General features: G+C 38.0%; 54 protein-coding genes (2 of these 54 only partly in view). 1 reads left to right on the top strand and 53 read right to left on the bottom strand.

The window, feature by feature from the left end:
* The 11 genes from flgD to flgB all read right to left on the bottom strand — a co-directional run.
* On the bottom strand, window positions 1-644 hold the 5' portion of the coding sequence (gene flgD, locus NP781_RS02385) for a flagellar hook assembly protein FlgD (protein ID WP_221682762.1). It extends 49 nt beyond the left edge of the window; only the first 644 of its 693 coding nucleotides appear in the window; it begins with the start codon at window positions 642-644; the stop codon falls past the left edge of the window.
* A gap of 2 nt (window positions 645-646) precedes the next feature.
* Window positions 647-1,918 (bottom strand): flagellar hook-length control protein FliK, encoded by a 1,272-nt coding sequence (locus tag NP781_RS02380; RefSeq protein ID WP_221682763.1) that lies wholly within the window; start codon window positions 1,916-1,918, stop codon window positions 647-649.
* 25 nt (window positions 1,919-1,943) lie between these two features.
* Window positions 1,944-2,552 (bottom strand): MotE family protein, encoded by a 609-nt coding sequence (locus tag NP781_RS02375; RefSeq protein ID WP_009371153.1) that lies wholly within the window; start codon window positions 2,550-2,552, stop codon window positions 1,944-1,946.
* 4 nt (window positions 2,553-2,556) lie between these two features.
* A complete protein-coding gene (fliJ, locus tag NP781_RS02370; protein ID WP_004269298.1) occupies window positions 2,557-3,006 on the bottom strand; it encodes a flagellar export protein FliJ in 450 nt (149 codons plus the stop codon).
* Entirely contained in the window at window positions 3,007-4,332 is a 1,326-nt protein-coding gene (gene fliI / locus NP781_RS02365; RefSeq protein ID WP_066037836.1) for a flagellar protein export ATPase FliI, read from the bottom strand.
* Between the two features lie 5 nt (window positions 4,333-4,337).
* Complete coding sequence (gene fliH, locus NP781_RS02360) at window positions 4,338-5,126, bottom strand: flagellar assembly protein FliH (RefSeq protein ID WP_221682764.1); 789 nt, start codon at window positions 5,124-5,126, stop codon at window positions 4,338-4,340.
* On the bottom strand, window positions 5,119-6,132 hold the full coding sequence (gene fliG / locus NP781_RS02355; protein ID WP_193831172.1) for a flagellar motor switch protein FliG: 1,014 nt from the start codon (window positions 6,130-6,132) through the stop codon (window positions 5,119-5,121). Before fliG ends, fliH begins: the two co-directional genes overlap by 8 nt.
* A 15-nt stretch (window positions 6,133-6,147) precedes the next feature.
* The gene (gene fliF / locus NP781_RS02350) at window positions 6,148-7,743 is read right to left on the bottom strand and encodes a flagellar basal-body MS-ring/collar protein FliF (protein WP_048391617.1); all 1,596 of its coding nucleotides are present in this window, start codon (window positions 7,741-7,743) and stop codon (window positions 6,148-6,150) included.
* Window positions 7,744-7,863: 120 nt separating this feature from the next.
* Complete coding sequence (gene fliE / locus NP781_RS02345) at window positions 7,864-8,169, bottom strand: flagellar hook-basal body complex protein FliE (RefSeq protein ID WP_221682765.1); 306 nt, start codon at window positions 8,167-8,169, stop codon at window positions 7,864-7,866.
* A gap of 26 nt (window positions 8,170-8,195) precedes the next feature.
* Entirely contained in the window at window positions 8,196-8,657 is a 462-nt protein-coding gene (gene flgC / locus NP781_RS02340; RefSeq protein WP_221682766.1) for a flagellar basal body rod protein FlgC, read from the bottom strand.
* 3 nt (window positions 8,658-8,660) lie between these two features.
* Complete coding sequence (gene flgB, locus NP781_RS02335) at window positions 8,661-9,053, bottom strand: flagellar basal body rod protein FlgB (protein WP_004269305.1); 393 nt, start codon at window positions 9,051-9,053, stop codon at window positions 8,661-8,663.
* 1,192 nt (window positions 9,054-10,245) lie between these two features.
* Here flgB and NP781_RS02330 point away from each other — a divergent pair.
* Window positions 10,246-11,595 (top strand): IS1182 family transposase, encoded by a 1,350-nt coding sequence (locus NP781_RS02330; protein ID WP_257520889.1) that lies wholly within the window; start codon window positions 10,246-10,248, stop codon window positions 11,593-11,595.
* Between the two features lie 178 nt (window positions 11,596-11,773).
* Here the strand turns inward: NP781_RS02330 and codY are convergent, their stop codons facing one another.
* The 42 genes from codY to NP781_RS02120 form a co-directional block, all read right to left on the bottom strand.
* The gene (gene codY, locus NP781_RS02325) at window positions 11,774-12,553 is read right to left on the bottom strand and encodes a GTP-sensing pleiotropic transcriptional regulator CodY (RefSeq protein WP_004229266.1); all 780 of its coding nucleotides are present in this window, start codon (window positions 12,551-12,553) and stop codon (window positions 11,774-11,776) included.
* Between the two features lie 87 nt (window positions 12,554-12,640).
* On the bottom strand, window positions 12,641-14,041 hold the full coding sequence (gene hslU / locus NP781_RS02320; RefSeq protein WP_221683447.1) for an ATP-dependent protease ATPase subunit HslU: 1,401 nt from the start codon (window positions 14,039-14,041) through the stop codon (window positions 12,641-12,643).
* On the bottom strand, window positions 14,041-14,586 hold the full coding sequence (gene hslV, locus NP781_RS02315) for an ATP-dependent protease subunit HslV (protein WP_004229270.1): 546 nt from the start codon (window positions 14,584-14,586) through the stop codon (window positions 14,041-14,043). Before hslV ends, hslU begins: the two co-directional genes overlap by 1 nt.
* Window positions 14,587-14,607: 21 nt before the next feature.
* The gene (gene xerC, locus NP781_RS02310; protein ID WP_004229272.1) at window positions 14,608-15,507 is read right to left on the bottom strand and encodes a tyrosine recombinase XerC; all 900 of its coding nucleotides are present in this window, start codon (window positions 15,505-15,507) and stop codon (window positions 14,608-14,610) included.
* A gap of 287 nt (window positions 15,508-15,794) precedes the next feature.
* Window positions 15,795-17,108, bottom strand: coding sequence for an FADH(2)-oxidizing methylenetetrahydrofolate--tRNA-(uracil(54)-C(5))-methyltransferase TrmFO (trmFO, locus tag NP781_RS02305; RefSeq protein WP_221683444.1), 1,314 nt, complete (start codon window positions 17,106-17,108; stop codon window positions 15,795-15,797).
* A gap of 19 nt (window positions 17,109-17,127) precedes the next feature.
* On the bottom strand, window positions 17,128-19,206 hold the full coding sequence (gene topA / locus NP781_RS02300; RefSeq protein WP_221683442.1) for a type I DNA topoisomerase: 2,079 nt from the start codon (window positions 19,204-19,206) through the stop codon (window positions 17,128-17,130).
* Window positions 19,207-19,297: 91 nt separating this feature from the next.
* On the bottom strand, window positions 19,298-20,194 hold the full coding sequence (dprA, locus tag NP781_RS02295; RefSeq protein ID WP_221683441.1) for a DNA-processing protein DprA: 897 nt from the start codon (window positions 20,192-20,194) through the stop codon (window positions 19,298-19,300).
* 198 nt (window positions 20,195-20,392) lie between these two features.
* Window positions 20,393-21,295 carry a succinate--CoA ligase subunit alpha gene (gene sucD, locus NP781_RS02290; RefSeq protein WP_004229280.1) on the bottom strand — a complete coding sequence of 301 codons (903 nt, stop codon included), beginning with the start codon at window positions 21,293-21,295 and terminating at the stop codon, window positions 20,393-20,395.
* A gap of 17 nt (window positions 21,296-21,312) precedes the next feature.
* The gene (gene sucC / locus NP781_RS02285; protein ID WP_221683440.1) at window positions 21,313-22,473 is read right to left on the bottom strand and encodes an ADP-forming succinate--CoA ligase subunit beta; all 1,161 of its coding nucleotides are present in this window, start codon (window positions 22,471-22,473) and stop codon (window positions 21,313-21,315) included.
* 162 nt (window positions 22,474-22,635) lie between these two features.
* On the bottom strand, window positions 22,636-22,938 hold the full coding sequence (locus NP781_RS02280) for an EscU/YscU/HrcU family type III secretion system export apparatus switch protein (protein ID WP_048391628.1): 303 nt from the start codon (window positions 22,936-22,938) through the stop codon (window positions 22,636-22,638).
* A complete protein-coding gene (locus NP781_RS02275; RefSeq protein WP_221683439.1) occupies window positions 22,935-24,821 on the bottom strand; it encodes a hypothetical protein in 1,887 nt (628 codons plus the stop codon). Before NP781_RS02275 ends, NP781_RS02280 begins: the two co-directional genes overlap by 4 nt.
* 56 nt (window positions 24,822-24,877) lie before the next feature.
* The gene (locus NP781_RS02270) at window positions 24,878-25,639 is read right to left on the bottom strand and encodes a ribonuclease HII (protein ID WP_221683438.1); all 762 of its coding nucleotides are present in this window, start codon (window positions 25,637-25,639) and stop codon (window positions 24,878-24,880) included.
* Between the two features lie 164 nt (window positions 25,640-25,803).
* Entirely contained in the window at window positions 25,804-26,679 is an 876-nt protein-coding gene (ylqF, locus tag NP781_RS02265; protein ID WP_004269405.1) for a ribosome biogenesis GTPase YlqF, read from the bottom strand.
* A gap of 55 nt (window positions 26,680-26,734) precedes the next feature.
* Complete coding sequence (lepB, locus tag NP781_RS02260; RefSeq protein WP_221683437.1) at window positions 26,735-27,304, bottom strand: signal peptidase I; 570 nt, start codon at window positions 27,302-27,304, stop codon at window positions 26,735-26,737.
* A gap of 105 nt (window positions 27,305-27,409) precedes the next feature.
* Complete coding sequence (gene rplS / locus NP781_RS02255) at window positions 27,410-27,754, bottom strand: 50S ribosomal protein L19 (RefSeq protein WP_004269407.1); 345 nt, start codon at window positions 27,752-27,754, stop codon at window positions 27,410-27,412.
* A 116-nt stretch (window positions 27,755-27,870) separates the two neighbouring features.
* Window positions 27,871-28,608 carry a tRNA (guanosine(37)-N1)-methyltransferase TrmD gene (gene trmD / locus NP781_RS02250; RefSeq protein ID WP_221683449.1) on the bottom strand — a complete coding sequence of 246 codons (738 nt, stop codon included), beginning with the start codon at window positions 28,606-28,608 and terminating at the stop codon, window positions 27,871-27,873.
* Window positions 28,608-29,123, bottom strand: coding sequence for a ribosome maturation factor RimM (gene rimM / locus NP781_RS02245; protein ID WP_221683436.1), 516 nt, complete (start codon window positions 29,121-29,123; stop codon window positions 28,608-28,610). The genes trmD and rimM overlap by 1 nt, the downstream gene beginning before the upstream one ends.
* Window positions 29,124-29,494: 371 nt before the next feature.
* Window positions 29,495-29,728 carry a KH domain-containing protein gene (locus NP781_RS02240; protein ID WP_134018983.1) on the bottom strand — a complete coding sequence of 78 codons (234 nt, stop codon included), beginning with the start codon at window positions 29,726-29,728 and terminating at the stop codon, window positions 29,495-29,497.
* A gap of 15 nt (window positions 29,729-29,743) precedes the next feature.
* Entirely contained in the window at window positions 29,744-30,016 is a 273-nt protein-coding gene (gene rpsP, locus NP781_RS02235; protein WP_004269411.1) for a 30S ribosomal protein S16, read from the bottom strand.
* A gap of 94 nt (window positions 30,017-30,110) precedes the next feature.
* The gene (gene ffh / locus NP781_RS02230) at window positions 30,111-31,469 is read right to left on the bottom strand and encodes a signal recognition particle protein (RefSeq protein ID WP_048391641.1); all 1,359 of its coding nucleotides are present in this window, start codon (window positions 31,467-31,469) and stop codon (window positions 30,111-30,113) included.
* A 12-nt stretch (window positions 31,470-31,481) separates the two neighbouring features.
* Window positions 31,482-31,817 (bottom strand): putative DNA-binding protein, encoded by a 336-nt coding sequence (locus NP781_RS02225; RefSeq protein WP_054550507.1) that lies wholly within the window; start codon window positions 31,815-31,817, stop codon window positions 31,482-31,484.
* A 295-nt stretch (window positions 31,818-32,112) separates the two neighbouring features.
* Window positions 32,113-33,390 (bottom strand): signal recognition particle-docking protein FtsY, encoded by a 1,278-nt coding sequence (gene ftsY, locus NP781_RS02220; protein WP_257521298.1) that lies wholly within the window; start codon window positions 33,388-33,390, stop codon window positions 32,113-32,115.
* Window positions 33,387-36,968 (bottom strand): chromosome segregation protein SMC, encoded by a 3,582-nt coding sequence (smc, locus tag NP781_RS02215; RefSeq protein ID WP_257521297.1) that lies wholly within the window; start codon window positions 36,966-36,968, stop codon window positions 33,387-33,389. Before smc ends, ftsY begins: the two co-directional genes overlap by 4 nt.
* A gap of 3 nt (window positions 36,969-36,971) precedes the next feature.
* Window positions 36,972-37,736 carry a ribonuclease III gene (gene rnc / locus NP781_RS02210; RefSeq protein WP_012293239.1) on the bottom strand — a complete coding sequence of 255 codons (765 nt, stop codon included), beginning with the start codon at window positions 37,734-37,736 and terminating at the stop codon, window positions 36,972-36,974.
* Between the two features lie 388 nt (window positions 37,737-38,124).
* A complete protein-coding gene (acpP, locus tag NP781_RS02205; protein ID WP_009371143.1) occupies window positions 38,125-38,361 on the bottom strand; it encodes an acyl carrier protein in 237 nt (78 codons plus the stop codon).
* Between the two features lie 58 nt (window positions 38,362-38,419).
* Window positions 38,420-39,166, bottom strand: coding sequence for a 3-oxoacyl-[acyl-carrier-protein] reductase (gene fabG / locus NP781_RS02200; RefSeq protein WP_221683432.1), 747 nt, complete (start codon window positions 39,164-39,166; stop codon window positions 38,420-38,422).
* Window positions 39,159-40,112 carry an ACP S-malonyltransferase gene (gene fabD, locus NP781_RS02195; RefSeq protein WP_221683431.1) on the bottom strand — a complete coding sequence of 318 codons (954 nt, stop codon included), beginning with the start codon at window positions 40,110-40,112 and terminating at the stop codon, window positions 39,159-39,161. Before fabD ends, fabG begins: the two co-directional genes overlap by 8 nt.
* 18 nt (window positions 40,113-40,130) lie before the next feature.
* Window positions 40,131-41,123, bottom strand: a complete 993-nt coding sequence (gene plsX, locus NP781_RS02190; protein WP_257521296.1) for a phosphate acyltransferase PlsX — start codon at window positions 41,121-41,123, stop codon at window positions 40,131-40,133.
* A 2-nt stretch (window positions 41,124-41,125) separates the two neighbouring features.
* Window positions 41,126-41,698: a transcription factor FapR gene (gene fapR, locus NP781_RS02185; RefSeq protein ID WP_202341667.1), complete on the bottom strand. Its 573-nt coding sequence runs from the start codon at window positions 41,696-41,698 to the stop codon at window positions 41,126-41,128.
* A gap of 132 nt (window positions 41,699-41,830) precedes the next feature.
* A complete protein-coding gene (gene recG / locus NP781_RS02180; protein ID WP_257521295.1) occupies window positions 41,831-43,876 on the bottom strand; it encodes an ATP-dependent DNA helicase RecG in 2,046 nt (681 codons plus the stop codon).
* Window positions 43,877-44,009: 133 nt separating this feature from the next.
* On the bottom strand, window positions 44,010-45,113 hold the full coding sequence (locus NP781_RS02175; RefSeq protein WP_257521294.1) for a mandelate racemase/muconate lactonizing enzyme family protein: 1,104 nt from the start codon (window positions 45,111-45,113) through the stop codon (window positions 44,010-44,012).
* Window positions 45,114-45,146: 33 nt separating this feature from the next.
* On the bottom strand, window positions 45,147-46,298 hold the full coding sequence (locus tag NP781_RS02170; protein WP_221683427.1) for a M20 metallopeptidase family protein: 1,152 nt from the start codon (window positions 46,296-46,298) through the stop codon (window positions 45,147-45,149).
* A 12-nt stretch (window positions 46,299-46,310) separates the two neighbouring features.
* Window positions 46,311-47,714 (bottom strand): YfcC family protein, encoded by a 1,404-nt coding sequence (locus NP781_RS02165; protein WP_257521293.1) that lies wholly within the window; start codon window positions 47,712-47,714, stop codon window positions 46,311-46,313.
* A gap of 287 nt (window positions 47,715-48,001) precedes the next feature.
* The gene (locus NP781_RS02160) at window positions 48,002-48,862 is read right to left on the bottom strand and encodes a LysR family transcriptional regulator (protein WP_257521292.1); all 861 of its coding nucleotides are present in this window, start codon (window positions 48,860-48,862) and stop codon (window positions 48,002-48,004) included.
* Between the two features lie 161 nt (window positions 48,863-49,023).
* Window positions 49,024-49,932: an L-serine ammonia-lyase, iron-sulfur-dependent, subunit alpha gene (gene sdaAA, locus NP781_RS02155; RefSeq protein ID WP_202341671.1), complete on the bottom strand. Its 909-nt coding sequence runs from the start codon at window positions 49,930-49,932 to the stop codon at window positions 49,024-49,026.
* Window positions 49,933-49,946: 14 nt separating this feature from the next.
* Window positions 49,947-50,609, bottom strand: coding sequence for an L-serine ammonia-lyase, iron-sulfur-dependent subunit beta (gene sdaAB, locus NP781_RS02150; RefSeq protein ID WP_004269429.1), 663 nt, complete (start codon window positions 50,607-50,609; stop codon window positions 49,947-49,949).
* Between the two features lie 351 nt (window positions 50,610-50,960).
* Window positions 50,961-52,610: a DAK2 domain-containing protein gene (locus NP781_RS02145; RefSeq protein ID WP_257521291.1), complete on the bottom strand. Its 1,650-nt coding sequence runs from the start codon at window positions 52,608-52,610 to the stop codon at window positions 50,961-50,963.
* Window positions 52,611-52,628: 18 nt separating this feature from the next.
* Window positions 52,629-52,988: an Asp23/Gls24 family envelope stress response protein gene (locus NP781_RS02140; protein WP_004269431.1), complete on the bottom strand. Its 360-nt coding sequence runs from the start codon at window positions 52,986-52,988 to the stop codon at window positions 52,629-52,631.
* A gap of 108 nt (window positions 52,989-53,096) precedes the next feature.
* Window positions 53,097-54,302: a GGDEF domain-containing protein gene (locus NP781_RS02135; RefSeq protein ID WP_221683423.1), complete on the bottom strand. Its 1,206-nt coding sequence runs from the start codon at window positions 54,300-54,302 to the stop codon at window positions 53,097-53,099.
* Between the two features lie 171 nt (window positions 54,303-54,473).
* Entirely contained in the window at window positions 54,474-56,078 is a 1,605-nt protein-coding gene (locus tag NP781_RS02130) for a M20/M25/M40 family metallo-hydrolase (RefSeq protein WP_257521290.1), read from the bottom strand.
* A gap of 37 nt (window positions 56,079-56,115) precedes the next feature.
* A complete protein-coding gene (locus NP781_RS02125; protein WP_257521289.1) occupies window positions 56,116-57,543 on the bottom strand; it encodes an amino acid permease in 1,428 nt (475 codons plus the stop codon).
* Window positions 57,544-57,653: 110 nt separating this feature from the next.
* On the bottom strand, window positions 57,654-57,671 hold the 3' portion of the coding sequence (locus tag NP781_RS02120; protein ID WP_257521288.1) for a dimethylarginine dimethylaminohydrolase family protein. Its footprint extends 744 nt past the window's final position; the window shows 18 of its 762 coding nt (coding positions 745-762); its start codon lies off the right edge, out of view; its stop codon occupies window positions 57,654-57,656.

The raw sequence follows: 57,671 nt of genomic DNA, 5'->3' as shown, positions 1-57,671 counted from the left end.
TCTAGTACATAATTAATGACCCCATCTTTATTGGAAACAGAGACGATTCGTCCTTTTAGTTCTTGGTCACCGTCTTTATACGTTACATTTTTACCAATCAATTGGCTAGCTTTCACTAATGGAGATTCAGGTACATTATTATTGCCATTTGAACTAGAGTCGCTAGCTCCACCTAAAATACCAGATATATTACCAGGAGCAATCTCTTTCCCATCAGTTAATTTGAAAACAACATTTCCATCTACAAATTTAAGGGATTCGATAACGCCTGTTCCTTCATTAACCACAGGATTACCTTTTTCATCTTTCTCCTCTGTAATCTCATGCCATTTGACTTCTTTGCCAATAAAAGTTGTATAACTCATCATCTGTGTTTGTTGCTGAGATGCTAGTAAAGATTCCATTGCCTTTGTCATATTTTGCATTTGCTCTAAAGAAGAGAACTGCGCCATTTGAGAAATAAATTCTCGATCATCCATTGGATTTGTTGGGTCCTGATGCTGTAATTGTGTAATTAACAATTGTAGAAAGGCATCCTTACCAAGCTCACTATTGCCTGTTTGTTTCACTGGCTTCTGATAATTTGAGTAATAAAAATCATCAGTTATAGCCGGATTTGTCACTTTCGTAGTAGTATCTGCCATTGTTACACCTCCTCACTTATTAAATAGTCACTAAAGGACATTCCTTCATCTTCGTCATCACTTTTTTGATCCTGTTCTTCGTCCTGTTGTTGTTTAAAGAAATTATTGAAGAAGCTTTGATCACGTTGTTGACGATCGGCATCTTGTAATGATTGTGCAATATCAAGGCGATCTACTTGTATATTTTGCTGAGCAAATGCCTGTTTTAGCTGGTGTGCTTGACTATCAAGCAATTCACGTCCATGAGCTGTAGAAGCCAGTAAACGTGCTGTAAGGACACCATCATTTTGTACAAGTTCAATACGAACCGTCCCTAGATTTTCTGGATACAATTTTATGGTTAAACGTGTAATACCTTGAGCATTCGAAATCTGCGCTCGATTGATAATGGCTTGCATTTCTTTTAGTAAAGCTTCTGATTGAGCAGGCTTAGCCGTTGGTAATGTTACATGGAATGTGTCTGATTTCGTTTGTACAGTTTGTGGCGTAACCATGTCATTTGTAGTTGTTTCACTTTGTTTCATCATTTGGACTTGCTGAACAACTTGCTGGAAGCCTTGTAATGGCAATGTAACAGGTGTTTTAGTTGTTGTTACCTGCAAAGTTCCTACCTGCGTTTGTAATGACGTTAATAGGCTCTTCACAGTCGTTAACAGATTTTCTTGGGATGCTGTTAAGTCTGTCTTTTGCCCTACTAATTGCGCTAATTTCAACACTTGGAGAAGTTGTGTTGCCTCTTTTGGTGTCACTTGACCTTCGCCTTGTAAAGCCGTGCTTATATTCGCCTGTAGTACAGGTGCTTGAGCATCTACTAATGTTAAGAGCTCCCAAACATCACTTGCTTCTTTTTCTTCTCCTAGTAACTGGTGGACTATTTTTTGAAGCTGCTCTTCATCAATCCCTAAAGCATTTAAAATATTTTCTAAATGAAGCATTTCATCCAGTGCCACTGCCTTACCGTCTTCTCCAAGTTGAAGCATTAATAAGCCATCATCGTGAGAAATCCCTAGTAAATCTAGTACTTCCTCCATTGAGTCAGCATTTAATAACGCTTGTAAATCCGCAAGTTCATTTGATGATGTTGTTTTTGATGATTGGGTTGTTTGAGTTGAAGAAGTTAATACTTGCCCAAAAACAGAACCAAAATTTGATAAATTTTCTTTCTTCGGTGTACTGTCTATTTTTCCTTCAGCGTTTCCAATTGTTGTTGACTTTGTTGCTGCAGTTTTAGTAGGTACTGTTTTATTAATCATTTGCATCATTGCTACATCCACTATTTTTCACCTCCTTTCAATTATCCTACTGTTTAGCCATAAGCTCCGTATATTTTGCTGCATCTTTTGCATCCATTTTCTCTAAAATAGCTGCTAATTTATCTGGCTTTAAATTCGTTAAAATCCGTAGTGCTTCTGTATCACTCATATTGATTAACACAGGTGCAGCAGCTTTCGGCGACATCTTATCAAATGTTGATAAAATATCGTTAAAGTCACGCTTCACATCATCTTGTTCACGATTTAATTTTTCAATTTCAAATTGAAGCTGTTCCTTTTCTGTCAGCAGCTTCTCTTTTTCAGTAATTGTTGAATCTAATTTTTTTTGAAGCTGAGTAATCTCGGCTTCTTTTTCTTGTACCTCTGCCTGTAAACTCACTATTTTAGAGTCGTTATTAACGACAGCATCCTTTGCTTGTTGTTCTTCTGAGGGGATAAAAGGTAAACTACCTATTGCCTTTTTTCCTAAATCAAAGACATTTGTATTCATTAAAGTTGCCACAACAAGCAAAACCGCTACTACAAACATAATCGGCAGTACAATCCAAGTAAAAAACTTAAGAAAGCCCCCAGATTTTTTCTTTGGTTGCTCTTCTACTAACTCTGTTGCTAATCGATTGTCTTTCTTTGCCATGAAATCACCTGATTTCTTTCTTGTTATACGTTTGTAATGAAATTTCATCTAAAAAAAGGCTTTCTATACGATCTTGCTCTTGTTGGAAATGCTTAAAATCCTTTTCTCTCATTTTTTCAAATTTACGTACTTCCAAGTTTTTTTCTAATAGTTTTTCTTCGTGCCAATTCATCTTAGCACGAGCTTGTATCACTTTCTGTTGTACATCTGCAATTGTTTTTTCGAGACTATCAATAAAACGACTATAATGATGAATTTCATCTATGGATGAACCAACCATTAAACGCTCCTGCTGAAATGTAATTAAATCTTCTTTCTTTTTTAGCAAGTCATATAATTTCGTTGCTATTTCTTCAAAAGAACGGACAGATTCCTTATAAGCCATTTCGGTTTCGTTTTTTTCTTGCTCGCGAATAGTTAACACTTTTTCAAAACGATACACATAACTGACCATCTATTTCGCACCACCGTTCGATAATGTTATTAACTCATTGACACTTTCTTCAAGTGTCACTTTATCTAAGTAACCCTGTTTAAGATAAGCAGTAATGAGCGGTTCATAATGAATTGCTTCATCAATCTCTTTAGAGGTTCCTCTTTTATAAGCACCAATATTGATCAAATCCTCTGATTTGTCGTAAGTATAATAGAGTTCTCTTAATCGCTCAGCAGCTTTCTTATGAGTTGGCTCTGCAACATGATTCATCAAACGACTCACACTTTTCAAGACGTTTATGGCTGGATATTGCCCTTTGTTGGCAAGATTTCGATCCAATACAATATGACCATCTAATATCCCTCGCACAGTATCCGCAATGGGTTCATTCATATCGTCACCATCTACTAAAACAGTATAGAATGCTGTTATAGAACCCTTTTCATTGGTGCCTGTACGTTCTAGTAATTTAGGCAATATCGCAAAAACCGAAGGCGTATAACCTTTTTGTGCTGGTGGTTCTCCTGTCGCAAGTCCAATTTCACGTTGTGCCATAGCCACACGTGTCACGGAATCCATCATCAGCATGACATTTAAGCCTCGATTTCTAAAATATTCGGCGATTGCTGTTGCTGTAAATGCCCCTTTAATCCGCATTAATGCTGGTTGATCGGATGTGGCTGCAACAACAATCGATCGACTTAAACCTTCAGCACCCAAATCACGTTCGATGAATTCCCGAACCTCACGACCACGCTCGCCTATTAGCGCAATGACATTCAAATCTGCTTGTGTATTTCTTGCGATCATACCCAGTAAAGTACTTTTACCTACCCCAGAACCGGCGAAAATACCAACACGTTGTCCATTTCCAACTGTTAGCATACCGTCAATAGCCTTAACTCCCACTTCAAGCCTTTCATTAATTGGTGGACGAGTTAGTGGGTTTGGTGGATCTTGCTCTGTAGGGACTGTCATGAGACCTTTAGGTAATAGAGTGCCATCAATTGGATTCCCCATAGAATCCAATACTTTGCCGATTAACTCAGGACCCACTTTTACTTCCAGTGGGGCTCCCGTCCCTTCGACAAGGCAGCCAATAGATATTTCACGTAAGGAGGTAAAAGGCATCAAGACGACTATTTCATCTTTAAAACCAACGACCTCTGCTAAAATAATCTGGTGACCGTGATTTACAGTTTCAACATGAATTTTACAGACATCACCTATAGAACTATCTGGACCTTGCGACTCAATCATTAAGCCAACAACTCTAGTAACCCTACCAAACTTTTTAAAAGTTGGGATATGCGGAATTTGTTCAATTAATTGAGCCGCTTTCATCAAGATCATTCCTTACTCTCTAATATTTCATGTAACTTTAATCTAAGTGCATTTAATTGCTCATCGATACTAACCATAATTCGCCCATGATTTGTTTCAATATAGCAATCTGTCTCATTATCTAAATCTTCATTTACAAAAATCATAAATGGTACGTCTATTGGGAACATTTCTGCTAATTCATCTCGGTTGGTCGTAATTAAAGCATAATAAGCTGGCGAAACATAAATTTTAATTTCCTTCATTTCTCTTGCTTCTTTCAGCCCTCTACGCACAATCGATACAAATAGTTCGTTATCCTGTTCTAACGAAGTACCAATAATTCTTTCTGCAGCAGTTAAACCTAACTCTAAAATTACCGCTTCTTGATCCTCAATATATTTTTGAGCATTTTCTTTCGCTAACATCATTATTTCGTTCGCTGTTTGAAGTGACTGAGCCATTGCTTCAGTGGCCTTATTCACGCCATCTTCATAGCCTTGTCCAAATCCCTCATCATAAGCTTCTTGAACACGATTGGGTCTCTCTTCCTCCCAACTTAGCTTTAAATGTTCAATTTCTTGAAAGTGTCTATGCTTTTCCTGTTCAAACATCTCTCGTTCAGCTTGCAAAGCAGTTCTTGCTTCAGTAAGTAAACGATCTCGCTCTGCCACGACTTCATCCAACGTTAATTGATGCTGAGGAGGTCCTTCTTCTTGATATTCTTCCACCACTTCAAACATATCACGAATCTGTATTTCTTTGACATTATCGCTATCAGACTTAGTGTAAATAGAACGGATGATTCTAGACAATGACGTCATCTCCTCCACCACGAGCAATAATAATCTCTCCAGCATCCTCTAGACGACGAATAACAGCAACAATACGAGATTGTGCCTCCTCTACGTCACGTAAACGTACAGGTCCCATAATTTCCATTTCTTCTTTAAATGTTTCAGCCATACGTTGTGACATATTACGGAATATAATATCTTTTACCTCTTCACTTGATACCTTCATTGAAAGCAGTAAGTCTTCGTTTTCACAATCACGAATAACACGCTGAATGGAACGATTGTCGAGTGTAACAATATCCTCGAACACAAACATACGTTTCTTGATTTCCTCTGCAAGTTCTGGGTCTTGTATTTCCAGTGCATCGAGTATCGTTTTTTCTGTTTGTCGATCTACTCCATTTAAAACTTCAACGACTGCATCAATACCACCAGTTTCTGTATAATCCTGCGTAACGGTTGATGATAATTTACGCTCTAACACAGATTCAATTTCGCTAATCACTTCTGGTGAAGTCGATTCCATGACCGCTATACGTTTAGCAATGTCAGCTTGTACTTCCTGTGGTAAAGAAGATAAAATAACCCCTGCTTGCCCTGCCTCTAAATAAGAGAGGATTAGGGCAATTGTTTGAGGATGTTCATTTTGGATAAAGTTAAAAATTTGCGATGGATCAGCTCTTCTAGCAAAATCAAACGGCCGTACTTGTAAAGAAGATGTTAGTCGATTGATGATTGTTTGTGCTTGTTCTACGCCAAGTGCTTTTTCTAATACTGTTTTTGCATAGCCAATACCACCTTGTGTGATATAGTCCTGCGCGAGAGCAATATTGTGAAATTCTTCAATAATTTCTTCTTTTACATTTGATTCTACTTTTTTAACACTTGAAATTTCTAATGTTAAACGTTCAATTTCTTCCTCTGTTAAATGCTTATAGACAGAAGCTGAAACTTCAGGCCCTAATGAAATTAACAAGAGAGCGGCCTTTTGTTTTCCGGTTAATTCTTTATCTTTCTTGGACACAGCCGAACCTCCTAGTTAGTCTTCAGCAATCCAACTACGCAGTAACTTTGCAAAATCGTCTGGCTTTTCTTTGGCCATTTTTTCTAGCTGCTTACGACGCATTGTAGCTTCCGTTTCAATTTCTTCATTAATATCATCAACCATTAATTCTTCTTGTTCTTCTAGGATACTTAACTCTTCTTCTTCCTTCGCACGTTTACGTGAACGGATAATGAAGAATGCTAGTAATAAGATAACAGCTAACAAGATACCCCCGATAACCCAAACCCACCATGGAATGATTGGTTTTTCATCAGCTACCTCTGTTGCCTTACCGTATAATGGTTGTACAGATACCGCCACTTTTTCATCGATCTGCTCTTGAGTAAGTTCTGCTGCTACGTCTTTGGAAATTGTTGTACGTACAATTGTACTTAAAATTTTCTCAATATCTTCTCGAACACCATCTGGTAATGACGCTGCGTCAGTTGCTGTCGGTGGTTCAACAATTACTTGAATCCCAATATCCTGAATTTTATAAGGAGCTTCTTGAATATCCTTACGTATACGGTTCACGTCATTATTAATCGTCTCTTCCGTACGTTCATAATCACCATTTCCTGCTGTACCTTCATTATAAGTTGTGAAGTTATCAGTAGTTGTTTCAGCTTCAGGTGTTCCAGCAGCGGCAGCTGCTCCTGTACCAGAATATTGCTCTGTAATTCGCTGAGCACTTATGGCAATACCTTCCATATTTTCTTCATCAACAGGTGTCACAAGATTTTCTTCACGATTTTCTTTCTTGAAATCAATATCCGTTGTGACAGAAACCATTACTTTATCTTGTCCCATCAACGTTCCAAGCATATTTTGCACTTGACGTTGTAGATCTCGTTCTACCAATTTCTTCATTTGTAATTGGCCTTCAGCTGTTGTTGTGGAAGTACCATCAGCTGTTGCTGCATTCAGATCAAAGTACTCTGAAAATTGGTTAGAGATCACGATATTTTCAGTCTTTAAATTCGGAATACTTTTTGACACTAAATTGTACATTGTAGTTATTTGCTGTTCTGTAAATTTATAGCCAGGATCAGTATTTAAAACGATAGATGCGGTTGCCTCTCCTTGAACATCCGTTACGAATACACCTTCCTCAGGAACAGTAATCATCACTTTTGCATCTTTTACGCCTTCCAAATTTTTGAAAAGTTTAGCAATTTCAGTTTCAGTAGCTGCTTTTTTTAATAGGTTAAATTCATTATCAGTCATACCAAATCCTGAACTATTAGCAAATGAGTAATCGATTGAACCTGTTTGCGGATATCCCTCTGAAGCTAATTGCACTAATAAGGAGTCAACTTGCTCTTCTGGCACTAAAATAGATGTTCCACCTGGAGCAATTTGATAGGTCACACCTTGGGAATCTAGCGCTTCCTTTACCTGTCCAATTTCCCGTGTTGATAAATCTTTATAAAGTGGAACATATGTAGTTTTGGAAGCAAAAAATGTCACAATTGCTGCTAATGCGATTACACCTACCACGGAGCCAATCATAACTATTTTTTGCTTTTTACTTCGACTTGTCCAAAATTGACTGGTGTCGTTTTTTATTTTTGTCAATCGTTCATTCATTATGAATCCTCCGGTTATAGTGAATAACCTAGCCATCAATAATTTGCGAACATAATGAGCCACACTAAGTGGTGGTTGTTAATCTATATTGAAAAGAGGTTACTTATCTTTTCAATAAAATTAAACACTCATGCGCATTATTTCTTGGTAAGCTTCAATCACCTTATTGCGAACTTCAATTGTTGCGTTTAGGGTAATGCTTGCCTTTTGCGAAGCAATCATCACTTCATGCAACTCCACATTTTCACCTTTAATTAGCTTCTGAGTAAACTTATCAGAAGTTATTTGTTGATCATTTACTTTTGCAATTGCTTCTTTTAACGAGTTCGCGAAGCTTTGTTGCGCTTCATAAGGTGTAGCATTCAGTTTATTCGTGTTATTTACAACCTGAGTAGGTGTCATTAGCGAAATGGACGAAATGGCCATGTATGTATCTTCCTTTCTACTTAAATTTATTTACCAATCTCTAAAGCCTTTGTAAGCATGGATTTATTCGCATTAAATACAGTTATATTCGCCTCATAAGAACGAGTAGCCGACATTAAATCAACCATTTCTTTCAATGGGTCGACGTTGGGCATGTTTACATAACCATCTGCATTTGCATCTGGATGAGTTGGGTCATATACAAGTTTGAAAGGTGTTTCTTGATCTTCTGAGATTCGAGTAATTTTCACACCATTACCAACACCACTTTTTGCATTTTTACCTAGTGCTATATTCAAAAAATTTGAAAATTGTCCTTCTTCTGCTGACAGCGTCACGGACTTACGTCGATATGGTTCCCATTCCCCATTTACTTGACGAGCGCGAGTTGTATCCATGTTAGCCATATTAGAAGAAATAACATCCATACGTAAACGCTGCGCTGTTAAAGCGGAGGCAGTGGTATTCATCCCATGAAAAATAGACATCTATTACTTACCTCCTTTAATAACAGTATTCAATGTGTTTAATTTCCCATTAACACGATCGATTAGAGCATTATAATAAATTTGATTCTCTGCTAATTTCGCTTGCTCAGCATCCATATCTACAGCATTCCCATTGTTTCTATATCGCAAGTTCTCAACAATATTGACACCTGGTGTAGCTTGTCGAAACGTGAAATCATAATGTCTATTATCAGTGCGGTATGCAGAAATAGCTATGCTCTTCTGCTCTTCCAACATATCCTTAAAACTAACATTTTTCGCCTTATAATTAGGTGTATCGACATTCGCGATATTATTTGCGATTGTTTTATGATTTAAAGTGGCATAGGAAAGTCCATTTTCCAGGCTACTAATAGTTCCTCCAAATAAATTCAAAACTGTTCACCTCATTTTATTTAAAATCTATGTACTTGTTAATTTATCCAATAATACAATTGTAATTAAGATGATACCTAGTGTCTATTGTCTTTTGTCACTTTTTAATAGTCTATACGCCCTATTTTTTCTCCCCCTTAACCATGACAAAACTTCCCCATCCTTTGTGTCTCTAGGCTTCAGTAAAGATTAATAATCATCTAGTTATTTTACACCATTTCGACAGTGTTTACGATTTTATTGTGAAAAATGCCTTTTTATGAGGTTAATCGCCTTTTTTAATCCTTTTAAATAAAGGTCCCTTTTTACTAGTTCGATCACTGTAGGAGTATTTTTTATAGAGTGACCATAAGTTTATTCACCATTATTCCAAAGTAACATACCAACATTTTTTATATGCTAATCGTCGTGACAAATTATCGAACATTTTTAGGATAAAAGCAACGAAATCCATGTTTTTGTATTAATACTCTAAAAAATAAGTGCCCTAAAATTTCGAAAATACACAAAAAAACGTCTATATTTACCATAGACAGCATCATAGTTTTGAAAAACAATACATTTTACGAAAGATGAAAAAGGCTTTCATTCCACGCTACATACTTGCCACTACACTTCTCTCTCACTCAGTTTAAACTTCTTAAGCAGGTGTTGTTTAAAGTACAAAACTACCGCTCTGTTTAAAGTCTCCCCTTTCTCACAAGGGAATCAATTAGCCTTCTACTCCACCGTTCTACATTAAAAGCAAAAATTACGATCGCTAGTCTGAAAGGTCACTTTTCCTCATGGTCGACTAACGGATTCATTGTCCACGCCTCTGGAATGGTCGATGACGAACCCTAATGCACCCCCTCACCTTTCTAAAAGGTCTTTTTCAAATTATCTACTTCAACAACATAAAAAGGTCTATGTTTACCATAGACGCTTGAGACTGTAGACAAACTCAATGAATTTTGAGTTTGCCTACAGTCTTTTTTCTTTTACAATAAAATAAAGTAAAGCCGTTGATTTCCACTACGGGCGGACGCTTTCCGCGGGCGGGGTCGAGCTGCTTCCCTCGCTTCGCTCAGTCCAGGATCTCGACTTTCCCGCTTTTCCCGCAGGAGTCGCCACCCTTCGTTCCAATCAACTTCTACATAAAGAATTCCTTATTCATCTATTGATAAAAAGTACACTTTCGAGGTGATTAACCATGATGACGAAAAATCAAATCAATGAACGTGAACAATTAGAAATGTTAACGATTGATCAATTAGTTCCCCAAGATCATTTAGTACGAAAACTAGAGGCGGCTATTGATTTTTCATTTATCTATCCTTTAGTAGAAAACCTCTACTCTGCTAAAGGACGCCCTAGTATTGATCCTGTTGTTCTCTTTAAAATGACGTTTATTCAGTACGTTTTTGGTATACGGTCCATGCGTCAAACCATCAAAGAAATTGAAACCAATATGGCGTATCGTTGGTTTTTAGGATTTGGCTTCCATACAGAAGTTCCGCATTTCTCTACCTTTGGTAAAAATTATGTCCGTCGCTTTCAAGACACCGATATATTTGAGCAGATATTTTATCGTATATTAAAAGAGATTATGCATCAAGGACTCCTCCATGCAGACCATTTATTTATCGATTCTACGCATGTGAAAGCGAGTGCGAATAAACGAAAGTATGATAAAAAAGTTTTGCGAAAAGAAACACGGGCTTATGAAGAGAAACTTCAATTAGAGTTAAATATTGATCGTGAGGAACACGGAAAAAAGCCCTTTTCCCCGGAGAAATTTGAAAAAGAAGAATGGAAAGAAATAAAGGAAAGCACGACAGATCCTGAAAGTGGATATTACGTGAAGGATGAACGTACAAAACAGTTTGCTTATTCTTTTCATGCAGCGACAGATGAAAAGGGCTTTGTCTTGGGTGCCATTGTGACTCCGGGAAATGTGCACGATAGTCATGTATTACAGCCACTTGTGGAAAGAGTCATTGAAAACGTTCAAAAACCATTAGCTGTTGCGGCAGATGCAGCCTATAAAACACCCGCAATTACAAACTTTTTATTAGAGAATCAAATGTTGCCTGTTCTTCCTTATACACGTCCTAAAACGAGAGATGGATTCTTCCGAAAGCATGAGTATATATATGATGAGCACTATAATTGTTATCTTTGTCCACAAGGACAGCTATTGAAGTATACGACAACGACTAAAGAAGGGTATCGTCAATATAAATCGAATCCTTTGATTTGTGCGAAGTGTCCAAGCCTATCCCAATGTACAGAAAGTAAGCATCATCAAAAACTCATTCAACGTCATATTTGGGAATCGTATGTGGAGGAAGCAGAACATTTACGCCATTCCTATGACATCAAACAAATCTATGCAAAGCGCAAAGAAACGATTGAGCGTGTCTTTGCCGATGCAAAGGAAAAGCATGGTATGCGATGGACAACCTTAAGAGGTCTAAAAAAATTGTCCATGCAGGCGATGCTTACTTTTGCTGCCATGAATTTAAAGAAACTGGCTACTTGGACGTGGCAAGTAGCTTAAGAGAGCAACTATGCTCGAAGAGTATGTTGGATTTGGTAATATATTACCAAATATCAAGACGACATAGGAAGAAAAATGATAAAAGCCCTCGAGAGTGAACTTCTCGAGGGCTTTTGTCTACAGTCTGAAGCGTCTATGTTTACCATAGACGCTTTCATTAGCTTCTTAAAAAAAGTATTTATTTCATTTTAATTTCTGCTAAAGCATTTAAGAATTTATCGTTTAGCACTTTAATATAAGTACCTTTCATGCCTAAAGAGCGAGATTCAATGACACCAGCTGATTCAAGTTTACGTAATGCGTTTACGATCACTGAGCGTGTAATACCCACTCGATCAGCAATTTTAGAAGCAACTAGTAAACCTTCATTACCATCAAGTTCTTCGAAAATGTGTTCAATTGCCTCTAACTCACTGTACGAAAGTGAATTAATAGCCATTTGCACGACAGCTTTGCTACGAGCTTCTTCTTCAATTTCTTCAGACTTTTCACGTAAAATTTCCATCCCAACTACTGTTGCACCATACTCAGCTAAAATTAGATCATCATCTTCAAATTGTGAAGATAAACGAGCAAGAATTAGAGTGCCTAAACGCTCACCACCGCCAACGATTGGTACAATTGTTGTTAAAGCATTTTGGAATAAATCTTTATTTTCTACTGGGAAAGCAGTATGTTCATTATTAATATCTAAATTTGAAGATGTTTCAGAGATCGTAAATAAGCTATGTGTGTATTCCTCTGGGAATTGTCTCTCTTCAAACATTTTTTTCATACGTTCATTTTCAATTTGTTGGTGAATTGAAATACCTAATAATTTACCTTTACGGCTTAAAATATAGACATTACTATCAATAATATCTCCTAGTGTATCTGCCATTTCCTTAAAGTTTACAGGCTTACCAGCAGAAGCTTGAAGCATCGAGTTAATTTTACGTGTTTTTTCTAATAAATTCATTATATGTTCCTCCTATAAATAATCCGAAGAGTATTTACTAAATATTCTAAAGGTTTTTACTATTGAATGATACTAATCAGCTTTATCTTACAGTATAAACTGTGACAAATCTTTGTTTTTTACAATTCCCGCAAGTTTTTGATCCACATACGCCGCATTGATTGGAATACTCGCTGGCGCAATCTCAGATGCCTCAAACGATAGTTCTTCCAGTAAACGTTCTAATATTGTGTGTAAACGACGAGCTCCAATATTGTCTGTTTCCTGATTCACTTCAGTTGCTATCTCAGCAATTCGTTCAATAGCATCTGTCGTGAAATGAATTTCTACGCCTTCTGTCTCTAAAAGCGCTTTATATTGCAGAATTAATGATTGATCTGGTTCTTGTAAAATACGGACAAAATCCTGTTTTGTTAATTTTTCAAGCTCTACCCGAATTGGAAAACGGCCTTGTAACTCGGGAATTAGGTCTGATGGTTTTGACATATGAAATGCCCCAGCAGCAACAAACAGCATATAATCTGTTTTCACTGCACCATACTTCGTAGTGACAGTAGAACCTTCTACAATTGGTAAAATGTCACGTTGAACTCCTTCGCGGGAGACATTCGCCGAAGTATTTCCTTCTTTACTAGCAATTTTATCGATTTCGTCAATAAAAATGATGCCCGTTTGCTCAGCTCTATTAATGGCTTCCTGTGCTACTTCATCAGCATCTATCAGCTTATTTGCTTCTTCTATTGTTAAAATACGACGCGCGTCTTTTACTTGCACACGGCGTTTTTTCTGTTTTTTAGGCATTAAACTAGATAGCATATCCTGCATACCACTATTCGCAGACATATCCATTCCTGTTCCTTGTAACGCATCAAAAATGGATGGATTTTGTTCTGTTACCTCTACAGTAACCCACTCATTTTCTAACTTACCATTGCGTAGATCAATTGCAATTTGAGCACGCTTCGAGCGAACTTCTCCATCATCTGCTGATGAATCATCATTTGTTGGTTGTTCTTTCCCACCAAATAGCATTTCAAACGGATTTTGCATCGCCTGTTTTTTACGTAAAGAAGGCACCAAAAGTTTCACGATTGCTTCATTTGCTAATTGTTCTGCTTGTTCCTTGACAGACTCCATCATTTCTTCTTTAACTAGACGGTGAGAAGCTTCTACCAAGTCACGGACCATTGATTCAACATCTCTACCCACATAGCCTACTTCGGTAAACTTTGTCGCTTCAACTTTTACAAAAGGGGCATTGGTAAGCTTTGCAATCCTTCTGGCTATTTCTGTTTTACCGACACCAGTTGGCCCAATCATCAAAATATTTTTCGGAATAACTTCAGCCTTCATATCTTCATTTAACAACGAACGACGATAGCGGTTTCGTAACGCAATAGCTACTGCTCGCTTAGCTTCATTCTGCCCAACAATGTAACGATCTAAATGCTCAGTAATTTGTCTTGGCGTTAAATTTTTTTGTGTCATTAGTTCAGCGCCTCCACGATAATATTATGATTTGTAAATACACAGATTTCAGCAGCTGTTTCTAATGCCGCTTCAGCAATTTCACGAGCAGTCATTGTTTCACCTGCATATTTTTTTAATGCTCTACCTGCAGACAATGCATAATTGCCCCCAGAGCCAATGGCCAAAATGCCATCATCAGGTTCAATCACTTCTCCTGTACCCGAAACGAGTAATAAAGTCGTTTTATCCATTACTAGTAGCATCGCTTCTAGCTGACGCAGCATTTTATCACCACGCCATTGCTTCGCTACCTCAACGGCTGCGCGTTGTAAATTACCGTTATACTCATTTAATTTGCCTTCAAACATTTCAAAAAGTGTAAAGGCATCAGCAACTGAACCTGCAAAACCAGCGAGGACCTGCCCATTAAACAGACGTCTGACCTTCCTTGCTGTACCCTTCATCACAACTGCATTTCCCAATGTTACTTGACCATCACCAGCCATGGCACAGCCTCCGTTATGATGAACCGCAAATATCGTTGTTGCATGAATTTGTCCCATCTGCCTTCCTCCTTAGCTCTATTATGCCCTTGGATGAGCATTCATATATGTTTGACGAAGATGCTCTTTTGTTACATGTGTGTAAACTTGTGTAGAAGATAAATGTGAGTGACCTAATAACTCCTGCACCGTCCGCAAATCTGCGCCATTATTCAATAAATGAGTAGCAAAAGTATGGCGAAGCATGTGTGGGTAAATTTTTGTATGGAGTGAGGCCTTGTCAATCATTTCGTTTAAAATATGACGTACCCCTCTAGGAGTAAGTTCCCCACCACGCATATTAACAAACAACTGCAGATGATTCGTTTTTTTCATCAATCGTGGACGAGCTTGCTCTATGTAGTCCTGCATTGCTAAACTCGCAAATTGACCAAATGGAATGATTCGTTCTTTTCGACCTTTGCCCATTACTCGTATAATCGAATAATGAAAATCTACATCCTCTACTTGAATTGAAGTCAGTTCACTCACACGAATACCTGTTGCATATAACAGCTCTAATATAGCTATATTTCTTAATGATTTCAAATCATCACCAGTATTCGCATCAAATAACTGTTTCAATTCCTCTTCGTAGAAAAAATTAGGTAAACGTGATTCTTTTTTCGGATGATAAAGCGAACGAAATGCTCCGTCATCTAATCCGTACTGTCTATTTAGAAAGCGAAAAAAGGAGCGTATCGAAGAAATTTTCCTTGAAATAGAAGCCCTTGCCCTTTTCTCATCGTACAACTTTGTTACATAAAGACGTGCATGTATATATTCAACACTTGCTAAATCATCGATTCCCTCCGTTTGTAAAAAGGTTAAAAAATCTAGCAGGTCTGATTCATATTCTCGCACTGTATGAACAGAGAAGTTCTTTTCAACTTGGATGTAAAGCATGAACTGTTCGAGTGCATCTTGGGACGAAACTAACACAGAAAGATTCACCACCAATAATTTATTAATAATTTTCTTAAATGACTGACACTTGTAATATAACGGATATACAATTCTTTGTCATCTCTTACAAGTTTGTATCGTTTTTCTTATCATTAATAAACATACATATTGACACTAAACCTATCTTCATAATATAGCAAGTGTAAATAGTTATATTTTGAGAAAAACTCCATACAAAATAATAAAATACGTCTAATTAAGCATTTTGTCTACAAAAAGAAAAAGCCTCTAAGAGTATAACAACTTTTAGAGGCTTTTGGCAATTAAATTGTTTGTGAATTCACAAAATTTCGAATTGTGCTTATTGCGCGTGTTGCATGCATTTCCGCACGCTCTGGTTTAGAACGACGACCAGGCGGTAAGTCAGGGAAGATGCCGAAGTTTACATTCATAGGCTGGAAGTTTTTAGACTGTGCTTCTGTTATATAACGCGCCATGCTTCCTAATGCCGTTTCGAATGGGAAAATAATGGGCTCTTGTCCTAATGCTAAACGAGCTGCATTTATTCCTGCAATTAATCCACTACCTGCTGATTCAACATAGCCTTCTACACCAGTCATCTGACCTGCAAAGAAAATATTCTTTTGCTCACGAAGTTGATATGTTTTTTCTAAAACTTTCGGTGAATTAATGAAGGTGTTTCTGTGCATGACGCCATAGCGAACAATTTCTACATTCTCTAACCCAGGAATGAGCTGTAGCACTTCCTTTTGTGGCCCCCATTTTAAATGCGTTTGGAAGCCTACAATGTTGTAAAGCGTGCCTGCTGCATCGTCTTGACGAAGTTGAACAACTGCATATGGACGTTTTCCTGTTTTTGGATCCTCAAGACCTACTGGCTTCATCGGACCAAATAACATAGTTTTCTCTCCACGAGCTGCCATGACTTCAATTGGCATACAACCTTCAAAGTAAATTTCTTTTTCAAATTCCTTCAATGGTACAACTTCAGCTTCGATTAATGCTTGGCGGAAACGATCGAATTCTTCCTTTGTCATAGGACAGTTTAAATAAGCCGCTTCCCCTTTATCATAACGAGATTTTAAATAAACTTTATTCATATCAATACTATCTTTTTCGATAATAGGTGCTGCTGCATCGTAAAAGTATAAATAATCTAAACCAGTTAAACCTTGAATTTTTTCAGCTAAAGCTTTTGAAGTTAAAGGTCCTGTTGCAATAACTGTAATACCTTCTGGAATTTCTGTGACTTCTTCATGAATAACCTCCACAAGTGGATGGTTTTTCACAGTATCAGTTACATACCCTGCAAATTCGTGACGATCTACTGCTAAGGCCCCTCCAGCTGGTACTGAACATTGGTCTGCTGCCTTTAAGATAACAGAATCTAACATACGCATTTCTTCTTTGATAACGCCTACAGCATTTGTTAAACCGTTTGCCCGCAATGAGTTAGAACAAACAAGTTCTGCAAATTTATCAGTATGGTGCGCGGGAGTCTGCTTTACTGGACGCATTTCATAAAGTTTAACTTTTATACCCCGCTTAGCAATTTGCCAAGCTGCCTCACTACCTGCCAGTCCAGCTCCAATTACATTTACTACTTGTTCAGTCATGTTTCTTACCATCTTCCTATCATTGAGTAGGTGCTTCTTCATAGTCACACTTCGTACATTGAATTTGCACACCTTTTTTTATCTTTTTCTCTACTAATAATGCACTACATTTTGGACATGGTCTATTAATTGGCTTGTCCCATGAGACAAATTCACATTCAGGATACTGATTGCAACCATAGAATAGACGCTTTGTTTTACTTTTTCGCTCCACAATCTCGCCCGTTTCACAGGAAGGGCATTTCACACCAATAGGCTTCATAATCGCTTTTGTATTTCGACAATCCGGGAAATTAGAACAAGCCATAAATTTGCCATATCGTCCAAGCTTAAAGACCATTGGAGATCCACAAAGCTCACAGTCTTCCCCTGCAGGCTCATCTTTAATGACAACCTTTTCCATAGCTTCATCCGCATGTTTTACATGGACTTCAAAGTCCTTATAAAATTCTTCCACAACTTTTTTCCATTGTCGATTGCCTTCTTCAATATCATCTAAATCTTGTTCCATTTGTGCGGTGAATTCGATGTTTATGATATCTGGGAAAAATTCTAGTACGAGTTGGTGTACGATCTCTCCTAGCTCTGTTGGCATAAAGCGTTTAGCATCTAATACAACATAGCCACGGCGCTGAATTGTATCGAGGGTCGGTGCATATGTGGACGGGCGCCCAATTCCTAGTTCTTCCATTGTTTTAACAAGTCGCGCCTCAGAATAACGTGGTGGTGGCTGTGTAAAATGTTGTTTAGGCTCGATTTCAAGCGATTTTACTTGATCACCAATTTCCATCTCAGGTAAAAGTTTTGTCGTCTCTTCAGTTTGATCATCAGTACCTTCAATATATAGTTTCATAAAGCCTGCGAATTTAACTTGTGAGCCATTTGCACGGAATAAAACATCACCATTTTGAAGATCTACAGCTACAGTATCAAGTACTGCTGGTGCCATTTGACTCGCAATAAAGCGCTCCCAAATTAAGCGATATAAGCGTAGCTGATCACGGCTAAGTACCGTCTTTAATTCATCCGGTGTCCGCATTGTACTTGTTGGACGTATTGCTTCGTGCGCATCCTGTGCATTTGAAGCTTTCTTTGTTTGTTTTATATCTGTTGCAATGTATTCTTTTCCATATTTGCCCTCAATGTACGTAACCGCTTCTGCTTTTGCCGTATCAGAAATACGTGTGGAATCAGTACGCATATAAGTAATTAGCCCGACTGTCCCCTCTTTTTTTCCAATATCTATACCTTCGTATAATTGCTGAGCTAGCATCATGGTCTTTTTAGCACGGAAATTTAATTTTCGTGCTGCTTCTTGCTGTAAAGATGATGTTGTAAAGGCTGGTGCAGCATTACGCTTACGTTCCTTTTTCGTTACATTGACAACATCAAAGTTTGTTCCTTTAACATCTTTTAAGATTGCCTTTACTTGTGCTTCATTTGTTAATTTTATTTTGTCTTTACCATTCCCATAGTAAAGGGCATCAAATGATTTTTTTCCTTTTTCAAACGTTCCTTCAATTGTCCAATATTCTTCAGGTTGGAAGTTTTTAATTTCATTTTCACGATCAATGATCATACGTAGTGCTACAGATTGTACCCGACCTGCTGATAAACCTTTTTTCACCTTTTTCCATAGAATTGGGCTAATGTTATAGCCAACAAGTCGATCCAATATACGTCTTGTTTGCTGCGCATCTACTAAGTCCATGTTAATTGGACGTGGATTTTTAAAAGACTCTATAATTGCATCTTTAGTAATTTCATTAAATACAACACGACAATCTGAGTGAATATCAATATTTAATGCAGTCGCAAGGTGCCAAGCAATTGCTTCTCCCTCGCGGTCTGGATCGGCCGCTAGATAAACTTTCTTTACTTTTTTAGCTGCAGACTTTAATTCCTGTAACACAGGTCCTTTACCACGTATCGTAATATATTTAGGCTCGAAATTATTTTCCGCGCTAACGCCCATCTGACTACGTGGAAGATCCCGTACGTGTCCAACCGACGCTTTCACCTTATATTTCTTTCCTAAATAACGTTCAATTGTTTTTGCTTTTGCTGGTGATTCTACAATCACTAAATAATCCGCCATCTATGTCTCCCCCTTAGCGAGGTCTATTACTAATTTTTTAAGTTACCTGTTGCAAAATGTATAACAGATTTTAAGATAATGCAACTTTTTTTCAATTTTTGTTAGAAAAGAGGTCTAATGTTTCAATGATTTGATGACCATTCACTATGGGAATTGCTCCTTCAAAAAGCAATTGATTTGTCCCTTTTGATTGAGTTGCGTCTATAGGTCCTGGTACCACAAATACATCTTTTCCTTGCTCTAATGCAAGCTCTGTTGTAATAAGCGTGCCACTTTTTAATGCCGCTTCTGTCACAACTAATGCTCGAGATAAACCACTAATGATCCGGTTACGCATTGGGAAATGCCATTTTTCAGGCTTCATATAAGGGGGATATTCTGTCATTAATAACTGGTGCTCTGCCATTTGTGTAGCAAGAATGCGGTTTTCTGATGGATAGAGATAATTAAAACCATGTCCAAGCACCGCTATTGTATGACCGCCCATATCGATAGTCGCCCTATGTGCCATTGTATCTGCACCTCTTGCAAGCCCACTAACAACCGTATAATCACGTTGAATAAGTGGCGGGACAATTAAGTCTATCGCTCTTTTTGAATACGCTGTCGCCTTCCTAGAGCCTATAATAGCTATCTGTTTTTTATTTGTTAACAGGGAATATTGACCTTTCACATACAATACAGTAGGTGGACTTGATATTTCAAATAATTGCGCCGGGAAATAGGGATGATAAAACGGGATGGGGAAAATATTAGCCCGTGCATAGGCCTCTTCAAGTGGCGTTGTCATAATTTGTCGAAAGCGCTGAGAAAGTTGATGTGCTTTATGTGCTGATATTTGTAAAACTTTTGCGATGTCGTCATAATGAATGTCTTCAAAAGAGCTTAAAATATTCACAGGGGACAACAATTGCTGAAGTTTCTGAAGTGGTAATGGGTATACATAATGTAAGGCTAGTAATCTCTGCGTATCTACTGCGAGAATCATTCAATAAACCTCCTTTTATAATAGAAGAAATTAAATGACCGCATGATAATTTTCAACACAACATTGCATTATTATTTATAAAATCTGCCACAAAATTGTTGATTTCTTCATAAGTAAGTAGGTAATTGTTGAATGAAGTATGATAAACAGTGTATAAATAATGAAAAAGATGTAGCCGTAATGGCTACATCTTCCATTTTAATGGGTTTTACACTTTTCGTATAGCCCTTTTTCTTTAATTACTTTAATCAATGTTTCACCAATTACAGAAGGTGTTTCTGCAACTTCAATACCAGCTTCGTTCATTGCTTTAATTTTCTCTGCTGCTGTTCCTTTACCACCAGAAATGATAGCTCCAGCGTGACCCATACGTTTGCCAGGAGGTGCAGTTTGTCCACCAATAAAGCCTACAACAGGTTTTGTCATATTTGCTTTAATCCATGCAGCTGCTTCTTCCTCAGCTGTACCACCGATTTCACCAATCATAACAACTGCGTAAGTTTCTGGATCGTTATTAAAGGCTTCAAGTACATCAATGAAGTTTGTACCATTGACAGGGTCTCCACCAATACCTACTGCAGTTGTTTGACCAATTCCAGCTTGTGTTAATTGATGTACTGCTTCATATGTTAATGTACCAGAACGAGAAACAACTCCTACATGGCCTTTTGTATGAATATAACCAGGCATGATACCAATTTTACATTCATCAGCTGTAATAACACCTGGACAGTTTGGACCTACTAGGCGAGTGTTTTTGCCTTCCATATAACGTTTAACCTTAACCATATCAAGGACAGGAATATGCTCTGTGATACAGATTGTTAATTCTAATTCAGCATCAACAGCTTCTAAAATTGCATCTGCCGCAAATGGTGCAGGTACATAGATAACTGAAGTTGTAGCACCTGTTGCAGCTACAGCTTCTGCTACTGTATTGAAAACAGGAACTCCCTCGATTTCAAGTCCACCTTTACCTGGTGTTACACCTGCTACGATTTTAGTACCATACTCAAGCATTTGCTTCGTATGGAATAGAGCTGTTTCGCCCGTAATCCCTTGTACAATTACCTTCGTATCTTTGTTAATAAATACAGCCATTGTTCTCCCTGCCTTCCTTAGCCTACTAGTCCCACAATTTTTTGTGCACCGTCAGCCATTGAATCCGCTGCAACGATGTTTAAACCAGATGCATTTAAAATTTCTTTTCCAAGTTCAACATTTGTACCTTCTAAACGTACAACTAATGGCACAGCTAAACCAATCTCTTTAGCAGCCGTTACAACACCCTCAGCAATAATGTTACACTTCATAATTCCACCAAAGATGTTGACGAAAATGCCTTTTACGTTTGAATCAGAAAGGATAATTTTGAAAGCCTCTGTTACTTTTTCAGCTGTTGCACCGCCCCCTACATCTAGGAAGTTAGCAGGGCTTCCGCCATAATAACTAATTGTATCCATCGTTGCCATGGCAAGACCAGCACCGTTAACCATACAGCCAATATTTCCATCTAATGAAATATAGCTTAGGTCATATTTTGAAGCTTCGATCTCTTTTGCATCTTCTTCGTCAAAATCGCGTAATTCGACAATATCCTTATGTCGATATAATGCATTGGCATCAAAATTGAATTTAGCATCTAATGCTACTACTTCACCTTGTCCAGTTACAACAAGTGGATTAATTTCTACAATCGATGCATCTTTGTCGATAAATGCTTGATATAAGCCTAACATTAATTTAACAGCTTTCCCTACAAGGTTTGCTGGAATGTTCATATTAAACGCCATACGACGTGCTTGGAAGCTTGTTAATCCAACTACAGGATCTACTACTTCTTTGAAGATTTTTTCCGGATTTGTTTCTGCTACTTCTTCAATATCCATACCGCCTTCTTCAGATCCCATCATTGTTACACGAGATGTAGCACGGTCTAATACTAGACTTAAATAGTATTCTTTTTGGATATCAGAACCCTCTTCAATATACAAACGTTTTACTTCTTTTCCTTCTGGACCTGTTTGATGAGTCACTAAAATTTTTCCTAATAACTCTTTTGCGTATGTGCGCACTTCGTCAAGGTTTTTAGCGATTTTGACACCGCCTGCTTTACCGCGTCCACCTGCATGGATTTGCGCCTTGACTACTGTTACGTTTGAGCCAAGTTCCTTCGCTACTTTTACTGCTTCATCAGGGGAAAAAGCAACTTTTCCGTTTGGTACAGCTACACCATATTTTCTCAGAATCTCTTTCCCTTGATATTCATGGATATTCATAATACATCCTCCCATCAAACATTTGCATAGAATTGTTTTACTAACATAGACTATTCTAACGAAAGATTCTGATAAAGTCTACACTTTGTCTTTAGTTCGAATTTTCTCTCTTATTATGACACTTTTTTCTATTTTGTGTACTAAAACAGCTTGTAAAAATAGTCAGAATAATTCATTTTTTCTATATTTTTGCGCATGTTGCTGATCCAAACGATAAATAAATGCGAAAACTTCTGCTACTGCCTGATATAATTCTTCAGGAATAGACTCGTTTAAATCTAATTGACCAAGCAACTGCACAAGGTTAGGATCCTCATAAATCGGCACATTATGCTCATTTGCTCTTGCCAAAATGTTCTCGGCAATTTTCCCTTTTCCCTTTGCTACAACAGTGGGACTATCAAATTGACCAAGCTTATACGTAAGCGCAATTGCCTCTTTCCGAGTAAGTTTTTCTTCGCTCATACGCGGATATCCACCCCACTCTGCTCCTCTCGCTGTTCTACTACAGGACCTACTTTTTCCGTTTGCCCTTTGTCAAATTGTTTAATAAACACACCTGAAAGTTGATAATTTTTTTCAGCCAACCCAATTTTTAAAGCAGCCTTCAACGGCTCAGCAAGTGATTGAATTTCCGAATTTTCATTAAAGACCGTTACTGTGACAACTCTATTTTGAACCTGCATATCAATCACTGTTTCTTGCATAGATGCCATTTGTAAATAAAATAATACGCGTGCATAGTTAGCATCAATTTTGCCATTATCTTTCATGCGACCATTCCATTGTAAGGTTGCATCCATCTTCTTTCCAAAAAATTCAAGTGGAACTTGCATGATAAGCTGATGTTGATGACCGTTTTCTCCTGAAGATAGCTGCATTCCATTCATACGCGTCATAAGCATCTCTGCCGCTTCCTTCATTTGAGGTGGTATATTAGTTTCCTGCAATAATGTATGGAGTTGTGGCTTTAGCTGATGCGCAATCATTTGTAAATCAGCCGACTTGTTTCCTAATGTTGCCTCATAGCTAATTCCTAAATTTTTCAACACCGTTTTAAGTGCATGCTCCATCGCCTTACTATCCATTGAATTTTGTACTTGTGCATCTGCTTGTGTCACAACTTGCTGTATAAATGGTTGCGAAGAATTAATACTATTTTTCACTAGATTGCGCATGAGTGCCTCATTCTGTGAAGTCGAATTGGCCTCTTGCTTAAATAGGGATAACAAATGATCTTTCACTGAAAGTGCATGGGCATCCTGTGTAAATAAACGATCAGCTGTATTTTGAGTAAATGCTTTTAATAACTGATCCTGCATTTGTTTAGCAAAAACCTCTAGCGTTTGTTTTGATACTGGTAACTGATTAAAACGATCCACCAGCTGATTGATATGCTGTTTTTGCTCATTCGTTAATAAATTTTGACTTTCGGTCCATGATTTAAGCTGTGCCACCAGTTGACTAGCATTTTCTGACTTTGTAGCAAGAATGGTTTGAATAACTTGACCAGCTTGCTGTATTGGCTGAAAGGCTTTTGCTTCAATTTTTGACCAGTTTTGCAATGTAGCCTGCTGAGGAAGAATCCCCGACTCTTTTAGCATTGATAAAGCTTGCATTTTTTCATTCACTGTCGCAGCACTATTCGTTAAACTTTGTAAAAGCCTTGCAAGCACTGCACTACCCGTTTCTACTTCAAAGGGCTTGGCAATCGCTTGTACTTGTTGCAATAAATTTTGCCTCAATGACTCAGATAGGGTTGTATCCTTCGCTAAAAGTTGAGCAAAGTTATCCATGATAGCAGTCATACCAGATGTCTTTTGACCACTCATCAATGCTTGAAACACATCGTTTATCATAGGCATTTTTAGCTCTATCATTTTTTGAATGGTTTGTAGAGCATCTACTTTTGATATACCCTCTGGTAATGCCTTTAACCACATTTCAGCTTGCAGCATTTGTTCTTTAGAAATGGGTAGCTGTGCTTTCATAAAATGCCCTAATAATTGCTGCATTTCTGGTGATTTAGGCAAATTCATGGATTCTAATAACTGATTAATTTGCTGATTTGGTGTGGATGCCTGCGCCATCGGTCCAGTCACTATTTTCAATTCCGTTTGTGGATTTGTCCCTGTTACCTGAAAGAAATGGGCATCCCCAGCTTTTAACGGCACTTCGAGTTTAGCTATAAATTTTTGATTACCTACTTGGATTTCTGCCATTTGATCTGGATATAATTGCTTAATTGTTCCGTGAAATACTTGTCCTTGTTTTAAAGCAAGTGGTTGATTTGTCGAAGTCATTGCATTTTGCTGCAGTTGAATTGGATTAAATGATGTGGCTGTCATATACATACTCCTTTCATCAATTACTCCTTCGTGTAATTGTCTACCGTTTTTTAGCTTTATGAAAACATAGATTTTATTGGTTCAAATGATTTACGATGGTGAATAGTCGGTCCAAATTCCTCTAACGCTTTTAAATGTTGCTTTGTCCCATACCCCGCATGTTGCCCAAATCCATACATTGGAAATTCCTCGTCTAATTGCTCCATATACTCATCCCGTGCTGTTTTAGCTAAAATGGATGCAGCTGCTATCGCTAAGCTCTTAGCATCTCCTTTTATAATCGAATCTTGAGGAATTGTAATAGGTAATGTCATAGCATCTACTAAAACAACATCAGGCTTTGTCGACAATGATTCAACACTTACCTTCATAGATTGTTTTGTTGCTTCATATATATTCAGTTCATCAATTTGTTGGGCAGATTGAAAATGAATAAAATAGCTTACGGCATGCTCTTTAACTAATGTTGCAAAGCCATTTCGTTTGTCCTTCGATAATTGCTTTGAGTCGTTCAGACCAACAAGTGCCTCACAATTTGTCGGTAAAATTACTGCTGCCGTTACGACTGGCCCTGCTAGCGGTCCCCGTCCTGCTTCATCTACACCTGCAATAAATGTATCTGTTTTCCCATAGCTTAAATCGAATGCAACTTTTTTTTGATGCTCTTGCAGTAATTGATGTTTTTTATCTTGTCTCTTTTGCCAAGTTAGCCATGCCTTTTGTACACCTGCTCTTTCATCCGCTGTAATTTCTTTCATCCAATCTTGCCATTCCTCAGCAGCTTTCAATGCAGTTGTAATTTCCTTAATGGTTTTCATTGTGTACTCCTTCTTGCTTCTATTCATTCAAACTATAGCATGTTCAGTTCTTATGTAGTCTCTTTAACTCGAAAACTATTTTCCTCTCTATAGTCATTATCGGTTAAAAAATGTATTCCTAAAAGAAAAACTGTCACAAAAGAACGTGTGACAGTTTTAAATACTTATAATTGTTCAGTTTCTTTTTCTAACTGCTCATCCACAAAATCAAAGGTAAGTTTACCTAATTGTAATCCTCGGATATCTCGAACAATTAGTTGAGCTACTTGGTCATAATCTATTTCTCCACCAGGACCAAATACACGACGTAGCTTACCAATATGGTCAAAAGTATCCACTAACTCCTCATGGATAAACTCGAGACCGTAACGCTCATCCATACGCTTTGGATAATGATTAGATAAGAATCGCAACCCATAGACAGCTAGGTCTTCCATATTTGTAATAGTATCCTTAATAGCTCCAGTTAAAGCTAATTTAAAGCCTACTTCTTGATCCTCAAACTTTGGCCATAAAATACCTGGTGTATCCAATAGTTCAAGCTCTTTACCAACTTTGATCCATTGCTGTGCCTTTGTCACACCTGGTGTATTGCCCGTTTTAGCGATATTTTTTTTCGCTAATCGATTAATCAATGTGGATTTTCCCACGTTTGGAATACCCACAATCATGGCACGAATAGCTCTAGGCTTCATTCCTCTTGCTTTCATGCGATCAAATTTTTCTTTTAAAATCTCTTGTGCCGCTTTTGTGACTTGCTGTAAGCCCTTGCCCTCAAGTGAGTTAATGGCTACTGCTTTATGGCCACGCTTTGCAAAATACTCTACCCATTTCCGTGTTTCTTGTTCATCTGCCATATCCGCTTTATTTAAGATCAAAAGACGAGGTTTTTGGTTAATGACTTCGTCAATCATCGGATTACGTGAGGATAGCGGTAAACGTGCATCTATTAATTCAAAGATAATATCGACAAGCTTTAATTTTTCAGTTACTTCACGTCGGGCTTTAGCCATATGCCCTGGAAACCATTGTATCGTCACAGCTATACCTCCTAAACTAAAAGAAAAGGGAGTAATTTGCTCTCCCTTTCATACATTACTTTACAATTTTTATGTCACTAAATGGCCAGAAAATCAGACTGGTATTACCAATAATTTCTTTTTGGTTCACAAGGCCAATATGTCGACTGTCTTTACTATATCGACGATTATCTCCCATAACAAAGATATACCCCTCAGGAATAGTATTGCTATCCAAGGAAAGATCAATATCATTTAAGGTGAAATCTTCTGTTAAAGTTCCCTCTGTGATTTGTGCTTTATAGGCATCTAAATAGGGTTCATCAATTGGCTCACCATTTATATACAATTGATCATCCTTATACTCTAGTGTATCTCCTGGCAATCCAATTACACGCTTTATGTAATTTTTTTGTTCAGGTGCATGAAATACAACGATATCAAAACGTTTAGGCTCACCTATTTTATAACCAATTTTATTCACAATCATTCGGTCGCCATCTTCAAGGGTTGGCATCATGGACTCTCCATCAACTGCAATGGGTGTAAATAAAAAATATCGAATAACTGCAGCAATCGCAAATGCAATTAATAGTGCTTTTGTCCATTCCCATAATTCATTTTTTTCTTTCACTTGTTTTTCCATTGAGAATTGCCCCCTTGTCTAACACCATTTTAGATGATAGTGAATAAAGATGACAAGCAAAAAGAAAAGAGGCTTGAACACAAGCCCCTCACTTTTAAGTCATAATTATCGAATTTCTTTAATACGAGCAGCTTTACCACGTAGGTTACGTAGGTAGTAAAGTTTAGCACGACGTACTTTACCACGACGTACAACTTCTAAGTTAGCGATTTTTGGTGTGTGTACAGGGAATGTACGCTCAACACCTACACCGTAAGAAATTTTACGAACTGTGAAAGTTTCGCTAATTCCGCCACCACGACGTTTAATTACTACACCTTCGAAAATTTGGATACGTTCACGAGTACCCTCTACTACTTTCACGTGTACCTTAACAGTATCACCAGGACGGAAAGTTGGTAGATCAGAGCGAAGCTGAGATTTTGTAATTTCTGCAATAATGTTTGACATTGTTTTCTCTCCTTAGACAGATGCTCTTGCACGCAATCTATGCCACAGCGGAACACCGTAATTCAGTACTCCACATAGAAGTACAGATTAGATGTTATCATAAATAGATTTAGCAATCAAGCATCTTGACGATTGTTTTTTAGTTTTTCTAGATACAATTTTTGCTTGTCTGTTAATGGGTATTGCTCAAGTAAGTCAGGACGGCGCTCAAAAGTTCTTTTCAGCGACTGTTCCTCTCGCCATTGCTCGATTTTAGCATGATTCCCCGATAATAAAACATCAGGTACCTTCATGCCACGGAACTCCGCAGGACGTGTATAATGTGGATGCTCAAGGAGACCCGTTGAAAAAGAATCCTGGATATGAGAATCCTCTTGTCCTAAGACTCCAGGTAACAATCTAACTACGCTATCAATAACAGTCATAGCGCCTAATTCCCCACCTGTTAAGACAAAATCGCCAATGGAAATCTCGTCTGTCACGAGATGCTGACGTATACGCTCATCATAGCCTTCATAATGACCACATAAGAACACTAACTCTGTTTCCTGCGCTAGCTCCTCTGCTTTTTTCTGCGTAAATCGTTCACCCTGGGGACACATTAATATGATACGTGGCTGTTTACCTGCAGTAATAGCCTCTACTGCACTAAACATTGGTTCAGGCTTTAATACCATACCTGCACCACCACCATATGGATAGTCGTCAACTTGATTATGCTTGTTCCCTGAAAATGTACGAATATCCGTTACCTCTAAATTTACAGCTCCCTTTTCTTGGGCCTTCTTTAAAATAGATGCACCAAAAACGCCTGAAAACATATCAGGGAACAGGCTCAATACATGAATATTCATCATAATAAGCCTTCCATAACATGAATGACTATTTTTTTGTCCATAACATCAATATCTTTCACGATATCTTCTATATAAGGGATATAGTGTTCTTTCTTAGTCCCTTTCACTACCCATACATCGTTTGCCCCTGTTTGCAGGATATCTGCTACAACACCGATTGTTTCGCCCTCTTCAGAAATAACTGTACAGCCTATTATTTCATGGAAAAAGAACTCATTTTCTTCAAGAAGATCATTAGTCATTTGATCTTTTGTCACTTTCAGCATGCCTTCTTTAAATGGCTCAACCAAGTTGATATTGTTCATGCCTTCAAAAGTTAATAAAATAAAGTTTTTATGACGACGCATAGAGTCAATCGTTACCCAGGTTGGCTTCTTATCGTCTTTTTTAAAGGCAGCAAGCTTATTTCCTACCGCAAAACGTTCTTCTTCAAAGTCTGTTGTCGATAATACACGTACCTCACCACGAATACCGTGCGTATTGACAATTCGACCTACATTAAACCATTCCATTCTATTTCACCTCGTAAAAACATGCTTATCTTCACAATGCATCTGGCTCATCCAAAAAAGGTTCCGTTCTTGCAGATGTGATTTGGAAGAATGTAGTTTTAGCTAAGACTCATTTGTCTTGTCAACAATAATATAAGCAATATCCTTTAGCTATACTCCTTATTTAAGCTTTAATTTCCACTTAAACAGAAATCATAGCGATATGCTGATGTTAAAAAAAGATAAAAAAAGGAAGGAACCTACAAGCTCCCTCCTTTTTCGTCCAGATTTTACGCTTTATACTAAAGGCCACTTTGAACTCCTAAGCGACATGTAAACACACCTATCAGGACTCACTAGTACTTGTTGCAAGAGCGTGAAAATCTTTTCTATTAATCCAATATATCGACGTAGGTCTTCTTTTGATGGTGACTACCTGCCGCTGAATAAACAATTGTACGAATCGCTTTTGCTACTCGCCCTTGCTTGCCTATGACTTTCCCTCTATCCTCTGGATGAACAAAAAGTTTATAAACAATTCGATTTGCATTTTCATCCGTCTCAATACGAACTTCTTTTGGATAATCGACTAACGGTAAAACGATTGCTTCAATCAGCTGCTTCAAAGACGTCGCCCCCGATTATTTACTGAATTTTTGGTTATGGAATTTTTCCATGATACCTTGTTCTGAGAACAGGTTACGTACTGTATCTGATGGTTTTGCACCGTCAGCTAACCATTTAAGAGCTTTCTCTTCATCAATGTTTACAGTAGCTGGTTGAGTTAGTGGGTTGTAAGTACCAACTGTTTCGATTTGACGACCGTCACGTGGTGAACGTGCGTCTGCAACTACGATACGATAGAAAGGAGATTTTTTAGCTCCCATACGTTTTAAGCGAATTTTAACTGCCATTTTAATAGCACCTCCGAATAAGTTTCACACAAGATAGTATATTATCAATGTTTAGGTTGTTTGTAAAGTGTTTTTTCTTAACACCTAAAAATTATTATTTAAACAATGAATCAAAGCCTGGTAATTTCATTTTTTTCTTCCCTTTACCACTTGCCATTCCAGTCATTTGCTTCATCATTTTTTTCATTTCATCGAATTGTTTAATGAGACGATTCACCTCTTGAATAGATGTCCCAGAGCCTTTCGCAATACGCTTTTTACGGCTACCATTAATGATTTCTGGGTTGGTCTTTTCAGCAGGCGTCATCGAGTAAATAATGGCCTCTACACGCCCCATTTGCTTATCATCAACTTTTACATTATCTAAGCCTTTGATTTTGTTAGCACCTGGTAGCATTTTTAAAATTTCATCAAGAGGGCCCATTTTCTTGACTTGCTGTAATTGCTCGACAAAATCATCAAAAGTGAATGTTTGAGATTTAAACTTTTCTTCTAATTCTTTTGCCTTGGCTTCATCTACATTTGCCTGAGCCTTCTCGATAAGTGACAGAACATCGCCCATACCTAATATACGAGATGCCATACGCTCTGGATGGAATGGTTCAAGCGCATCCATTTTTTCGCCCATCCCGACAAATTTAATTGGTTTTTGCGTCACAGAACGGATAGATAATGCAGCACCACCACGCGTATCACCGTCAAGTTTTGTTAAAACAACCCCAGTAATACCGATTGCTTCATTAAAGCTTTCTGCTACATTGACTGCATCTTGACCCGTCATGGCGTCAACAACTAGGAAAACCTCATCTGGCTCTTTTAATGCACGAATATCCTTTAACTCTTGCATTAGGTCTTCATCGATATGAAGTCGACCAGCTGTATCGATAATCACTACATCATGATGCTCTTCCTTTGCCAATTCAATTGCCTGACGTGCAATTTCTACAGGAGATACCTCAGTACCTAACGCAAAAACAGGTAGTGATAACTGTTTTCCTAATGTCTGTAATTGTTGGACAGCTGCTGGACGATAAACGTCAGCGGCAACTAATAATGGTTTACGATTATATTTTTTTCGTAGAACATTTGCCAATTTACCTGTAGTGGTCGTTTTACCTGCACCTTGTAGACCAACCATCATAATGACAGTGGGTGGCTTCGTATTAAACTTAATGGGACTTTGTTCGCCCCCCATTAATTCTGTTAGTTCATCCTGTACAATTTTAATAACTTGCTGACCTGGTGTTAAACTTTGCATAACATCAACACCAACAGCACGTTCACTTACCTTTTTCACGAATTCTTTGACTACTTTTAAGTTAACATCCGCCTCGATTAAAGCAAATCGGACTTCTCGCATCATTTCTTTAACGTCTTGCTCAGATACTTTTCCTTTGCCTTTAATCTTTTGGATCGTTCCTTGGAGTCGTTCCGCTAATCCTTCAAAAGCCATTGCTTTCGCCTCCTAATCCCATTCTTTCAGCTGCTCAATAAGTGCTAGCTGCTCTTCAGCTGTCATACTTTTTTCTGTAATCCCCTGTGTTAGCTGTAACAGCATTTGGGTACGTTGTTGAAATTTTTCAAGTAAACATAATTTTTCTTCATATTCCTCAAGCATCGCTTCAGTTCGACGAATGTTATCATAAACAGCTTGGCGTGAAACACCATACGATTCAGCGATTTCTCCTAGAGAGTTATCATCCAAATAGTATAGCTCCATATAACTTCTTTGCTTATCTGTTAATAATGCTTGATAAAAGTCGAAGAGAAAGTTCATGCGTGTTGTTTTTTCAAGTAGCATCGAATGTTTCTCCTCCCGCTATTAGTCATTTGTATCATAACGAAAAGCGCCCGTCTGTGTCAAGGTAATCTCCTTGTCTAAAAGCCTAAATTGCAGCTTTCAGGCGTTTTTTGCCTTTGGCTAGTATTACTCTTTTAAACAAGTCAATTCACCTCTACACAATCGAGCGTCTTTATCTATTACGTGTCAGTGTCACTTTATCCAATTTTGTTCAAAAACTGAAGCAAACTAAGCATCCAGCTTTCTCAATAGAGAAGAGATAAATGGCAATCAATATAAAACTATTCAGCCACTGTTAGCTGTTCTCATCATTATTTTGTAGTTCCTTATCCAAACCATCAGCAAATAGTCCATAGACATATCGTTCGGCATCAAATGGCTGTAAATCATCCATTTTCTCACCAAGACCCACAAATTTCACAGGAATGTGCAGCTTGTTACGAATAGCAAGAACAATACCCCCTTTAGCAGTACCGTCTAGCTTTGTTAAAACAATTCCTGTCACATTCGTTGCCTCTTTAAATGTTTGTGCTTGAACAAGCGCATTTTGGCCAGTTGTAGCATCTAATGCTAATAATACTTCATGTGGAGCATTTGGAATTTCACGTGAAATAACACGATGAACTTTTTCTAGCTCATTCATTAGGTTCACTTTGTTCTGCAAGCGTCCAGCTGTATCACAAATCAACACATCCGCTTTTCTGTTTTTTGCTGCACGAATCGCATCATACATGACTGCCGCTGGGTCAGAGCCCTCTGATTGTTTAATAACCTCACAACCAACACGATCTCCCCATACTTGCAATTGATCTATAGCACCTGCACGGAACGTATCACCCGCAGCTAATACAACCGTTTTCCCTTGAGATTTTAAACGGTGCGCTAGCTTACCTATCGTTGTTGTTTTCCCAACACCATTTACGCCAACAAATAGAATAACAGTTAGTTCACCATCTGGCTGCATAGTTAGTTCAATTAAATCTTCTTCACCTTGCTCATAAATTTCTACAAGCTTCTCAGAAATCACTGCTTGGATGCCATTTGTATCTTTAATATTTTTACGTTGCACCTCATAACGCAGTTTATCCATGAGTTCCATGACAGTTTCAAATCCAACATCAGCCTGTAATAGTAAGTCCTCTAATTCTTCAAAGAAATCCTCATCCACTTTACGATAGCGTGCAACAAGGTCATTCACTTTTGATGTAAAGGAATTACGTGTTTTTTCAAGACCAGCCTTGAATTTTTGTGTTATTGACCAAGCAGAAGGCTTTTTCTCTTCCAGTGGTTCATCCTCTACTACTGCTAGCTCTTGAACATCTAGCTGTGCTTCTTCTATTTCAGGTGAGGGCTCAGCTTCCACTTCGGCTTCTTTCACAATCGCCATTTCAGGTGATGCTTCATCTTGTTCAGACACTTTTAGATCAACGGTCTCAATGGCAACAGGTTCGTTTGATTCTTCAAGCTCCGGCTCCAAATGGTCGGATTCCTGTTCTTTGTCTGTTGGGTCTAGCTTCTCTTCCTCTGCTGGATTACCCATTAATTTATCTTTTAAACGTTTAAAAAAACTCATGCTTGTTCGCTCCTTTGCTCCGCAAGTACGGGTTCATCTTCTAGTTTTACTGATACAAGTTTCGACACACCTGATTCTTGCATTGTTATACCATACAAGACATCAGCTCCCTCCATTGTTCCTTTACGATGAGTAATTACAATGAATTGTGTGTCGAGACTAAACTTTTTCAAATATTGGCTATAACGCACAACGTTCGCCTCATCTAAAGCCGCCTCTACCTCATCCAGAATACAAAATGGTACAGGTCGAATATTTAAGATGGAGAATAGTAAAGCAATGGCCGTAAGTGCACGCTCCCCACCAGAAAGTAAACTTAAATTCTGTAATTTTTTCCCTGGAGGCTGTGCTACAATTTCAATGCCTGTTTCCAATAAATTTTGTGGGTCAATTAAAACCAAATCAGCTTGCCCCCCGCCAAACAATTCACGGAAAACACGTTTAAATTGCTCTCTAATAGCGTAAAACGTTTCACTAAAGCGCAACGTCATTTCTTCATCCATTTCTTTGATTGCTTCATGTAATGTTTCCTGTGCAGCAAGCAAGTCCTCTCGTTGTTCAGTTAAGAAAGTATGACGTTCTAGTACTCTATCATATTCCTCAATCGCACTTAAATTAACAGGTCCTAGCTCTTCAATGGATCTTTTTAACAATTTAACACGTCTTCGCACAAACTCTTCATCTTCTATTGCCAGAGCTTCTTTCTCAGCCTCTTCGAATGTTAACTGATAATTTTCTTCGAGTTGTTCGATAAAATTATCCATTTCAAATTCTACACGATTACGTTTTAACTCATTGGCACGAATTGCTTCAAGGTATCCTTTATGAATACGCTGTAGTTCCTTGAGTTGTTCTTCTAATGTAGAGAGTTCTTGTTGTTGTCCTATTTTCTGTTCTTTCTTTTCAGAAATAGTCTCTTGTAAGGCATCTCTTCTTGCTTTCCATGTCACAACCTGTTCCTCGACCTCTTCATCACTTAAAGGATTTGTCGATTCATCAGATTGAAGCCACATTATTTCCTGAGAAATATTTTTAACTTTTTGTTGTGTTTTGTTTAATTGCAGTGCCAGTTCAGCAGTCGTAATTTGAACTTGTGACATTTGTTCTTGCATAACCGCTAGCTGTGAACGTTTTTCGGCAAGCTGTTCTCGTAAGACATCTTTCTCTGTCTCCCCCTGTAACTTTACCTTACTTAATTGTTCGACAGTTTCATTGATTTCGACAAGTTCTACAGCAAGGGTATTTAAGCGCTCCTCTGCTGCTTGCTTTTGTGTTAACAATGCTTCCTCACGTGTTTTTACATCTTTTGTTTCAGTTGAAGCAAAGGTTACTCTAGCCGATAAGCTTTTTTCTACGACTTCTAGCTCACGAATACGACTTGACTGTTGCATCTCATCTTTTCGTAATTGCTCTCCTTCAAGCTTTAATTGCTCTACTTGATCTCGCAGTACTGCAAGCTTCTCTTTTTCGGCTGCAACAGCCTGTTCAGCACTATAAATGGAAGCCTGTAACGATTCTAGCTTAATGATTAAATCATCTAACTCTGCTTTTCTTGTAAAGAGTGAGGATTGCTGTTTCAGTGCACCACCTGTTAAGGAACCCCCTGCATTAACAATATCTCCTTCAAGTGTGACAACTCGGTATCGGAAACCACATAATCGGGCAATTTGACTTGCGCCTTCTAAATTTGATGCCACGATGACATTCCCTAATAGATTTTCAACAATTGTTCGATTGTCTTCATTAAAAGTGACAAGTGCATCTGCCATTTGAACAAAGGCAGGATGTTCAGTTGCTAGCTGAATAGTTCCTGGATTAATTTTGCGTGATTTCATGACTGTTTTCGGTAAAAAAGTAGCACGTCCAGCCCGTTTTTGTTTTAACCAGTGAATAGCCTGTTGCGCATGGCGCTCATTGGTTGTGACAATATGTTGAGAGGCAGCACCTAAAGCTGTTTCAATCGCTTGTGAATACTTTCCTTCAACTTGGATTAACTCTGCTACAGCACCCTCAATACCTTGTAAATCACCTTTATCTCGAGCAAGCAAGACCTCTTTAACACCTTGGAAGAACCCAGAAAAATCAGCTTCGAGTTCAGCTAATGTATCTTTTCTAGCCTTTAGTTGTTGTTGGTGTTGATACGCTTTGTACAACATATCCTGCTTTTCAGCAAAGGAAATATTGACATTTTTCAACTGTATTTGTAAGGTTTCATGTTGCTCTAATTTTTTCTGTAAATCATTGGTTGTCGAGGCATGTTCAACCACCAGCTTTTCTTTTTCAGCAATGATTTGCATAAGCTCTTGTCCAATTTCATCTGTTTGATCGGACATTTTTGCCGCCATTGCCTTTTGTTGAGCTAATTGCTGATCGATATTTTTCAATTCATTCTTCACTGTTGCTTCTTCATTTAATGAATCAATATATCGATTTTTATAGTTTTCTATTTCTTCCTCGATTTCTGTCACAGATCGATTTAATGATTGTTCTAACTGCTTGATGCTCTGCTTTAACACTGATACGGCTTGTTGCTTCTCGGAAAACACTTCTTTTTTCTCCTGTTCTTGAACCAGGAGTAATTCTACTTCCGCCTTAGCCTCTTGTAATGTTGTATTCAGTTGTAATAGTTGATTCGATGCATTTTGGCGTTTTTCAGCCATTAATGCCTTACGACCATCCCAACGCTCTACCTCCATAGTGGCATTGACAAGCTCAGCCTGCGACACATCCAAATAATCATCTAGATCTTTTAATAGCTTACGTATGTTGGCGGTCTTTTGATCAATCATTGAAATACTTTGAGCTTGTTCTAACTCTGTTGCAGAAAGCTTCGAAAATTCCTCTTTAAGCGCATGCAAAGATTGTGCACAATTTTTAAAATCATGCACAAGAATGGCAATATCAAAATCCTTTAGCTCAGAAGACATTTGTACATAATCTCTTGCACTAGATGCCTGCATTTCAAGTGGCTCTAATCGGTTGTCTAATTCATGGAGAATGTCTAATACACGATACAAATTTTCATCTGTCTCAACAAGCTTATGCTCCGCTTTTTTCTTTCTTATTTTATACTTTAAAACGCCAGCAGCCTCTTCAAAAATAGAACGTCGGTCATCAGGTCGACTATTTAAAATCTCATCAACACGACCTTGAGATATAATTGAAAATGCCTCTTTCCCAAGTCCTGAATCCATAAACAAGTCCGTAATATCCTTCAGGCGACACTGTTGGTTATTTAATAAATATTCACTATCACCTGAACGGTATACGCGTCTTGTTACACTGACTTCTGTATAAGAAAAAGCAAGTTGCTCGTCAGTATTATCTAAAATAAGTGTTACCTCTGCAAAGTTGAGTGGCTTACGAGAGTCACTCCCAGCGAAAATAACATCTTCCATCTTTGCTCCACGTAACGACTTTGCCGATTGCTCCCCAAGTACCCAACGAATCGCATCTGTGACATTACTTTTTCCACTGCCATTTGGTCCAACAACGGCTGTAACACCAGGTACAAAATCAATTCCAATGCGTTCCGCAAAAGATTTAAAGCCAATCACTTCTAGTCGTTTTAGGAACATCTATTAAGCCTCCTCTTTTGCAGCTTCTTCACGCATCATCCGCATTGCACATTGTGCAGCTTGCTGCTCGGCTTCTTTTTTTGATTTTCCACGACCAATACCAAGCTCTTGTCCATTTAATAATACGCTTGATACAAAGGTACGATTATGTGCTGGGCCTTTTTCATCGATAATCTCATAATGAAGAAGTCCATTATTCGTTTGCTGTACCATTTCTTGCAATTGACTTTTAAAATCCATCACATGCGAAAAAGCACCGACTTCTACTTTTGGGAACACGATTCGTTCTAAAAATGACACGACCGTTTGTAAATCTTGATCTAAATAGAGTGCACCTACAAATGACTCAAAGACATCTGCAAGCAGCGCTGGACGTTCCCGACCACCTGTTAATTCCTCACCTTTTCCAAGTAATACAAAGCGTCCAAAGCCTAGCTCGTTAGCAAAAATCACTAGTGATGGCTCACATACAATGGAAGCTCTTAGCTTTGTTAACTCACCCTCGCTCATATTTGGGTATTTCTCAAAAAGATATTTAGAAACAGACAGTTCAAGTACTGCGTCTCCTAAAAATTCAAGACGCTCATTATCCGTAAATAATTTACGGCGATGCTCATTCACATAAGATGAATGCGTGAATGCTTGGTACAATAAATTTTTATTAATAAATGTGATATTTAATTCATGCTGTAACAGCTCAAATTGGTTGCGTACTTTTTCAGGAAGTACGCCAGATTTCTGCATAGTTCCTTTTCTTTTCATAGCCATTGAACAAATCTGCCTTCCTAATAGTTTCTACCGTTTTAGTGTACCTTTTTCAGGGCGTTTATGCAAAAGTATTTCGGCTTAAACACAATGTTTTGGAAATTTTTCCGAAAATCCCTCTTAATTCAGCATGCATCTCCCATTAGAGAGCATTTTGAAGCTGACTGGTCATTAGATTTTTAACATAAAAAAGGGACGTTAATAGATCGAAAACCGATCCATTTCGTCCCCTTTAAATACATCTTCATTCATTGAATCTGTTCCTTCAAACAAGGAATGCAGAAAAAGTAATTTCTACTTTATTCAAGCTACCATAAAACCATTGTATGATTACGATGACCATTACACCATTAGAGGTGATCTATTTTCACTAAATAAAGTTTAAACGAAATTAGTTTAATTTACTTTCGATGTATGAGATTGCAGTACCTACTGTTGAGATTTTTTCAGCATCTTCATCAGAAATTTCCATATCGAATTCGTCTTCAAGCTCCATTACAAGCTCAACTACGTCTAATGAGTCAGCACCTAAATCATCACGGAAAGAAGCTTCAAGCGTTACTTCGCTTTCTTCCACACCTAAACGGTCCACGATTACTTTTGTTACGCGTTCTAATACTGTAGACAAATGATTCACCTCCCCTCAAATGATTATACAAAAAATCAGCGTATATGCCTAATTGAAATTACATGACCATACCGCCATCAATATGAAGCGTTTGTCCAGTCATATAATTTGCGTCATCCGATGCTAAGAAAGCTACTGCTTTTGCAATATCCTCTGGCTGACCAAGTTTCGCAAGAGGAATCTGTGTTAGCATACCTTGTTTGATATCCTCTGGCAATTGTTCTGTCATTTCTGTTTCGATAAAACCTGGTGCAATAGCATTAACTAAAATATTACGAGAAGCTAATTCCTTTGCCGTCGTTTTCGTTAGTCCAATTACACCTGCTTTAGCCGCAACATAGTTCGCTTGACCAGCATTACCTGCTACACCAACGATGGAAGAAATATTAATAATGCGACCTGCACGTTGCTTCATCATTTGACGTGTGACCGCTTTCGTACAAAGGAAAACACCTTTAAGGTTTGTATTTAATACATCATCCCATTCGTCTTCTTTCATACGCATGATCAAGTTATCTCTTGTAATACCAGCATTATTCACTAAAATATCAAGGGAGCCGTATGTTTTCACAGCAGCATCCATTAATGCTGTCACTTCTTCTGTTTGAGAGATGCTAGCTTGTACAGCAATTGCTTCGCCACCATTTTCTTGAATCATCGCTACTACTTCTTCTGCTTTTGCCTGAGAGCCACTATAGTTCACAACAACCTTAGCACCTTCATCTGCAAGCTTTAAAGCAATAGCACGTCCAATCCCTCTTGAAGCTCCTGTTACAACGGCTACTTTTCCTTCTAATTTACGCATTGATTGACCACTCCTTCGACGCTTCTAAAACTGCTTCTAACGAAGCTTCATCATACACACAATAAGCTGCAACAGAGCGATCAATTTTTTTCAAGAGACCGCTTAATACTTTACCAGGTCCACATTCGATAAAAACGTCAACACCTTGCGCAAGCATTTCACGCATAGAAGCTTCCCATTGAACAGCACTGTATACCTGTTCAACTAGCTCTTGTTGTATTGCTGCTACATCTTTTAATTCCTTCGCCATCACATTGCCAATTACAGGAATTTCAGGTGCAGATAAAGAGATCTCTGCCAATGCTGCTTGCAGTTTCTCTGAAGATGGACGCATTAAATCAGAGTGGAAGGGACCACTTACAACTAAAGGTATTGCTCGTTTTGCTCCAGCTTCTTTAGCAGCAACGCTTGCTTTATCCACACCTTCTTTAGTGCCCGAAATAACAATTTGTCCTGGACAATTCACATTAGCCACCTGAACAGAGTCACCTGATGCTGATACCTGCTCTGTTACCTCGTTCAATGCCTCTAGTTCCATTCCTAAAATTGCCGCCATTGCGCCTTGTCCTGCTGGCACAGCTTCATTCATATAAAGACCTCGTTTATGCACGATTGACACGGCATCATCAAATGACATAACACCTGCTAACACCAATGCACCATATTCTCCAAGTGAATGGCCCGCTGCGTAGTGTGGTTTTATACCTGCTGCGCGTAACTTTTCAGCCACCATTACACCAGTAGTAAGTAGTGCTGGCTGTGCATGATATGTCAGTGTTAACTCTTCTGCTGGACCTTCTAACATTAATTTAGATAATTCAAATTGAAGAGCTTGATCTGCGCGATCATAAAATGCTTTACTTTCTGCAGCATTCTCAACAAATTCTTGACCCATTCCAACTACTTGTGAACCCTGTCCTGGAAAAATAAATGCTATTTTTGTCATTTGAATAATCCCCTTTGCTTAATCAATTTCTATGTGGCGTACTGTCTCGGTAATCGTCGAAATAACCGTATGCTCTACCATCGTATTGGCTTGTCGAATGGCACTGAAAATCGCTTTTGCATTTGATGATCCATGTGCCTTAATAACAGGTGCTTGTAAGCCAAACAATCCTGCGCCACCATATTCTGTATAGTCCATTTTATTTTTTAAGTCACGTAAATTATTTTTCATGAGCGCTGCTGAAATTTTCGTTTTCGTTGAAGACATAAAGGCCTCTTTTAACATAGAAAATAAAGCACCTGCTGTCCCTTCAATAGACTTCAACACCATATTTCCTGTAAAGCCATCTGTTACAACAACATCAGCTACTCCTTCAAGTAAATCACGTGCTTCTACATTTCCAATAAAATTAAAATCTGCTTCCTTCAATAATTCGAAGGTAGCTTTTGTTAATTCATTCCCTTTTTTATCCTCGGTACCGATATTTAATAAGCCAATTCGAGGTTTTTGTAAACCTCCAACCTTTTTAGCATAAATATCTCCCATAATGGCATATTGCACTAAATGCTCTGGGCGAGCATCTGCATTCGCCCCTAAATCAAGCATTAAAAACCCTTTACCGTCTAATGTTGGTAGCGTTGTAGCTAATGCTGGTCTGGCTATTCCCTCAATGCGACCTACTTTAAATAGGCCACCCGCCATCAGGGCCCCTGTATTGCCTGCAGAAAGGCAAGCATCTGCTTTACCCTCTTCAACAGCATCCATCATACGCGCCATTGAAGAATCTTTTTTTCTACGAACAGCACGGGCAGGATCATCAGTTCCTTCTACTACTTCCTCACAATGTATAACCTTTAATCGATCATGTTGTTTTAAAAATGGTTCCAGCTTATCTTGATGACCATATAGTTGAATTTCTAAGTTTGGAATTTGCTCTAATGCTAAAAGTGCACCTTCAACAACTGATTTTGGTGCATTGTCTCCACCCATTCCATCAAGCGCTAATTTCATTGTTACTCACCTTTACCTTTCGTGCGGTACATATCAAACTCACCAACAAAAACGGTTTCACCATTAACGGTAGATGTTACCTCAACTTTTGTTCGATGTGTTTGTTCATCTCGTCCGATAACAATCGCTTTTGTAATAACACGATTTCCAGCTCGTACAGGTTTCACAAACGTAATATTGGAATGTACGGTTAATGCTAGTTCGTCATCAATTACTGCAACCGCTAATGAATTTGCTTGCGCAAACAAATGATGCCCACGTGCGATGCCATTACGCTGAAAAACATGCTCTTCTTGTACATCAAAAATCGAGAGTGCTCGATGATCTAATTCAATATCTACTATCTCCCCAATGACCTCATCAATCGGGAGAGATTTCACTTCATTTTCATAGCTTTTTGAAGCAACGTCTTTAATTCGCTCGCGTAATTCTGGTATTGATAATTCCATACGGTCTAAACGAATTGTTTGGACACTTACCTGAAACTGTGTTGCTAGCTGTTCATCTGTGACGAATGGATTTTCAGCTATCGTTTCAGATAGTAGTCGCTGTCGCTCTTTTTTCGTTCGTCTCAACTTCATTCGCCACCTTTTGAGTTGTTATTAGCACTTGGTACTAATATCAGTATATAGAGTATAAAAAAAGAATGCAAGACTTGTTTTGAAATCAAGTACTTACACTCTTTCTTTGCTAACAAGCTTCCCACATTAATCGAAGCGCTCTCCTTGTAAAACACCAGTATCTTCTAGCATTTTACGCAAGTATTGATAGTCGTCATCCTGCCAAAACGCTTTTGTTTCAAGCATTTCTGAGGCATCTTTTCTAGCGGTCTCCAATATACGATAATCATGTACTAAATCAGCTACTTTAAAATCAGGTAAACCACTTTGCTTTCTACCAAAAAAGTCTCCTGGCCCCCTTAATTCAAGATCTTTTTCAGCTAAACGGAAACCATCATTTGTTTCTGTCATCGATTGCATACGTTCTTTCCCCTCATCAGACTTAGGATCTGCAAGTAAGATACAGTATGATTGGTGCTCACCACGACCAACGCGACCTCGAAGCTGATGCAACTGTGCTAAGCCAAAGCGTTCAGCATCATAGACAATCATAAAGGTAGCGTTTGGTACATTTACTCCTACCTCTACAACGGTTGTAGAAACTAAAACTTGAATAGTCCCTTCACTAAAAGCACGCATAACCTCATCTTTTTCATCAGCTGATAAACGCCCATGCATTAAACCGACATGATAACGTTCTTTAAAATAAGTCGCTAGCTGCTCATAAATTTCCACAGCATTCTGAACATCAAGCTTATCGGATTCCTCAATAAGCGGACAAATCGCATAGGCTTGTCTTCCAGCCGCTAACTCTAATTCTAGCTTAGATAAAACGGAGCCGAATTGTTCTTTCTTCATCCAATGCGTTTCAATCTGCTTACGCCCTGCTGGCATTTCATCAATCATCGATACGTCCATTTCCCCAAATGCAGTAATAGCTAATGTTCGTGGTATCGGGGTAGCTGTCATAAAAAGCACATCGGGATTCTCCCCTTTATCACGCAAAATACGTCGTTGCTCCACACCAAAGCGATGCTGTTCATCCGTGATGACAAAGCCAAGTTTATGAAAAATAACATCTGGCTGGATTAGTGCATGTGTACCAATAACAATATCAAGATCTCCATTTGCCAGATCAGCTAATATCGCACGTCGCTCTTTTGTTTTAGTGGATCCGGATAAGAGTGCAACACGAACGCCAAATGGTTGGAACCATTCTTTCAAATTCTCTAAGTGCTGTTCCGCTAATATTTCAGTTGGTGCCATTAAGGCGCCTTGAAAACCTGCTGTTACGGCCGCATATAGCCCTATTGCTGCTACGACGGTTTTACCTGAACCTACATCCCCTTGTAGCAAGCGATTCATTCGATGTGGTTCCTTCAAATCCTTACAAATTTCATTCACCACGCGCTTTTGAGCATTCGTTAATTCATAGGGTAAGGAAGCGATAAAATCTCGTAACTTATGCACATTAAATTGAATAACTGTACCGTGTTCACTATCCTTCCTTATTTTCCGTAAAGCTTGAATACGCAATTGGAAATTTAATAGCTCCTCATAGGCAAAGCGTCTCCTTGCTTGTTTAGCATGTTCAGCATCCAGTGGAAAATGAATACCCTCCAAGCCCTCTCTTATTGAAACAAGCTTATACGACTCTTGTAAATAATATGGAATGGTCTCTGGCAGTACTTCCCCACAATCGTCTAACACTTGTCGCATATATTTTCGAAATCTTTTTTGGGGGATCAAACCTTTCAGACTATAGACAGGCTCAAAGTCAACTTGATCTGTTTTAGGACCAAATGTAACTGAAGTGCCATTGATTACTTGTCTACCACGATCCCATTTACCAGTCACCGTAATAATGGAACCAGTTACAAGCTTTTGCTTTAAATAGCCCTGATTGAAAAATACGACTTTCACTAAATGTCTTCCTGCTAAAACATTTACTTGGAGTCTTGACTTATTGCGACCTAAAAATAAAATCGTAGGCTCCCGCTCCACCTTACACTCAACTGTAACCCGTTCGTTATGTGGTGTTTGTGCTAAATCTTTTAAACGAAAATCTTCATGTCGATGTGGGAACGTCCATAATAAATCAGCTATTGTATTGATTCCTAGTGATTCAAGATGGGCTGCTGTTTCTTTCCCGACGCCTTTTAATTCATTGACGGGTCCATATAATTCAGTCATCTTATCCCACAACTCCCTTCATTGATTGTTTATGTAGTGTTATACTCTCTCTATCTAATTTACCATAAATTATTTCACTAACCCTACACATAAGCAAAAACCCTACCAATGATTGATAGGGTTAAGCTTTTGATTATTTAATTTCACAGGAGAAACATGTAATTTCTTTCACATATTGCTCATCAACTTCTATTCCTAATCCAGCTTTATCGCTTAACTGCAGGATGTCTTTATAGTATGTAACATTTGCCACATCTTTTACAAACATTAATGGTCCGACCATCTCGTTTGTATGGATTATCGACTTACTGATGGCTAGGTGTGCCCCAGCCATTGTTCCGATTGCTGATTCAACCATAGAGCCTACTTGACAAGGCATCTCTGCAGCCTCCGCAAGACTTGCAAGAGCTAGAGCTGGATAGATTCCACCTGATTTCATCAATTTTATATTTAGCATATCCGCAGCACGCATTTCTATGACATCGACTAAATCATAAATAGTATGAACACCCTCGTCTACCATAATACTACAAGGTGAAAGGGCTCTAATTTCTTTTAACGCTCTTAAATCATGTGCTTTTACTGGTTGCTCGTACCAATCTACATGACAAGTTGTAGTTTCTCTAATTACTTTTAGTGTCTCCATCCTATTCCAACCTTGATTGGCATCTACCCGCAGTTGCACCTCATCACCTATTGCTTCTCTTACCGCACGAATACGAGCAATATCTAAATCAGCATTTGTACCAACCTTAATTTTAATATTACGGAAACCCGATTTAACAAATTCACTTGCATCTTGAGCCATTTCCTCTGGACTCTTAATACTAATTACTCTTGGCACCTGTAATTCCTCATGTGCTTTTCCACCAATTAATTGATAAACTGGTTGACCAGTCATTTTCCCCATTAAATCATAGAGCGCAATGTCCAATGCGGCTTTTGCTGAAGGGACTCCATCAATTTTTTCATTAAACTTTTTATGAATACGATCTACTGCAAATGGATCTTCATTAATCAATAATGGTGCTAATTCATGTTTAATAACGTGATACGTGCTCTCCCAAGTTTCACCCGTCACATTTTGATCAGGCACAGCTTCGCCCCAGCCAACTACACCCTCATCCGTCTCTATTCTGGTAAGAATAGTTGGCATATCATCTAAATGAACATAAGAAATAACGAATGGTTCCTTTAATTGTAAACGTGCTGCAAACACTTCAATCTTTTTTATCACGATGTAAAACTCCTTTTCGTATAAATAGTCTGATTATTTATGTTGCAAGATAATATTTATAAATAGTTGAATCGCATCAGGGAAAACATCTTCATCTAGATCAAATCGTGGATGATGATGTGGATATTGGCTTTTGTCACCACCCATACCTACAAAAACAAATGCTCCAGGCTTATGTTGTAAATAATAAGAAAAATCTTCTCCACCCATGACTGGTTCGACTACCTTAAATGCGGTATCTCCAAATTGTTCCCGTACAATCGATTCAATAAATCGCGATTGTGTTGGATCATTGACGAGCGGAGGTGTTCCTAAAATAAAATCGATTTTTCCTTCTGCTCCAAATGCTCGGCAAATTCCTTCTGTTAAACTTACCATTTTCGTTTTAATGATTTTTACAGTGTTCGGTGTCAATGCTCTGATCGTTCCAGTTAATTTTGCTGTATCAGGAATAATATTATAAGTGGTTCCCGCTTGTATATTACCAACTGTAATGACACCCGCATCGATAGGATTGACATTTCTACTTATGATACTTTGAAAAGCTTGCATTAAATGGCTGGCTATATAAATAGGATCAATTGTTTCATGTGGCATTGATCCATGACCACCATACCCTTGAATTATAATTTCAAAATCATCAATAGAAGCCATCATCGGCCCATGTGTTAAACCTATCTTTCCTTTCTCTAAACCTTGCCATAAGTGAATGCCAAAAATAGCATCTACATCTTCCAACACACCTTTTTGAATTAATAAATCAGCACCACTTGGGGTGATTTCCTCTGCCGATTGAAATATAAGCTTGATATTCGGCTCGATTTTCTCTCTATTTAAGCTTACCCATGTTGCAACTGCTAATAAAATCGCAGTATGACCATCATGGCCACACATATGAGCAACACCTTGCCTGTCTGAAATGTACGGTTTGTCTCCCTCTTCTTTTATAGGTAAGGCATCTATATCGGCACGTAATGCAATAGTTTTTGTTCCCTTTGTCCCTTTTATAAATGCCACTACACCTGGAGGCTCATAATCTAGAATTTCTATATCTAACTCCTCTAGTCTTTTGCGAATAAACGCACTTGTTTCGTATTCTTCCCCAGAAAGCTCTGGGTATTGGTGCAGATGACGGCGATCCTCTATTGCCTTTTCTGTTAATTTTTTTATATTCATTATTTCCATTGTTAAACTCCTTTAGAAAGGTCCGTATTGTATGACTTGTGCAATGATGAGCGATATTACCGCAACTGTTACTTGAATAAGCATAAACGGAAAAATCCACTTTATCCATTTACCCCAAGGGATACCCGCAATTGATAATCCCGCCATTAAAAAACCTACTGTTGGGAAAATAATATTCGACATACCATCTCCAAATTGATAGGCAAGTACGGCTGTTTGTCTTGTAACACCAATCATATCTGATAAAGGCGCCATAATTGGCATCGTTAAGGCAGCCTGTCCACTTCCTGATGGTACTAAAAAATTTAAAAATAACTGAAAAATAAACATCCCTACTGCATTTAGTACAGGTGGAACTGAATCAAGTAATGCAGATGTGTAAAAGAGAATTGTATCAATCAATCCTGAGTTATTGAAAATCACTAAAATAGACTGAGCTAACCCAATGATAAGAGCGCCACCAACTAAATCCCCTGCACCCTTCATAAATGAATTAGCAATATGCGAAGGTGATAATTTGCCAATAAGCCCCATTAAAATACCAAACAATAAAAATAAACCAGCTATTTCAGTAATGTACCAACCTAGTTTTACAACCCCGTACATCAATACGATAAAATTCAAAAGAAATGTAGCCATAACAAGCTTATGTCTGATTTCCATTTTCGAATTCCCCTGTACGAAATCACCCTCATCATTGCGGAAATTTCCATAAAAGCCAAGTTCAGGATTGTTTTTCACTTTTTTTGCATAGCGATAAACATATATTGTTGCTACTGTGTATAAGACAATAAAAATGACAATTCGAAAAGCAATTCCCGAAAATAAAGGCAAGCCCGCAATCTCTTGTGCTATTCCTACTGTAAACGGATTCATAACAGCTGCCGAAAATCCGACAGATGCACCAAGAATAACAATAGCAAAACCTGTAATTGCATCAAACCCTAGGGCAACAGCAAGCGGTGCAAGAATCCCTACATATACAATCGTTTCATCAGACATCCCCATTAATGACCCAGCACAGGCGAAAAACAACATTAATACTGGTATTATTAACATTTCGCGTTTAGCCATTTTTACAGATAGCATGGCGATAAAGGATTCTAATGCTCCTGTGGCTGATAGTATTCCAAAGGTACCTCCTACTATCAATACGAAGAAAATAATACTTGCTCCTTGCATCATGCCAGAATGTACACTGCTAAAAATATCTAAAAAGCCAATGGGGTTCATATCTGTAAAACTAAATGTCCCAGGTTGAATCACTTGACGTCCATTAACTTCTTCCCGTTGAAATGAACCAGCTGGAATAAAATACGTTAAAATGGATGATACAACAATAAGGCAAAAGATTAACACATAAACATTAATTCCTTTTTGTTGCTCTATTTCTTTATTAGCTATAAATTTACTCATTCGCCATCCTCCTTAGTTGAATCATTGATTAAAAACAAATTTTCATGACCACTATCAATGCGTAACATATCTCTCCAACATAAAAAGCCATCCCCTTTTTTTGAAATTTCCGTCTTATTCATTGTAATTGATAAAAAAATAAATAAAAAATTACTATTTTAAATAGTTACTATTGATAAATTTACATATAAATTCATCGGGATCCATCCAAAAAATAAAAAGAACGTTACATCCCTGCGGTTTCACCAGGCTGCAACATTCTTTTCATTTTTCGATATACAAACTAATTAAATTGTTTTCCATGTATCTTTAACTAAATCAATAAATGTGCTTACATTACTAAATGTTTTAGCATTTTGTGGAAAAATTAAATAGGTAGGTAACTTTTTAGGGAATCGGTACAGAACTTGAAGACTCCCTTTGGTTACCTCTTTTTGTATAATAATATCACTCAACAAGGCTAGACCCACTTGTTCCAATACTGCTCTCTTAATTGCTTCCTCGCTTCCAAATTCCACTATTGTTTGTGGCTTACACTTAATTTCTTGCAGGCAGCTGACAATACAGTCATCCATTCCATAGGTTATAAAGGGATAATCATCGAATATTTCCTGCACAGTACGATCCTTTATAATAAGCGGATTTCCAACCAATACTAAATCCTCTTCCTCCAATAAAATCCCCTCTACACCAGCGTAACTAGGGTGTCCAGCTACAAAACCTATATCTGCTTGATTTGAACTCACAAGTTTGGCTGTTTCTTTACTATTGGCACAAAGAAGTTTTAGGTTTACCTGAGGGTACTGTTTTAAAAACGAGCCGATAATATGCGATAAATAATAGCCACAATAAAACTCTGGTGCAGCGATTGTCAAATGACCAAATGGCTTTTCGAAATTCTTCAAATCCTGTTCCATTTCTTCAATAATCCCAAATAATTGATCTGTATGTTCCTTTACTATTTTTCCTACTTGAGAAAGAAACATTTTCTTGCCCATTCGATTAATTAAGATATGCCCTAACTCTTCCTCTAACGCTTTAATCTGTTGGCTAATTGTAGGCTGGCTATAATTTAAAATTTCAGCCGCTTTTGTAAAGTTGAGGTAAGTTGAAACAACATGAAATGTTTTCAAATTACGCAAATCCATCTCTATTCACGTCCCTGCTATATAATTAAGATAAATACATTCGCTTATTAAAATTTAATTATACTTAAATCGACTATGTACGTAAGAGGGTTTTTCTTTCCAGTAAGCTATCCATCAACACAAAAAACATGCTACCTATTTAGATAGCATGTTTCTTATTTTTATTGAAGGGCTTTAATGCTTTGTAAGCCACCATTTTCAAGAATGGCTTTACTGATCGCCTTACCTGTTGGTGTTGCTGCTAGACCGCCTCGTGCCGTCTCTTTAAGATTAGGACTCATAGATTGTCCAATGCGATACATAGCACCAATTACTTCATCACATGGAATACGACTTGTTACACCAGCAAGTGCCATATCGGCCGCTACTAGGGAGTTAGATGCACCCATAGCATTACGTTTAACACAAGGGACTTCAACCAAGCCAGCCACTGGGTCACAGACAAGACCTAGCATGTTTTTTAGTGTAATGGCAAACGCTTCGGAACATTGCTGTGGTGTACCTCCAGCCATTTCAACAATAGCAGCGGCAGCCATACCTGCAGCTGAACCAACCTCTGCCTGACAACCGCCAGCAGCCCCAGAAATGGAAGCGTTATTGGCTACCACAAATCCAAATGCTCCTGACGTAAATAGATAACGAATCATTTGATCACGAGTTGGATTTAGTTTGTTTTTTACTGCAAACAGTGTTCCTGGTACTACACCTGCTGAACCTGCTGTTGGTGTTGCACAGATTGTTCCCATTGCAGCATTTACTTCATTAGTTGCAACCGCTTTACTTACTGCATCTAATAATAAATCACCTGAAAGTGACTTTCCTTGTGCAATATAATTTTGAAGTAATACGGCATCCCCACCAGTTAAACCTGTTACTGATTGCACACCTTGTAATCCACGTTCAATTGCTTCTTCCATCACTGTTAGATTTCGATCCATTTGCTGGATGATTTCTTCACGTGTTCTACCAGTTATCAATATTTCCTGTTCAATCATAATTTCTGATATTAATTTATCTTCTTTCTCTGCTCGTTCAACAAGTTCACGAACATTATGAAATAAAACGTCCATCACGGGACACCTCCTTAGTTATTAATTTTTGAGACCTTTGTAATATATGGAATTAAAGATATTTGCTGTAGCACCTTATCCTCAATGTTTTGATCAACTTCAATCACCATTAAAGCAGTTAAACCACGTTCGATACGTGATACCTCCATATGCCCAATGTTGACTTCATGCATCGCCAAACAATTGGCTACATTGGCAATACAGCCAGCACGATCATCATGAACAACAAGAATAGCTGGCATACCACCAGTTAAACGTAACTTAAAGCCATTGACTTCACTGACTTCAATTTTTCCGCCACCAATTGAAATACCGACTACTGACATTTCCCCTTCATCGTCTCCAATGACAAGTCGAGCCGTATTTGGATGCTCAGTATTAGCTGTTTCAGGAATGAATTCGTATTCTAATCCTGCTTTTTTGGCATCTTCAAATGCCGTTTTAATGCGATCATCAAATGTATCGTAATTTAATAAGCCTCCTACAATTGCAACATCTGTACCATGCCCTCTATACGTTTCTGCAAATGATCCATATAAATGAATTTTTGCCCATTTAGGTTGTCTACCAAATAAATCCCTTGCAACACGCCCAATGCGAGCTGCTCCTGCCGTATGAGAGGAGGAAGGCCCAATCATGACTGGTCCAATAATATCAAATACTGAAGTAAACTTCATACAAACACCCCTCTATTCTATCCGTATAATAATATTTATTTTTATTTATATCATGCTTGATAGGTACTATAAAAGTAAAGCATTTAATTTATCAACTTTCAGAAAATTACCACTACTATAATTTATAGTAAATATTTATGCTCATTTATTGTCCGCACCATATATACACAACTATGAAAGCGTTGATAATCCAATATTTCCAAATTTTATATCCTGTGGGTACGTACATTGAATGATTCATATTTAGTACGTTTTTAATAAATTTAATCCAACATTCTCTTTGTAGCATAAACAAAAGCAGTACACGTTTTGTGCACTGCTTTCTTTACGGAATAGCAAAGTAGCATGTAATTATTCTACTGAAATAATATATGGATATAACCCTTGTTTGCCATTAAATAATTCAACTTCTACATCTGGATAGTTCTCTTCTATGAAAGCTACCAACTCAGAGGCAGCTTGTTCAGTTGTATCTTCACCATAGATCACTGTAACAATCTCAGCATCTTCATCGACTAAATCCTTAATTACTTTTTCAGTTGCATCCTTTAGTGCTGGTGTAGAAAGGACAATTTTACCTTCTGCCAATGCCATAAAATCATCTTTGCGAATTTCAACACCATCAATAGATGTATCACGCACTGCATAGGTAACTTGACCTGTCTTCACATTTGCAAATGCTTCTGACATTGTTTTTTTATTTATATCAACAGCCGCCTCTGGGTTAAACGCTAAAATCGCTGCCATTCCTTGAGGAATCGTCTTAGTAGGAACAACTGCTGCATCAATTTCTAATAGTTCAACCGCTTGCTCTGCTGCCATCACTATATTTTTATTATTCGGTAAGATTAATACTTTTTCTGCCCCGATTTCTTGTACAGCTTTCACGATATCTTCAGTTGAAGGATTCATTGTTTGACCGCCTTCAATGACATAGGAAGCACCGATAGAGCGCAGTAAATCTGCTACACCCTCACCCATAGCAATCGTGACAATAGCATACGGATGCTTTTCTACTTTTTTGGTAGGCGTGGGCGCTTTATGTTCTTCACCCACGATTGCTGAATGCTGCTCACGCATATTATCAACTTTAATTTTTATAAGACTACCGTATTTTTGGCCAATCGATAGAACAGAACCTGGTTGCTCGGAATGGATATGAACCTTCGCAATTTCCTCATCTGAAATAACAAGTAAAGAATCACCTAAAGGATTTAATTCATTACGGAATTGTTCTTCATTAAAAGGTTCTTTTCCTTCTTCTAAGCGTACCATTATCTCTGTACAGTAACCAAATTCAATATCAGCAGTGTTCATGAAATCTTGGGCTCTATGATGTTCTGCATTGATTAAATCATCTAGCGTCGCATCATTTTTCTCCGGAAGAGCCTCCCCCTTCAAGGAAGCTAAAAATCCTTCATACACAAATAGTAAGCCTTGACCACCACTATCTACCACACCCACTTCTTTTAAAACAGGCAGTAGGTCAGGTGTACGATCCAACGATGCCTTTGCCTCTGCTGTAAAAGCTTCCATTACGGCAATGATATCGTTTTCAGTTTCTGCTACTTCTAGACCTTTTTTCGCAGCTTCACGTGCCACCGTTAATATCGTTCCTTCTACTGGCTTCATAACAGCTTTATATGCCGTATCAACACCCGCTTGGAATGCTCCAGCAAAGCCCTTTGCATCAATTGTTGACTCCTTCTCAATAAACTTCCCAAAACCACGGAATAACTGAGATAGAATAACGCCTGAATTCCCACGCGCTCCCATTAACAAGCCTTTTGATAATGCCTGTGCTGTTTTACCAATATGCTCTGAAGCAGCATGCTCTGTTTCCTTTGCACCAGATGTCATCGATAAGTTCATATTTGTACCTGTATCACCATCTGGAACAGGGAAAACATTTAATGAATCTACATAATTTGCATTTTGGTATAGGTGATGCGCCCCCATTTGTACCATTTCAGCAAACTTTATACCGTCTAAAGACTGCATTCGATTTAGTTCCTCCTCTTAATTCGCTACACGAACGCCCTGTACAAAGATATTGACAGATTTTACGCTCATACCTAATGTTTTATCTACTGTATATTTCACTTTCGATTGTACTTGATAAGCCACTTCCGAAATTTTTGTTCCGTAACTAACAATAATGTACATATCTATATGTAAATCGTCGTCCTGTTGTCGAATTACAACACCTTTTGCGAAGTTTTCTTTACGTAAAATATCAGTTAGACCATCACGAATTTGATGTTTAGATGCCATGCCAACAATACCGTAGCATTCTACAGCAGCTCCACCAGCAATTTGTGCAAGTACATCTGTTGAAATATCAATTTGGCCGAATTCATTGTTTAATTCAATTGACATAGAAATGCCTCCTTGGCTCTTTTTGACTAAACTATATTGTAACACTTTCGTTATAATTTAAGCAACCTAAGGGGGTATTGAAGGGCTTCGTAGCAACGTTTTATGACTTCAAATAGACGCATTTGCTTCTTCATCAAAAATTGCCATTTTGCAGAAATAGTTATTTCGTCCGTTTTGCTTTGCCAAATATAGCGCTTGGTCAGCTAATTCACAACATGTTTGTAAATGCTCATATTTTGCGATTTTAGCTTGACACATTCCAATACTAACAGTAACTTGTTGGGCAATAGTAGATTGTAAATGCGGGATATTAAGTTGTCGAATTTCTTCTAAAATTTCTTCACATACAGGTTCAGCAACCTTATGAGTATGCTGGCTTATCATAACAAATTCCTCGCCACCCCAACGGGCAACAAATGCATTATACTTCCCTGCAATTTCCTCCAATAGAGATGCGACTTTGACAATTGCAGCATCTCCCTGCAAATGTCCATAATAATCATTAAATTTTTTAAAGCAATCAATATCAATCATTATGACTGTTAAAGGTTGTGTTTGATAAAGTTGCTGTCCTATCTTATTCAATTTTTGATTAAATGCACGTCGATTAGGTAGATTCGTTAAAGAATCTTTTAATGCTTGCTCTGCCAATTCATTATTTTTAATAGCCAACAATTCTGATAGTCGCTTCGTTTTGGTCATTTCCTCATTCAATAAAATATGCTGGGTATGGATTTGTTTACGAACCTTATAGGTCTGATATTGAATCATTACACCAATAGGTATTAATAATGACATGGGTAATATAATTTTTATATTTTCACTCGATATTCCAGCACTCATATATGCACTCACAATAATGGCTGATGCAGAAAGCAAAATAATCCAGACAATTTTTCGTAAAGGTAATGCGAATACCGTACAAATAATGATTAAAATAACCTCATACAGTGCTGCATGACGGAAAAAGTAAACATCTAATACCGATATCGCAGTAATCAATAGCATTATTGTGTAAATATAAACAACAACCAACCGTTCATACTTCTGTATATTAACAGGAGTAATATGAATTCGCTTTTCTCGGATAAATAATAATACTGCAACATTTATATAAAACATGGCAATATGAATGGCAATATAGACGGGAACCATGGCTCTTTCCGCCTTCACAAAAAATACCTCTCCATAATGTATTAACGAAATAATGGCTGATACATACATGAGTGTCCAAGCAACTATTCTCATCCCTTTTAAATTCGACTGAACCATTTCTTCGCGAATAGAAAAAGCTAATTTTTCTTGATTTTCCATCATGCTCTCTCCTCATGCCCACTTTCAAATAATTATAATGTCCTATATGTATCGTCATGATAACGAAAAATACAAGTCATTCTAAATTTTTCTGATAAATAAAAAAGTTGATACCTTTATAGCATCAACTTTTTACATTGTATTCAATTAAATATCGAAAAATTTATATGGCTAAAATAAGCTTTTAATAAGCGTGTCAAGCATAACAGGCATCTCTTTAAACGCACTATCCACATGCAATCTCTCTGTTTTTTGATGGGCATCCTTACCAAATGGGCCGACATTTAAGACAGGACCTTGTAATGCCGCCATCTCTTTGAATGGAATATGATACGTATCGCCCCATACGGGTGTGTTCCGCTCAAATGCTAGCCACTCATTAGATGCATCTGAATAGTTTACATAGCTTAAATCACAAATTCCGTTAAAGTAGTGGATCTGCTCCACCTCAATATCAAATGTTTGAGCTGTTTGCTTCATTAATTCAATCGACTGTTTCACTAATGGATGGTTGGATGAATTAATGGCTGGATAGTAAGGTGGCGCATATAACAGGACTGTGGCAGGTGCTAATTCCTGACAGCGAATCATGAGCTGATCCACAATACGAATCGATTTTTCACGATCATCCCATGCAGGATGCTGCTGAACCTGCAGCTTAATCGCTTGTACTTCCTCAGCTCCTAACTTATCAATCGCATGCTCCAATAATGCCTCGTAGCGTAAGACCTTTACCTTGCCCACACCCTGAACATTTTCTCGTGTACAAATGTCCTGATAGTGCGCATTGCAAGCAGCCATTGCCTGTAACGCAACTTCCTCAAAAATAGCCATTACCTCAGCCGCTGTCCGTTTTAACAAAAAGACATTGTAAAGTGCCGCCGCACGGTATGGTGTTTGTGTAGAATACTCCATTTTTAAATCTTTTAATTGTAGAGAAACGGGTAGTGGTGTGCTTTCACCTAAATCTGTTTCACGGAAAAGGGGATTCCACTCCATATGCTGTGTCATATAGGAAGCGATAAAGGTAGCTGTCATCCCTTTTAATGGCTCACCGACATGTGTCTCTTTTCCGTAGAATAAAGCAGCAGGCATGATTTTACCAATTGTACCTGAATAAATATATTCATTCGTATCCGAAGGCCCTTGTGAAAACGATGGCTCACTATTTAAAAATAATTTATAAGTTAAACCATGCTGTTCCCGCAGTCTCACGAGTTCCACAACAGCCGCTCTCATACCAGCAGAGTTAACTTCCTCATCAGGAACCGTTGTTAAAATCAAATTAATCGGCCATTGCTCTAAGCTTGCCTTTTCGATCAACTGCATGTGTAAGGCAAGGCCCATTTTCATATCCATTGTGCCGCGTCCAAATAAATAATTCCCAGACGCCAAATCAATGCGAGCTGCCTCTGGTAAATCTTTTAAGTATTTAGGTTCCATTAGCTTTTTCGTTAGTTCTTCTGGATAAAAGGCTAACGGCTCTAGTTCACCATATTCCTCCGTATGCACGGTATCGAAGTGACTGATTAACACAACAGTTTCTGTTGCCGTTGGATGCTTATAGAAGGCTGTCACTGCATTTCTGCCAAGCCCTGCATCATGTAATTCAATCAAGTCTGGATGCTTTCCAAAGTATGGAAGCGTTAACAATTTATCTTTTAAGCGAAAGGCAAATTTATTTTCGCCCGCTGTTAATGTTCGGCTTTCCCAGCTCACAAGTTCACATAATAGGGCACGTAGTTTTTCGGGTGTATCCCACATAAAAGTATTCATAAAATTCTCCTTTAACTCCCATTCATTAGAGGTACGATTAACGAACTTCTAGTGTTTCTTCACTTTTGCTATCTGTAGCAGCAGTCGCCGCTTTTTTTAATTTCAATTGATAAAAGATTATACAGGCAATAAAGAAGCCAATCCCGTATAGTAAACCAATCCTTTGCGTTGGATCAAACGCTAAAAATACTAAAATTAAAACACAAAAGATTATACAAAATACTGGAATCAACGGGAATAGTGGTGTTTTAAATTTTAGATCAGCCACATTTCCTCCCGACTTCACATAGCGATAACGGAACATTAACTGAGAAGCACATATCCCCATCCATGAAATTGTGACAGATATACCTGCTACCGACATTAGTAATACAAATACAGCATCGGCTTCCATTACACTAGTTAATAAAGATAAGAGTGAGAATACCATCGTAAAAATAAGCGCATTTAAAGGTACTTTATTTTTCGTTAATCGACCAAATAACTTAGGCGCCATCCCCTCTTGTGACATGGAAAATAATAAACGTGTTGATGCATATAAACATGAATTACCGACTGATAAAATAGCTGTCAAAATAACAAAGTTCATGATACCAGCGGCATATGGTACACCAGCTAAATTCATTAACGTGACAAATGGACTTTCCATAAGCCCAAGCTCTGATGCTGGGAATATTGCTGATAATACAATAATGGAAGCAATATAGAAAACGATGATTCTGAATAGAATTGTACGAATCGCTCGTGGAATATTTTTTTCAGGGTTCTCGGTCTCCCCTGCTGCAATACCCACCAGCTCTGATCCCTGATAAGAAAAAATTACATTCATCATTGTGACAAAAATAATCGTAATACCTGCTGGGAATAAACCAGAAGGTGCTAAATTTGTGAGATGTGGAGTAGGACGATCTGCTAATGGAATTAAACCAAAGATTGCCGCTCCACCAATAATGATAAATGCAATCACTGCAACAACTTTTATACTAGCAAACCAGAACTCTGCTTCAGCAAAGCCCTTCGTTGTTAAAGCATTTAAGACAAATAAAAGAACCATAAACACAGCACACCATATCCAAATTGGTACACTAGGAAACCAATGCTGCATTAAAATACCTGCAGCCGTAAATTCAACGCCTGCTGTGGCAGCAGACCCGACAAAATACATCCAACCTAATGAAAAACCAGCTGAAGGACTGATGAAACGTGTTGCATATGTTTGGAAAGAACCTGTAACAGGCATGTAAACAGCCAATTCCCCAAGACAATTCATGACCATAAACAAAATTAAACCACCAAACAAGTAACCAATCAGTGCGCCTCCTGGTCCTGCCTGATTAATGGTATAGCCTATATTTAAAAATAAGCCTGTTCCAATAACACCTCCAAGTGAAAGCATTAACAAGTGACGACTTTTCATCGAACGTTTTAATTGATTATCGTGAAGCTGATCCCCTTTATTCAACATCCATCCCTACTTCCCATATAATGTAAAAATATTAAATATTCTGATTTTTTAAGAATGAAAGTACCCAATCAATTTTCTCTTTTAAATTGATTGGGTATTGGTAGATTTACTTAAAAACGTAATGATAA

Source organism: Lysinibacillus sp. FN11, assembly GCF_024628845.1.
Classification (GTDB): Bacteria; Bacillota; Bacilli; order Bacillales_A; family Planococcaceae; genus Lysinibacillus; species Lysinibacillus capsici.
Note: the sequence above shows the minus strand (reverse complement) of the source record. Positions and strands in the feature narration are given on the sequence as shown.

What these genes read in the sequence shown, in the direction of transcription:
- fliI (WP_066037836.1), bottom strand. Translation starts at nt 4,332, where the DNA reads ATGAAAGCGGCTCAATTAATTGAACAAATTCCGCATATCCCAACTTTT.
- flgC (WP_221682766.1), bottom strand. Translation starts at nt 8,657, where the DNA reads ATGTCTATTTTTCATGGGATGAATACCACTGCCTCCGCTTTAACAGCG.
- trmFO (WP_221683444.1), bottom strand. Translation starts at nt 17,108, where the DNA reads ATGACTGAACAAGTAGTAAATGTAATTGGAGCTGGACTGGCAGGTAGT.
- sdaAB (WP_004269429.1), bottom strand. Translation starts at nt 50,609, where the DNA reads ATGAAGTTTACTTCAGTATTTGATATTATTGGACCAGTCATGATTGGG.
- NP781_RS02160 (WP_257521292.1), bottom strand. Translation starts at nt 48,862, where the DNA reads ATGGATTTGCGTAATTTGAAAACATTTCATGTTGTTTCAACTTACCTC.
- rnc (WP_012293239.1), bottom strand. Translation starts at nt 37,736, where the DNA reads ATGGCTATGAAAAGAAAAGGAACTATGCAGAAATCTGGCGTACTTCCT.
- smc (WP_257521297.1), bottom strand. Translation starts at nt 36,968, where the DNA reads ATGTTCCTAAAACGACTAGAAGTGATTGGCTTTAAATCTTTTGCGGAA.
- rimM (WP_221683436.1), bottom strand. Translation starts at nt 29,123, where the DNA reads ATGGAATGGTTTAATGTAGGTCGAATTGTCAATACGCACGGTATTCGT.
- ffh (WP_048391641.1), bottom strand. Translation starts at nt 31,469, where the DNA reads ATGGCTTTTGAAGGATTAGCGGAACGACTCCAAGGAACGATCCAAAAG.
- NP781_RS02130 (WP_257521290.1), bottom strand. Translation starts at nt 56,078, where the DNA reads ATGAATACTTTTATGTGGGATACACCCGAAAAACTACGTGCCCTATTA.
- codY (WP_004229266.1), bottom strand. Translation starts at nt 12,553, where the DNA reads ATGAATTTATTAGAAAAAACACGTAAAATTAACTCGATGCTTCAAGCT.
- NP781_RS02330 (WP_257520889.1), top strand. Translation starts at nt 10,246, where the DNA reads ATGATGACGAAAAATCAAATCAATGAACGTGAACAATTAGAAATGTTA.
- NP781_RS02145 (WP_257521291.1), bottom strand. Translation starts at nt 52,610, where the DNA reads ATGCAGTCTTTAGACGGTATAAAGTTTGCTGAAATGGTACAAATGGGG.
- NP781_RS02375 (WP_009371153.1), bottom strand. Translation starts at nt 2,552, where the DNA reads ATGGCAAAGAAAGACAATCGATTAGCAACAGAGTTAGTAGAAGAGCAA.
- fliF (WP_048391617.1), bottom strand. Translation starts at nt 7,743, where the DNA reads ATGAATGAACGATTGACAAAAATAAAAAACGACACCAGTCAATTTTGG.
- lepB (WP_221683437.1), bottom strand. Translation starts at nt 27,304, where the DNA reads ATGGAAAAACAAGTGAAAGAAAAAAATGAATTATGGGAATGGACAAAA.
- plsX (WP_257521296.1), bottom strand. Translation starts at nt 41,123, where the DNA reads ATGAAATTAGCGCTTGATGGAATGGGTGGAGACAATGCACCAAAATCA.
- NP781_RS02270 (WP_221683438.1), bottom strand. Translation starts at nt 25,639, where the DNA reads ATGAAAACCATTAAGGAAATTACAACTGCATTGAAAGCTGCTGAGGAA.
- fliJ (WP_004269298.1), bottom strand. Translation starts at nt 3,006, where the DNA reads ATGGTCAGTTATGTGTATCGTTTTGAAAAAGTGTTAACTATTCGCGAG.
- recG (WP_257521295.1), bottom strand. Translation starts at nt 43,876, where the DNA reads ATGACTGAATTATATGGACCCGTCAATGAATTAAAAGGCGTCGGGAAA.
- rplS (WP_004269407.1), bottom strand. Translation starts at nt 27,754, where the DNA reads ATGTCAAACATTATTGCAGAAATTACAAAATCTCAGCTTCGCTCTGAT.
- ftsY (WP_257521298.1), bottom strand. Translation starts at nt 33,390, where the DNA reads ATGAGTTTTTTTAAACGTTTAAAAGATAAATTAATGGGTAATCCAGCA.
- rpsP (WP_004269411.1), bottom strand. Translation starts at nt 30,016, where the DNA reads ATGGCAGTTAAAATTCGCTTAAAACGTATGGGAGCTAAAAAATCTCCT.
- hslV (WP_004229270.1), bottom strand. Translation starts at nt 14,586, where the DNA reads ATGGGACAAATTCATGCAACAACGATATTTGCGGTTCATCATAACGGA.
- fabD (WP_221683431.1), bottom strand. Translation starts at nt 40,112, where the DNA reads ATGACAAAAATAGCATTTATTTTTCCAGGACAGGGTTCACAAGTAGTT.
- NP781_RS02225 (WP_054550507.1), bottom strand. Translation starts at nt 31,817, where the DNA reads ATGCTACTTGAAAAAACAACACGCATGAACTTTCTCTTCGACTTTTAT.
- NP781_RS02170 (WP_221683427.1), bottom strand. Translation starts at nt 46,298, where the DNA reads ATGGAAATAATGAATATAAAAAAATTAACAGAAAAGGCAATAGAGGAT.
- fabG (WP_221683432.1), bottom strand. Translation starts at nt 39,166, where the DNA reads ATGCGTAAATTAGAAGGAAAAGTAGCCGTTGTAACAGGAGCTTCAAGA.
- NP781_RS02140 (WP_004269431.1), bottom strand. Translation starts at nt 52,988, where the DNA reads ATGTCAATTGAATTAAACAATGAATTCGGCCAAATTGATATTTCAACA.
- NP781_RS02165 (WP_257521293.1), bottom strand. Translation starts at nt 47,714, where the DNA reads ATGAGTAAATTTATAGCTAATAAAGAAATAGAGCAACAAAAAGGAATT.
- sucC (WP_221683440.1), bottom strand. Translation starts at nt 22,473, where the DNA reads ATGAATATCCATGAATATCAAGGGAAAGAGATTCTGAGAAAATATGGT.
- NP781_RS02125 (WP_257521289.1), bottom strand. Translation starts at nt 57,543, where the DNA reads ATGTTGAATAAAGGGGATCAGCTTCACGATAATCAATTAAAACGTTCG.
- topA (WP_221683442.1), bottom strand. Translation starts at nt 19,206, where the DNA reads ATGGCGGATTATTTAGTGATTGTAGAATCACCAGCAAAAGCAAAAACA.
- dprA (WP_221683441.1), bottom strand. Translation starts at nt 20,194, where the DNA reads ATGATTCTCGCAGTAGATACGCAGAGATTACTAGCCTTACATTATGTA.
- NP781_RS02280 (WP_048391628.1), bottom strand. Translation starts at nt 22,938, where the DNA reads ATGAGCGAAGAAAAACTTACTCGGAAAGAGGCAATTGCGCTTACGTAT.
- NP781_RS02135 (WP_221683423.1), bottom strand. Translation starts at nt 54,302, where the DNA reads ATGGAAAATCAAGAAAAATTAGCTTTTTCTATTCGCGAAGAAATGGTT.
- hslU (WP_221683447.1), bottom strand. Translation starts at nt 14,041, where the DNA reads ATGACACAAAAAAATTTAACGCCAAGACAAATTACTGAGCATTTAGAT.
- trmD (WP_221683449.1), bottom strand. Translation starts at nt 28,608, where the DNA reads ATGAATATTCATGTATTGAGCCTGTTCCCTGATATGTTTTCAGGCGTT.
- NP781_RS02275 (WP_221683439.1), bottom strand. Translation starts at nt 24,821, where the DNA reads ATGACAGCCACATCATTTAATCCAATTCAACTGCAGCAAAATGCAATG.
- sucD (WP_004229280.1), bottom strand. Translation starts at nt 21,295, where the DNA reads ATGGCTGTATTTATTAACAAAGATACGAAGGTAATTGTACAAGGGATT.
- fliE (WP_221682765.1), bottom strand. Translation starts at nt 8,169, where the DNA reads ATGGCCATTTCGTCCATTTCGCTAATGACACCTACTCAGGTTGTAAAT.
- sdaAA (WP_202341671.1), bottom strand. Translation starts at nt 49,932, where the DNA reads ATGGACGTTTTATTTCATAATGTTCGTGAACTTGTTGAACGAGCAGAG.